Annotated in this window: 52 protein-coding genes (1 of these 52 cut by a window edge); 23 read left to right on the top strand and 29 right to left on the bottom strand. The window is 67.0% G+C overall.

From position 1 onward, the window contains the following. Window positions 1-23 precede the first annotated feature (23 nt). The 7 genes from AC06FA_RS11460 to AC06FA_RS11490 all read right to left on the bottom strand — a co-directional run bounded on the left by AC06FA_RS11460 (window position 24) and on the right by AC06FA_RS11490 (window position 4,623). Window positions 24-449, bottom strand: coding sequence for a hypothetical protein (locus AC06FA_RS11460; RefSeq protein ID WP_108750044.1), 426 nt, complete (start codon window positions 447-449; stop codon window positions 24-26). 98 nt (window positions 450-547) lie between these two features. Next, complete coding sequence (locus AC06FA_RS11465) at window positions 548-1,162, bottom strand: YggN family protein (RefSeq protein ID WP_108771896.1); 615 nt, start codon at window positions 1,160-1,162, stop codon at window positions 548-550. Window positions 1,163-1,192: 30 nt separating this feature from the next. After that, entirely contained in the window at window positions 1,193-2,077 is an 885-nt protein-coding gene (locus tag AC06FA_RS11470) for a GIN domain-containing protein (protein ID WP_478068407.1), read from the bottom strand. A gap of 32 nt (window positions 2,078-2,109) precedes the next feature. Further along, window positions 2,110-3,132 (bottom strand): hypothetical protein, encoded by a 1,023-nt coding sequence (locus AC06FA_RS11475; RefSeq protein ID WP_478068408.1) that lies wholly within the window; start codon window positions 3,130-3,132, stop codon window positions 2,110-2,112. Continuing rightward, entirely contained in the window at window positions 3,129-4,019 is an 891-nt protein-coding gene (locus AC06FA_RS11480; protein ID WP_478068409.1) for an ABC transporter ATP-binding protein, read from the bottom strand. The genes AC06FA_RS11475 and AC06FA_RS11480 overlap by 4 nt, the downstream gene beginning before the upstream one ends. Then, window positions 4,016-4,378: a GntR family transcriptional regulator gene (locus tag AC06FA_RS11485; protein ID WP_108756605.1), complete on the bottom strand. Its 363-nt coding sequence runs from the start codon at window positions 4,376-4,378 to the stop codon at window positions 4,016-4,018. Before AC06FA_RS11485 ends, AC06FA_RS11480 begins: the two co-directional genes overlap by 4 nt. 2 nt (window positions 4,379-4,380) lie before the next feature. Next, window positions 4,381-4,623 (bottom strand): hypothetical protein, encoded by a 243-nt coding sequence (locus AC06FA_RS11490; protein ID WP_478068410.1) that lies wholly within the window; start codon window positions 4,621-4,623, stop codon window positions 4,381-4,383. Between the two features lie 364 nt (window positions 4,624-4,987). Here AC06FA_RS11490 and AC06FA_RS11495 point away from each other — a divergent pair, with 364 nt between their 5' ends. From AC06FA_RS11495 to AC06FA_RS11515, 5 genes are all read left to right on the top strand, one after another. Continuing rightward, window positions 4,988-5,575: a glutathione peroxidase gene (locus AC06FA_RS11495; RefSeq protein WP_478068411.1), complete on the top strand. Its 588-nt coding sequence runs from the start codon at window positions 4,988-4,990 to the stop codon at window positions 5,573-5,575. 96 nt (window positions 5,576-5,671) lie between these two features. Then, window positions 5,672-6,649, top strand: a complete 978-nt coding sequence (locus AC06FA_RS11500; RefSeq protein ID WP_478068412.1) for an FKBP-type peptidyl-prolyl cis-trans isomerase N-terminal domain-containing protein — start codon at window positions 5,672-5,674, stop codon at window positions 6,647-6,649. Between the two features lie 23 nt (window positions 6,650-6,672). After that, window positions 6,673-8,022: a UDP-glucose dehydrogenase family protein gene (locus AC06FA_RS11505; protein WP_108753550.1), complete on the top strand. Its 1,350-nt coding sequence runs from the start codon at window positions 6,673-6,675 to the stop codon at window positions 8,020-8,022. Then, on the top strand, window positions 8,015-8,254 hold the full coding sequence (locus AC06FA_RS11510; RefSeq protein ID WP_053515402.1) for a SlyX family protein: 240 nt from the start codon (window positions 8,015-8,017) through the stop codon (window positions 8,252-8,254). Before AC06FA_RS11505 ends, AC06FA_RS11510 begins: the two co-directional genes overlap by 8 nt. A gap of 11 nt (window positions 8,255-8,265) precedes the next feature. Continuing rightward, complete coding sequence (locus tag AC06FA_RS11515) at window positions 8,266-8,949, top strand: DUF2058 domain-containing protein (RefSeq protein ID WP_478068413.1); 684 nt, start codon at window positions 8,266-8,268, stop codon at window positions 8,947-8,949. A gap of 61 nt (window positions 8,950-9,010) precedes the next feature. Here the strand turns inward: AC06FA_RS11515 and AC06FA_RS11520 are convergent, their stop codons facing one another. From AC06FA_RS11520 to AC06FA_RS11535, 4 genes are all read right to left on the bottom strand, one after another. Continuing rightward, complete coding sequence (locus tag AC06FA_RS11520) at window positions 9,011-10,336, bottom strand: amidohydrolase family protein (protein ID WP_478068414.1); 1,326 nt, start codon at window positions 10,334-10,336, stop codon at window positions 9,011-9,013. Window positions 10,337-10,403: 67 nt separating this feature from the next. Beyond that, on the bottom strand, window positions 10,404-13,088 hold the full coding sequence (gene metH / locus AC06FA_RS11525) for a methionine synthase (RefSeq protein ID WP_478068415.1): 2,685 nt from the start codon (window positions 13,086-13,088) through the stop codon (window positions 10,404-10,406). Next, window positions 13,085-14,185: a homocysteine S-methyltransferase family protein gene (locus AC06FA_RS11530; protein ID WP_478068416.1), complete on the bottom strand. Its 1,101-nt coding sequence runs from the start codon at window positions 14,183-14,185 to the stop codon at window positions 13,085-13,087. The genes metH and AC06FA_RS11530 overlap by 4 nt, the downstream gene beginning before the upstream one ends. 7 nt (window positions 14,186-14,192) lie before the next feature. Continuing rightward, entirely contained in the window at window positions 14,193-15,122 is a 930-nt protein-coding gene (locus tag AC06FA_RS11535) for an ArsR/SmtB family transcription factor (protein ID WP_108750029.1), read from the bottom strand. Window positions 15,123-15,286: 164 nt separating this feature from the next. On the opposite strand from AC06FA_RS11535, the gene AC06FA_RS11540 reads away from it, so the two are divergent. Then, a complete protein-coding gene (locus tag AC06FA_RS11540) occupies window positions 15,287-16,435 on the top strand; it encodes an acyl-CoA dehydrogenase family protein (protein ID WP_199932473.1) in 1,149 nt (382 codons plus the stop codon). Between the two features lie 193 nt (window positions 16,436-16,628). Further along, complete coding sequence (locus tag AC06FA_RS11545) at window positions 16,629-16,916, top strand: hypothetical protein (RefSeq protein ID WP_478068417.1); 288 nt, start codon at window positions 16,629-16,631, stop codon at window positions 16,914-16,916. 147 nt (window positions 16,917-17,063) lie between these two features. Here AC06FA_RS11545 and AC06FA_RS11550 read toward each other — a convergent pair whose 3' ends face one another. The 3 genes from AC06FA_RS11550 to AC06FA_RS11560 are packed head-to-tail and all read right to left on the bottom strand — an operon-like array spanning window position 17,064 to window position 22,150. After that, entirely contained in the window at window positions 17,064-20,234 is a 3,171-nt protein-coding gene (locus AC06FA_RS11550; protein ID WP_312709494.1) for a multidrug efflux RND transporter permease subunit, read from the bottom strand. A 15-nt stretch (window positions 20,235-20,249) separates the two neighbouring features. Next, window positions 20,250-21,494 (bottom strand): efflux RND transporter periplasmic adaptor subunit, encoded by a 1,245-nt coding sequence (locus tag AC06FA_RS11555; RefSeq protein ID WP_478068418.1) that lies wholly within the window; start codon window positions 21,492-21,494, stop codon window positions 20,250-20,252. Then, complete coding sequence (locus tag AC06FA_RS11560; protein ID WP_108750023.1) at window positions 21,494-22,150, bottom strand: TetR/AcrR family transcriptional regulator; 657 nt, start codon at window positions 22,148-22,150, stop codon at window positions 21,494-21,496. Before AC06FA_RS11560 ends, AC06FA_RS11555 begins: the two co-directional genes overlap by 1 nt. Before the next feature lie 262 nt (window positions 22,151-22,412). Between AC06FA_RS11560 and AC06FA_RS11565 the strand changes: the two genes are divergently transcribed. From AC06FA_RS11565 to AC06FA_RS11575, 3 genes are all read left to right on the top strand, one after another. Further along, the gene (locus AC06FA_RS11565) at window positions 22,413-27,389 is read left to right on the top strand and encodes an NAD-glutamate dehydrogenase (RefSeq protein ID WP_478068419.1); all 4,977 of its coding nucleotides are present in this window, start codon (window positions 22,413-22,415) and stop codon (window positions 27,387-27,389) included. A gap of 202 nt (window positions 27,390-27,591) precedes the next feature. Further along, a complete protein-coding gene (locus tag AC06FA_RS11570; protein ID WP_478068420.1) occupies window positions 27,592-28,365 on the top strand; it encodes an NAD kinase in 774 nt (257 codons plus the stop codon). 48 nt (window positions 28,366-28,413) lie between these two features. After that, window positions 28,414-29,361 (top strand): 5'-nucleotidase, encoded by a 948-nt coding sequence (locus AC06FA_RS11575; protein ID WP_108750020.1) that lies wholly within the window; start codon window positions 28,414-28,416, stop codon window positions 29,359-29,361. 155 nt (window positions 29,362-29,516) lie between these two features. Here AC06FA_RS11575 and AC06FA_RS11580 read toward each other — a convergent pair whose 3' ends face one another. From AC06FA_RS11580 to asnS, 12 genes are all read right to left on the bottom strand, one after another. Further along, the gene (locus tag AC06FA_RS11580) at window positions 29,517-30,068 is read right to left on the bottom strand and encodes a DUF2939 domain-containing protein (protein ID WP_478068421.1); all 552 of its coding nucleotides are present in this window, start codon (window positions 30,066-30,068) and stop codon (window positions 29,517-29,519) included. Window positions 30,069-30,110: 42 nt separating this feature from the next. After that, entirely contained in the window at window positions 30,111-31,103 is a 993-nt protein-coding gene (locus tag AC06FA_RS11585) for an aldo/keto reductase (protein WP_478068422.1), read from the bottom strand. Beyond that, window positions 31,103-31,789: a DUF2461 domain-containing protein gene (locus AC06FA_RS11590; protein ID WP_478068423.1), complete on the bottom strand. Its 687-nt coding sequence runs from the start codon at window positions 31,787-31,789 to the stop codon at window positions 31,103-31,105. The genes AC06FA_RS11585 and AC06FA_RS11590 overlap by 1 nt, the downstream gene beginning before the upstream one ends. Further along, on the bottom strand, window positions 31,786-33,225 hold the full coding sequence (gene sbcB / locus AC06FA_RS11595) for an exodeoxyribonuclease I (RefSeq protein ID WP_478068424.1): 1,440 nt from the start codon (window positions 33,223-33,225) through the stop codon (window positions 31,786-31,788). Before sbcB ends, AC06FA_RS11590 begins: the two co-directional genes overlap by 4 nt. After that, a complete protein-coding gene (locus tag AC06FA_RS11600; RefSeq protein ID WP_478068425.1) occupies window positions 33,225-34,592 on the bottom strand; it encodes an FAD-dependent oxidoreductase in 1,368 nt (455 codons plus the stop codon). Before AC06FA_RS11600 ends, sbcB begins: the two co-directional genes overlap by 1 nt. 31 nt (window positions 34,593-34,623) lie before the next feature. Then, window positions 34,624-35,898 carry a kynureninase gene (gene kynU, locus AC06FA_RS11605; protein WP_478068426.1) on the bottom strand — a complete coding sequence of 425 codons (1,275 nt, stop codon included), beginning with the start codon at window positions 35,896-35,898 and terminating at the stop codon, window positions 34,624-34,626. A gap of 189 nt (window positions 35,899-36,087) precedes the next feature. After that, window positions 36,088-36,609, bottom strand: a complete 522-nt coding sequence (locus AC06FA_RS11610) for a 3-hydroxyanthranilate 3,4-dioxygenase (protein ID WP_478068427.1) — start codon at window positions 36,607-36,609, stop codon at window positions 36,088-36,090. Window positions 36,610-36,625: 16 nt separating this feature from the next. After that, window positions 36,626-37,288, bottom strand: a complete 663-nt coding sequence (gene can / locus AC06FA_RS11615) for a carbonate dehydratase (protein WP_108750013.1) — start codon at window positions 37,286-37,288, stop codon at window positions 36,626-36,628. A 74-nt stretch (window positions 37,289-37,362) separates the two neighbouring features. Next, the gene (locus AC06FA_RS11620) at window positions 37,363-38,001 is read right to left on the bottom strand and encodes an FMN-binding negative transcriptional regulator (protein ID WP_478068428.1); all 639 of its coding nucleotides are present in this window, start codon (window positions 37,999-38,001) and stop codon (window positions 37,363-37,365) included. Window positions 38,002-38,011: 10 nt separating this feature from the next. Then, a complete protein-coding gene (locus AC06FA_RS11625) occupies window positions 38,012-38,323 on the bottom strand; it encodes a hypothetical protein (protein WP_478068429.1) in 312 nt (103 codons plus the stop codon). 7 nt (window positions 38,324-38,330) lie between these two features. After that, the gene (locus tag AC06FA_RS11630; protein WP_005410232.1) at window positions 38,331-38,630 is read right to left on the bottom strand and encodes a hypothetical protein; all 300 of its coding nucleotides are present in this window, start codon (window positions 38,628-38,630) and stop codon (window positions 38,331-38,333) included. A 30-nt stretch (window positions 38,631-38,660) separates the two neighbouring features. Then, complete coding sequence (gene asnS, locus AC06FA_RS11635; RefSeq protein ID WP_108750010.1) at window positions 38,661-40,055, bottom strand: asparagine--tRNA ligase; 1,395 nt, start codon at window positions 40,053-40,055, stop codon at window positions 38,661-38,663. 129 nt (window positions 40,056-40,184) lie between these two features. Here asnS and AC06FA_RS11640 point away from each other — a divergent pair, with 129 nt between their 5' ends. Continuing rightward, window positions 40,185-40,523 carry a HesB/IscA family protein gene (locus AC06FA_RS11640; protein ID WP_478068430.1) on the top strand — a complete coding sequence of 113 codons (339 nt, stop codon included), beginning with the start codon at window positions 40,185-40,187 and terminating at the stop codon, window positions 40,521-40,523. A gap of 36 nt (window positions 40,524-40,559) precedes the next feature. Here AC06FA_RS11640 and AC06FA_RS11645 read toward each other — a convergent pair whose 3' ends face one another. After that, the gene (locus tag AC06FA_RS11645) at window positions 40,560-40,793 is read right to left on the bottom strand and encodes a hypothetical protein (protein ID WP_478068431.1); all 234 of its coding nucleotides are present in this window, start codon (window positions 40,791-40,793) and stop codon (window positions 40,560-40,562) included. A 31-nt stretch (window positions 40,794-40,824) separates the two neighbouring features. On the opposite strand from AC06FA_RS11645, the gene AC06FA_RS11650 reads away from it, so the two are divergent. From AC06FA_RS11650 to zipA, 6 genes are all read left to right on the top strand, one after another. Next, window positions 40,825-41,367, top strand: coding sequence for a CbrC family protein (locus AC06FA_RS11650; protein WP_478068432.1), 543 nt, complete (start codon window positions 40,825-40,827; stop codon window positions 41,365-41,367). A 194-nt stretch (window positions 41,368-41,561) separates the two neighbouring features. Beyond that, a complete protein-coding gene (rpsF, locus tag AC06FA_RS11655) occupies window positions 41,562-41,999 on the top strand; it encodes a 30S ribosomal protein S6 (RefSeq protein ID WP_478068433.1) in 438 nt (145 codons plus the stop codon). A gap of 11 nt (window positions 42,000-42,010) precedes the next feature. Then, window positions 42,011-42,241 carry a 30S ribosomal protein S18 gene (gene rpsR / locus AC06FA_RS11660; RefSeq protein ID WP_002804494.1) on the top strand — a complete coding sequence of 77 codons (231 nt, stop codon included), beginning with the start codon at window positions 42,011-42,013 and terminating at the stop codon, window positions 42,239-42,241. A 104-nt stretch (window positions 42,242-42,345) separates the two neighbouring features. Further along, on the top strand, window positions 42,346-42,798 hold the full coding sequence (gene rplI, locus AC06FA_RS11665) for a 50S ribosomal protein L9 (RefSeq protein WP_312709520.1): 453 nt from the start codon (window positions 42,346-42,348) through the stop codon (window positions 42,796-42,798). A 225-nt stretch (window positions 42,799-43,023) separates the two neighbouring features. Beyond that, window positions 43,024-46,527, top strand: a complete 3,504-nt coding sequence (gene smc / locus AC06FA_RS11670) for a chromosome segregation protein SMC (protein WP_478068434.1) — start codon at window positions 43,024-43,026, stop codon at window positions 46,525-46,527. Window positions 46,528-46,573: 46 nt separating this feature from the next. Beyond that, complete coding sequence (gene zipA, locus AC06FA_RS11675) at window positions 46,574-47,311, top strand: cell division protein ZipA (protein WP_312709525.1); 738 nt, start codon at window positions 46,574-46,576, stop codon at window positions 47,309-47,311. 76 nt (window positions 47,312-47,387) lie between these two features. Here the strand turns inward: zipA and AC06FA_RS11680 are convergent, their stop codons facing one another. Together AC06FA_RS11680 and AC06FA_RS11685 are read right to left on the bottom strand one after the other, a co-directional pair. Further along, window positions 47,388-47,834, bottom strand: coding sequence for an REP-associated tyrosine transposase (locus tag AC06FA_RS11680; protein WP_478068435.1), 447 nt, complete (start codon window positions 47,832-47,834; stop codon window positions 47,388-47,390). Between the two features lie 111 nt (window positions 47,835-47,945). Beyond that, window positions 47,946-49,055: a pyridoxal phosphate-dependent aminotransferase gene (locus AC06FA_RS11685; protein WP_478068436.1), complete on the bottom strand. Its 1,110-nt coding sequence runs from the start codon at window positions 49,053-49,055 to the stop codon at window positions 47,946-47,948. 261 nt (window positions 49,056-49,316) lie between these two features. Between AC06FA_RS11685 and ligA the strand changes: the two genes are divergently transcribed. From ligA to gyrA, 6 genes are all read left to right on the top strand, one after another. Further along, window positions 49,317-51,788 (top strand): NAD-dependent DNA ligase LigA, encoded by a 2,472-nt coding sequence (gene ligA, locus AC06FA_RS11690; protein WP_478068527.1) that lies wholly within the window; start codon window positions 49,317-49,319, stop codon window positions 51,786-51,788. Between the two features lie 52 nt (window positions 51,789-51,840). Further along, a complete protein-coding gene (locus tag AC06FA_RS11695) occupies window positions 51,841-52,326 on the top strand; it encodes an N-acetyltransferase family protein (RefSeq protein ID WP_478068437.1) in 486 nt (161 codons plus the stop codon). Window positions 52,327-52,337: 11 nt separating this feature from the next. Next, entirely contained in the window at window positions 52,338-53,279 is a 942-nt protein-coding gene (gene epmA, locus AC06FA_RS11700; RefSeq protein ID WP_478068528.1) for an EF-P lysine aminoacylase EpmA, read from the top strand. Between the two features lie 198 nt (window positions 53,280-53,477). After that, window positions 53,478-54,164: a DUF3011 domain-containing protein gene (locus tag AC06FA_RS11705; protein ID WP_478068529.1), complete on the top strand. Its 687-nt coding sequence runs from the start codon at window positions 53,478-53,480 to the stop codon at window positions 54,162-54,164. Between the two features lie 46 nt (window positions 54,165-54,210). After that, window positions 54,211-55,275, top strand: a complete 1,065-nt coding sequence (mtnA, locus tag AC06FA_RS11710; protein WP_478068438.1) for an S-methyl-5-thioribose-1-phosphate isomerase — start codon at window positions 54,211-54,213, stop codon at window positions 55,273-55,275. 225 nt (window positions 55,276-55,500) lie between these two features. Next, window positions 55,501-56,716: the 5' portion of a DNA gyrase subunit A gene (gyrA, locus tag AC06FA_RS11715; RefSeq protein ID WP_478068439.1), read on the top strand. Its footprint extends 1,484 nt past the window's final position; the window shows 1,216 of its 2,700 coding nt (coding positions 1-1,216); the start codon lies at window positions 55,501-55,503; its stop codon lies beyond the right edge, outside the window.

Here is a 56,716-nt window from a genome sequence, read left to right on the forward strand (position 1 = left end):
GCCCTGGGGCGGCGTTTTTCGTTTCAGCGACGGTCGGCGACGATGTTGCCGAAGGTGTCGGTGTAATCCTTGAATTCGGGGATGGTCTGCACCAGGTCGGCGGGGATGACCTCCAGCCCTTCCGGCGGCTGGATCTTCACCGGCTGCATGTTGGGGTCGGCCGGGGCAGCCACCAGGGTGTTCTGGCGCAGCACCTGCAGCTTGCCGAACATGGTCTGCAGCATCTGCCGCTGGGTGTCGTCCAGCGGAATCTGGATCTCGTCCATCTTCATCGTGCCGTCGGCCAGGATGATGATGTTCGGCGCGGGCTGGCGGCGCACGGTCACCATGGTCTGGCTGACCGAAATCTTCGGCTTGCCGCGTTCGGCGCGGTGGTTGCGGTACTCCTGGTCGCAGCCGGCCAGGCCCAGGCAGAGCAGGGCGGTCAGCAGCAGAAACAGCTTCTTCATGGCGGTCGATCGGGGCAAACGGGGTGCCTAGTGTAATCCCGCCCGGCCGCGGCGGCCGGCAACGCGGGTGCGCGGCCGGCCGGGTGCGACGAAATGTCTCAGGGCGCGCGCACGACCACGTCGTCCTTGCCGCAGTCGTCCACGTCGCTCTGGTCCATGGTGGCGTAGGGCTGGAAGGCCGGCAGGTCGCGTGCCAGCGCCTGCTGGCTGGCCAGCATCGCCGGCAGGCGGTTGCACAGCTGCTTGGCCTGGGCTTCGATCTTGGCCGCCTCGTCGTTGATGCGCTTCTCGATGCCCTCGCTGTCACCGCTGAAGACGCCCTTCAGGGCTTCGCCGGCGGCATTGACGCCCAGCCGCGCACCGGCCATGCCGATGTCCATGCCATCGCTGGCGATGCCGGCGATGTGGCCGCGGTATTCCTGCAGCTGGCGACGCTGGGCCTCGTTGGTGGGCGATTCGGTGCCGCCGATCAGCAGGCGGCCGTCCGGGGTGATCTCGGCACGGGCCTGGCCCTTGCCGGAAATCTTGATGTTGCCCTGGGCGATCTCGCGGCGCGCCTTGTCGGTGGCGTCCTTGATCTCCTTGCCCACCGTGCTGCTGGCCTCGGCCACGGTCTTGCCGGCGCTGTCGGTGGTGGACGATGGGGACGTGCCACCGCAGGCCATCAGCGGCAGGCACAGCAGGGTAGCGGGCAGCAGGCGCAGCAGGTTCATGACAGTTCCCTTCCGTTGAATGAGGTGGAATTACTTGCCGCGCGGCAGGGTGACGCTGCCGCCGATATCGCGGTGGCGCACGTCGCCACTGCCGCTGTGCTGCACGGTCAGGCTGCCGCGGGCGCCGTTGACGGTGATGTCGCCCGAGCCGTGGCTGCGCACGCGGACATTGCCGCCCACCTCGCTGATCTCCACGTCGCCGGAGCCGACCACGCCCACCTCGACATCGCCCTTGACCCGCTGGAAATCGATATCGCCCGAGCCCACGGTTTCCAGACGCACGCTGCCGCCGATGTCGAACAGGTCCAGGTCACCCGAACCAACGGTGCCGGTGCGGGCGTCGCCGCGGATGTTGCGCGCCTTCACTTCGCCCGAACCGAGCGACAGCAGCTCCAGCGAGCCCGCGCCGTCGATGTCCAGGTCGCCCGAGCCCACCGCGGCATGCACGCTGCCACGGGTGCCACGGGCACGGCCATCGCCCGAACCCACGTCCATGCTCAGCGACTGCGCGTTTTCCACGCTGCCGTCACCCGAGCCGATCTTGAACTGCAGCGGCAGGTTGTCCGGCACGCTGCCGCCGATGTCCAGCCAGGCATAGCTGTTGCCCAGCGACAGCGCCGAGCGGCCGTCACGGCGCAGGCTGACCACCAGCTTGTCACCCACGCGCTGCTGGTCCAGCACCAGCTGGTCCAGCCATTCGGCATTGGACGCGCAGGCGCGCCCGTCCAGCTGGCCGCCGCCACGGCTGGCCACCACCTTCAGATCATGCTGGTTCACTTCGAACACCACCGCTTTCACCCCGGCGGTCTCCAGCTTCAGCGCACGCGGCGCCGAATGCTTGCAGTTCGGGGCATCGGCAGCCAGCGCCGACAACGGCAACAGCAACAACGCAGAGCAGGCAAGCAGGGTACGCATGAGGGTGCCTCCGGTAGTGGTAGAGGGGAACGTCAGATCTCGCCGGCGCGCTTGCGCAGGATGATCGCCAGCACGATGAAGACCACGCCGAAGACTGCACCGATCCACACGTCGGCCATGGCCAGGGTCTTCAGCTGCTGGGCCGGGCTGAGCAGGGCGGCGATCGAATCCAGATCGTTGGCGCCGCGCATGCCTTCGCGGTAGAGCAGATCCATGCCCGGCACGGTGCCCAGCAGCAGGCGGCCGACGATGTGCTGCCAGAACCAGCCGGTGGTCAGGTCGAACAGGTGCATCGCCTTGGTGGTGCTGACGATGATGCCGGCGAACAGCGGCAGCATGACCGCCCACAGGAACGGCTTGCTCTTGGCCCAGGCCGAGCACAGCAGCAGCCAGCCGGCGGTCGGCAGGGCCCACAGCGCGTACACGGGGATGGCGGCGAGCAGGCCGGCGGTGAGGGTGAGCGGGCTGGCCGGACCCCAGATCAGGCGCATGGCGTCGCCACCGTGGGTGGCAGCGACAATGCTGATGATGACCATGAAGCCGAACATGGTGACGATGGCGGCCAGCGTGGCCACCAGCGGGGCCACGATCAGCGCGCTGAGCACCTTGGACAGCACGGTCTGGGTGTCCGACAGCGGCAGCGACTTCCAGAACAGGATGCTGCGGTCGCGGCGGTCGTCGTAGAGGGCGCCCAGGCAGTAGAAGAACACCACGAAGGCCAGCACCACGAACGGCCAGGTCGAGCTGAGCATCAGGGTCAGGTCCAGCCCCTTGCCCAGGTCGGCCATGTCGTGGGCGCTGATGTCGCGGGTCAGCAGGCCCAGGTCCAGGCCGTTGATGTTCACGTCCTCGCCATCGATATGCAGGCCGCCATCGCGCGCGGCCCGGTGCAGGGCGAACAGGCCGAAGGCGATGCCAACACCGCTCATCAGCAGCGAGACGATGCCGGCGATGACCGGGGCATACAGGAAACCGCCGCGGTTTTCCCAGTATTCGCGCTTGAGCAGCCAGCGCAGCGTGCCTGCGGGGCTGACCGGATGATTGACGGCATTCATGCGTAGGTCCCCTTCATGACAGCGACGAACAGGTCGGCGAGGCCCGCATTGCGGATCTCGCCCAGAGTGGACAGCTGGCTGCGCGGCACGCCGTCGTACAGCAGCACGGTCTTGCCGAAGGCCTGGCTGCGTTCATCGATCGGCTTCAGCGCGCGGGCGGTTTCCAGCTGGTCGGTGCCGACCAGCAGTTCGGTGTAGCGCTCGCCCACTTCATCCATTTCCGCGCTGAGCACGATGCGGCCGTCACGGATGAACATCACGTCGCTGAGGATGTGTTCGATTTCTTCCACTTGGTGGGTGGTGACGATGATCGTCTTCTGCTCGTCGAAGTAGTCTTCCAGCAGGCGCTGGTAGAACTCCTTGCGGTACAGGATGTCCAGGCCCAGGGTCGGCTCGTCCAGCACCAGGATGCGGGCATCGATGGCCATCACCAGGGCCAGGTGCAGCTGCACGATCATGCCCTTGGACAGCTCGCGCACGCGCTGCTTGGGCTGCAGTTTGGTGTTGGCCAGGAAGCGTTCGCAGCGGGCGCGGTCGAAGCGCGGATGCACGCCGGCGACGAAATCGATGGCCTCGCGCACGCGCAGCCAGCGCGGTAGCACGGCAACGTCGGCGATGAAGCAGATTTCCTTCATCAGCTCGTCGCGGTGCAGGCGCGGGTCACGCCCCAGTACGCTCAGTTCGCCCTCCACCGAGGTCAGGCCGAGGATGGCCTTCAGCGCGGTGGTCTTGCCGGCACCGTTGGGGCCGATCAGGCCGACGATGCGCCCGGCCGGAATCGAGAACGAGGTGCTGTCGAGGGCGACGGTGTTCTTGTAGGCCTTGCGCAGGCCCTTGGCGGTAATGACCGCAGAGCTGGGTTCAACATTCACGACACTGGCATTCATGAGGATTTCCCCTGGGGCAGCAATTCGTTCAGGCTCAGGCCCAGGCGCTGGATGCGCTCCAGGACCGCCGGCCATTCTTCGTTGAGGAAGCGGTCGCGCTCGCTGCTGCGCAGCTGCGTGGCCGCCTGCTCGGTCATGAACATGCCCAGACCGCGGCGCTTTTCCACCAGGCCTTCATCGGCCAGTTCCTGATAAGCGCGCGAAACAGTGATGGGGTTCAGTTGATAGTCGGCCGCCACCTGGCGGACCGAGGGCAGGGCATCGCCCGGCTTCAGGATGCCGTCGAGCATCATGGCAATCACGCGCTCCTTCAGCTGGCGGTAGATGGGAGCGCCGTCGCTCCACTGGATGTCGCTCATGGTCAGCTCCGTGGGGTCAGCGGCTGTGCGAACGAGAAATACGGCATGGACAGGGAGCTGTGCAGCCGACGCGGGGGGGAGGGTTCGGCGGTCCCTGCCGGGGTGGAGATCGCGTCCTGCGTGATATCGGGGGAGGGGGAGGATTCGGCCGGCGGGGCCGGCAGCACCAGCCAGGCCAGCACGAACAGGGTAGAAACAGCGGTGACCGCGGGGGCGGTGTGGCTGCGACGCATCCGGATGTTCATGGTTCCCCCTGTCTCAGGTGACTGGTGTTGTATGCAACTATAACACCGGCACGCCTATGTGCAACCCCCGTCACGCCCCAACTGATGGCAGGGGCCCCCGCAGGAGCCGTTGGCACTGCCAAGTCATTGATTTCATTTGAATGCCATCTGCGCACCCCCTGCAGTACACGGGCCTGGCATTCATACATGTGTACAGCGTGTCCAGCAAGCGCGCCCAGGATCGGGTCCTCCGCCGTGCCGCCACGGCGGGCAAAGTGATGGCCCGGCGCCCGCGACAGTGCGCTGGCAGGCCGGTGCTATAGTTCGGCCGATCCCCGGTCTGCATGGGCCGGGCCCCTGTTGCAGCTACCGTGGAATGCCCCGCATGCCTGTGTTTCCCACCGCTCCGCGCCGCCTGCGCGGCCTGTCCCTGCTGGCCGTGCTGGCGCTTGGCCTGGCCGGTTCCGCCAGCGCCTTTGCGGCCGATCTGTTGGACGTGAACTACCGCCCGCTGGCCGGCAAGCAGCAGGTCAACCTGCTCAAGCGCTACCAGGGCCAGGTGCTGCTGGTGGTCAACACCGCCAGCAAGTGCGGCTATACCCCGCAGTACGAGGGGCTGGAAGCGCTGCAGAAGCAGTACGCCAGCCGCGGCTTTGCCGTGCTCGGCTTCCCGTCCAACGATTTCAAGGGGCAGGAGCCCGGCGATGAGAAGCAGATCCAGGACTTCTGCACGCTGACCTATGGGGTGAAGTTCCCGATGTTCGAGAAGGTGCATGTGGTGGGCGACCAGGCCACGCCGCTGTACCAGCGCTTGACCGCCGCCACCGGCGTAGCGCCGGGCTGGAACTTCCACAAGTACCTGGTCGGCCGCGATGGCAAGGTCATCGCCCAGTTCGCCAGCAAGGTCACGCCCGATGACCCGCAGCTGACGGCGGCCATCAGCAAGGCGCTGGCCGCGCCTGCACCGCGTTGATTGCCGGCACGCATGCCTCGACATCTCCGGCGTGCGTGCGACAATGGTTCTTTTCGCGCCGACGTCGGCGCCCAGACACTTCCAGGAATGCAGCGAATGAAGATGGGAATGCGCGGCGCCGCGGCGTCGGTTCTGATTCTGGCGATGGGCACCTCTGGTGTCGCCCTGTCGCAACAACCGGCCGCAGCGGCGGCCGCCAAGGAGACCGCAACCTTGAATTCCCCCAAGCAGAAGCTCGGCTACGCCATCGGTCTGGATGTGGCCAAGTCGTTCGCGCCGATCGCCGATGAAATCGACGTGGCCGCCCTGCGTACCGCCGTGGAGCGTTCGTTCGAAGGCCTGCAGCCGCAGATCACCCAGGACCAGGCCAAGGCCACCGATGCCGCCCTGCGCCAGGTGGTGATGGCCCGCAATGGCCAGCAGGTGCCGGGCATGGCGCCGGGCTCGCAGCCGGCCAAGGTCGACCGCGTGAAGGTCGCGCAGATGATCGGTTCCTACTCCATTGGCCCGTCGCTGGCGCAGCTGAAGGACGATCTGGATACCGCGTCTCTGTTTGACGCGATCAGCACCGGCCTGAGCAAGGGCCAGGCGAAGATGACCGAAGCCGAAGCCACCGCCACCATCCAGTCGTTCATGGGTGCCAAGCAGGCCGAGATGCAGGCCAAGGCCGCGCAGGCCGCGCAGACCAACCGCAGCGAAGGCAATGCCTTCCTGGCCAAGAACAAGACCCAGCCGGGCGTGGTGACCACCCCGTCGGGCCTGCAATACCAGGTGATCCGCCCGGGTAGCGGCGAGCGTCCGCTGCCGAGCAGCAAGGTGCGCGTGAACTACGAAGGCAAGCTGCTGGACGGCACCGTCTTCGACAGCTCCGCGGGCCGTGGCCCGGCCGAGTTCGGTCTGGACCAGGTCATCAAGGGCTGGACCGAAGGCGTGGCACTGATGCCGGTCGGTTCCAAGTACCGCTTCTGGATCCCGGGCGAACTGGCCTACGGTGAGAACGGTACGCCGGGCGGCCCGATCGGCCCGAACGCGACCCTGACCTTCGACGTCGAGCTGCTGGGCGTCCTGCCGTAAGCGACCACGGAGCCAGCACGGATATGCGCGTTGCGATTTTCGGTACCGGGTACGTCGGTCTGGTGACCGGCACCTGTCTGGCCGATGTAGGCCACCAGGTGGTCTGCGTCGATATCGACCAGGCCAAGGTGGATGGGCTCAACCAGGGCATCATCCCGATCTACGAACCCGGCCTTGAGCCGATGGTGAAGGCCAACCATGCCGCGCTGCGGCTGTCCTTCACCACCGATGGCGCCAGCGCCATCGGCCACGGCCAGGTGGTCTTCATCGCGGTGGGTACGCCCCCCGATGAAGACGGCAGCGCCGATCTGCAGTACGTGCTGGCCGTGGCCCGCACCATCGGCCGCCACATGGCAGTGCCGACGGTGGTGGTGAACAAGTCGACGGTGCCGGTGGGCACCGCCGACAAGGTGCGCGCGGCCATTGCCGAAGAGCTGGCCGCCCGTGGCGCCGACATCGCCTTCGATGTGGTGTCCAACCCCGAATTCCTGAAGGAAGGCGATGCGGTGGCCGACTGCATGCGCCCGGACCGCATCATCATCGGTGCCAGCAGCGCCGACTCGGTGGCGGTGATGCGCCGCCTGTACGCGCCGTTCAACCGCAACCACGATCGCGTGGTGGAAATGGACGTGCGTTCGGCCGAGCTGACCAAGTACGCGGCCAATGCCATGCTGGCCACCAAGATTTCGTTCATGAACGAAATCGCCAACATCGCCGAACGCGTGGGTGCCGACGTCGAGCAGGTCCGCCAGGGCATCGGCTCTGATCCGCGCATCGGCTGGCACTTCATCTACCCCGGTGCCGGCTACGGTGGTTCGTGCTTCCCCAAGGATGTGCAGGCGCTGGCGCGCACCGCCCAGCAGTACGGCCTGGAGCCGAAGCTGTTGAATGCGGTCGAAGCCGTGAACGATGCCCAGAAGGGCCATCTGTTCGCGCTCATCCAGCGCCATTACGACAAGGGCGAGGACGAGGGCGTGCGCGGCAAGACGTTTGCCGTGTGGGGCCTGGCCTTCAAGCCCAACACCGATGACATGCGCGAAGCCTCCAGCCGCCGCCTGCTGGCGCAGCTGTGGGAAGGCGGTGCCACGGTGCGTGCCTACGATCCGGAAGCGATGCACGAATCGCAGCGCATCTTCGGTGAGCGCGACGACCTGGTGTTCTGCGCCAATGCCAGCGAAGCGCTGGAAGGTGCCGATGCACTGGTGGTGGTGACCGAGTGGAAGCAGTTCCGCAGCCCCGATTTCCAGATGCTGCGCGAGCGGCTGAAGGATGCGGTGGTGTTTGACGGTCGCAACCTGTACGACCCGGCCGAGGTGGAAGCCGCCGGCGTGGCGTACTACGGCATTGGCCGGGGGCGTTCGCTGCATGTCTGAGCTGCCTACTGAACGCGAACAGGCGCTGGAAGCGCGCCTGGTCGAGCTGGAAATGCGCGTGTCCTTCCAGGAACACGCGCTGGCCGAACTGAGCGATGCATTGGCCGACGCCCGCATGCAGGGCACCCGCAACGCCGATGTGCTGCGCGTGCTGCTGGAAGACCTGGGCAAGGTCCGCAACGCACTGAATTCTTCTGATCCGGCGAGCGAACCGCCGCCGCCGCACTACTGATCTGCATTCCTATGAGCGATACCCTCCGCGACCAGCTGATGGGCCTGGGCTTCAAGCCGGCGCCCAAGCCCGAGCGCAAGAACGATGCCCCCCGCCGTGACGGCCGTCCGCAGGGCAAGGGTGGCCATGGCCAGCCCAAGCCGCAGGGTGCGGGCAGGGGTGAGAACACGCCCGGCGGCGAGCGCCGCGGCCACGGTCGCGGCGCTCCGGGCAAGCCCGGCCAGTCGCGTGGGCCGGGTCAGCAGGGCCCGCGCAAGCCGCGCTCCGCCGAAGAGATGGACCTGGCCAAGGCCTATGCCATCCGCGCGCAGAAAGAAAAGCAGGAGCGCATCGAAAGCGAGCGCCTGAAGCAGGAAGAAGCGCGCGTTCGCCGCGAGGCCAAGGCCAAGCTGGAAGAACTGCTGAAGGACAAGAGCCTGAATGCCGAGGCGGCCGAGATCGCGCGCCACTTCCCCTATGGCGGCAAGATCAAGCGCATCTACGTGACACCGGAACAGCTGACCGCGCTCAATGCCGGTGAACTGGGCGTGGTCCAGCTCAATGGTCGCTACCTGCTGGTGACGGCCGAGGTGCTGGCGCAGTCCGAGGCGGTGTTCGCCGCGTCGGTGGCGTTGAAGGTCGATCCGAATGCGCCGGCGGAGGAAGACCCCTACGCCGACCCGCAGTACCAGGTCCCCGACGACCTGGTCTGGTAATACCGCGGCACAGACGCAGGGAACGCCGGGCCAGTGCCCGGCGTTCGCGTTTGCGGCCGGATCAGCGCTCGATCGGCTGCCCGGCCTGCCACACCGCGTGGATGCGCTGGGTGTTGCCGATATCGGCCAGTGGATCGGCATCGAGCACCAGCAGGTCGGCGCGCTTGCCGGCGGCAATCCGTCCGCGGTCATCCAGGCCCAGCAGCGCGGCCGCTTCGGCGGTGGCCGTCTGCAGCGCCTGCGCCGGTGTGAATCCCGCGTCGGTCAGCAACTGCAGTTCGCGGTGCTCGGCAAAGCCGATCACCCGCTGCGGCATTGCGCCGGCATCGGTACCGAAGCCGAACTTCACCTTGGCCGCGCTCAAGCGGCGCAGGTTTTCCAGGTTCATCGCCACTGCCGCGCGCGCGCCGGGAATATTGCCGCCGCTCAGCTGTTCGCGCTGCCACTGCGGCTGCTGCCAGCGCTCGCGCACCGCGGCGGGCAGTGCATCGCGCAGGAACGGCTGCTGCAGCGCCTGCGGGTTTTCCGCATACCAGTAGTTGGCTTCGTCGATGTTCACCGTGGCGATGTACCAGGTGCCCTGGTCGTGCATCTTCCGCGCCAACATCGGGTCCACCGCGCGATCGCGGATGCCGTGGGCGATGATGTCCACGCGTGCATCGACCAGGTCGCGCGCCTGGTCCAGATCATGGATGTGCGCGGCGACCTTCAGGCCGCGCGCATGGGCTTCGGCAATGGCGGCACGGTAGATCTCCGGCGACATCATCGGGAACTTGCCGCCCAGTGAGTCCACCCAGAGCTTGATCACGTCCACGCCGTCCGCCTGCTGGGTCGCCACGGCGGCACGGGCTTCCTCGGCATTGCGCGGGCGCGCCACCGGGTCGTGGGCCAGGCCCATCGCGGCGGCCGGCGGCGCACCGGCAAACGCGCCGATGCCGGCGCCAGCACCGTACAGCTGCGCGCCCAGCGACGGCGAGGCGTTCACTTCCTTGCGGATATCGAAGAAGGCCGGGCCGTTCATGCCCAGCGCGGTGACGGTGGTGATGCCGTAGCGCTGGAACTGGCGCAGGTCGCGCACCACGTTGTCGCGGGTGTAATAGCGATCACCGTGCTGCAGTCCATCAGTGTTGCCCACATGGGCGTGGTTGCTGACCAGGCCGGGCAGCAGGGTCTTGCCCTGGTAGTCGATCCGCTTGGCGGCACGGGCCGCGGCCGGCAGCGGCGTCCCGACATGCACGATGCGCGTGCCGTCGATCAGCACCGGGGTGATGCCCAGGTCGCGGCGGCCGTCGAACACCCGGGCGTTTTCCAGCAGGATCGGCTCCGCGGCGGCAGGGAGGGCGGCAGTGGCGGCAAGCAGCAGCGCCCACAGGCGGGTCGGTCGCATCGGCAACTCCGTTCAGGGGGAAGCCCGAGCGTAACCGATGGGCCGCCCGCAGGCGTGTGGGCGGCGTCTATTCGGGGTCGTAGTCCAGGTTCGATGCCAACCAGCGCTCGGCCTGCGCGCGGTCCACGCCCTTGCGCCGCGCGTAGTCGCCCACCTGCTCGCGGCTGAGCCGACCGACCACGAAGTACTGGCTCTGCGGATGGCTGAAGTAATAGCCCGATACGGCAGCGGTGGGCAGCATCGCGAAGCTTTCGGTCAGTTCCATGCTGGCGTGGGTTTCGGCCTGCAGCAGGTCGAACAGGCGGCGCTTTTCACTGTGTTCGGGGCAGGCCGGGTAGCCGGGGGCAGGGCGGATGCCGCGGTACTGCTCGTCGATCAGCGCCTCGTTGTCCAGCGTCTCGGCACGGTCGTAGCCCCAGAATCCGGTGCGCACGCGCTGGTGCAGGCGTTCGGCCAGCGCTTCGGCGAAGCGGTCGGCGAGTGCCTTCAGCAGGATCGCGTTGTAGTCATCGTGGTCGGCCTCGAAGCGGGCCACGTGTGCGTCGATGCCGATGCCGGCGGTGACCGCGAATGCGCCGATCCAGTCCTGCCGGCCGCTGTCGGCCGGGGCGATGAAATCGGCCAGGCAGAAATCGGGGCGCTCGGCGGGCTTGTCCACCTGCTGGCGCAGGAAGTGCAGGGTGGTTTCGCCGTCGGGGTGCTGCACGCGGACATCGTCGCCCACGCTGTTGGCCGGCCACAGGCCGAACACAGCCTTGGCGGTCAGCCAGCGCTCGTCAACGATGCGCGCCAGCATGGCCCGCGCATCGCGGTAGAGGTCGCTGGCCTGCTCGCCGACGATCTCGTCGGTGAGGATGGCCGGGAACTTCCCGGCCAGTTCCCAGGCCTGGAAGAACGGTGTCCAGTCGATGTAGTCGACCAGTTCGGCCAGCGGGTAATCGTCGAACACATGCAGGCCGGGCTGTGCCGGCACCGGTGGCGTGTAGTTGGCCCAATCGCCCTGGAACTTCTGCCCGCGCGCGTGCTCCAGCGAGACCAGGCGCTTGGCATCGCCACGGTTGCGATGGCGGGCGCGGATCTCGGCGTAGTCGGCTTCGTTGGCGGCCACGAAGGCCTCGCGCAGCTCACGCGAGATCAGCGACTGCGCCACGCCCACCGCACGCGAGGCATCCTTCACCCACACGGTGGGGGCCTGGTAGTGCGGGTCAATCTTCAGTGCGGTATGCGCGCGCGAGGTGGTGGCGCCGCCGATCAGCAGCGGCAGGTCAAAGCCCTGGCGCTGCATTTCGCGGGCGACGTGGCTCATCTCCTCCAGCGAGGGGGTGATCAGCCCGGACAGGCCGACCAGATCGGCGTTGTGCTCGCGTGCGGCATCGAGGATCTTCTGCGCGGGCACCATCACGCCCAGGTCGATCACTTCGAAGTTGTTGCAGGCCAGGACCACGCCGACGATGTTCTTGCCGATGTCGTGCACATCGCCCTTCACCGTGGCCATGATGATGCGGCCGTTGCTCTTGGCGGTATCACCGCTGCGGGCTTTTTCGGCTTCGATGTACGGCAGCAGGTAGGCCACCGCTTTCTTCATCACGCGCGCGGACTTGACCACCTGCGGCAGGAACATCTTGCCGGCGCCGAACAGGTCGCCGACGATGTTCATGCCATCCATCAGTGGGCCTTCGATCACGTCCAGCGGGCGGCTGGAGGCCTGCCGGGCCAGTTCGGTGTCTCCTTCCACCCAGGCATCCAGGCCGTGCACCAGCGCATGGGCCAGACGTTGCGCCACCGGTTTCTCGCGCCAGGACAGGTCCTCGGTTTTCGCCGCACCCTTCTTGCCCTTGTAGCGCTCGGCGATCTCCAGCAGGCGCTCGGTGGCGTCGCTGCGGCGGTTCAGGACCACATCCTCCACGCGCTCGCGCAGGTCCGGTTCCAGCTCGTCGTAGATCGGCATGGCGCCGGCGTTGACGATGCCCATGTCCATGCCGGCGGCAATGGCGTGGTACAGGAACACCGAATGGATGGCCTGGCGTACCGTTTCGTTGCCGCGGAACGAGAACGACACGTTGGAGACGCCGCCGGAAACATGGCAGTACGGCAGGGTCTGCTTGATGATGCGGGTGGCTTCGATGAAATCCACCGCGTAGTTGTCGTGCTCTTCGATGCCGGTGGCCACGGCGAAGATGTTCGGGTCGAAGATGATGTCCTGCGGCGGGAAGCCGATCTCATCGACCAGGATGCGGTAGGCGCGGGTGCAGATTTCCACCTTGCGTGCGCAGGTGTCGGCCTGGCCGGTTTCGTCGAAGGCCATCACCACGGCGGCGGCGCCGTAGCGCAGCACCTTGCGCGCGTGCTCGCGGAACAGCGCCTCGCCTTCCTTCAGCGAGATCGAGTTGACCACGCTCTTGCCCTGCAGGCACTTCAGCCCGGCTTCGATCACGCTCCACTTCGACGAATCGACCATCACCGGAATGCGGGCGATGTCCGGCTCGGACATGATCAGGTTCAGGTAGCGGGTCATCGCCGCTTCCGAATCGATCAGGCCCTCGTCCATGTTTACATCGAGGATCTGCGCGCCGCTGGCCACCTGCTGCCGCGCCACGTCCACGGCCTCTTCGTAGCGGCCTTCCTTGATGAGCTTGCGGAACTGCGCGCTGCCGGTGACGTTGGTGCGCTCGCCTACATTGAGGAACAGCAGATCCGGGGTGATGACCAGCGGTTCCAGGCCGGACAGGCGGGTGTAAGGCGTGGTGCTCATGCGGCCTGCGGCTCCCGTGCGCCGGACACGGCGCGTGGCGCCAGCCCGGCCACGGCCTGGGCGATGGCGCGGATATGGTCCGGGGTGGAGCCGCAGCAGCCGCCCACCAGGTTCAGCAGCCCATCCTCGGCGAAGCTGCGCAGCGTGGCGGCCATTTCCTCCGGTGTTTCATCGTATTCGCCGAAGGCGTTGGGCAGGCCGGCGTTGGGGTGCGCGCTGACGTAACAACTGGCGACCTGGGCCAGGGTTTCCACGTGTGGGCGCATCGCGTCGGCGCCCAGCGCGCAGTTCAGGCCGATCGACAGCGGCCGCGCATGTGCCAGTGATGCATGGAAGGCTTCGGCGGTCTGACCGGACAGGGTGCGCCCGGAAGCATCGGTAATGGTGCCGGAGATCATGATGGGCAGCCGCGCACCGCGCGCATCGAAGGCCTCTTCGATGGCGTACAGGGCGGCCTTGGCGTTCAGCGTATCGAAGATGGTTTCGACCATCAGGGTGTCCGCGCCGCCATCGATCAGGCCATCAATGGCCTCGCGATAGGTATCGCGCAGGGCGTCGAAGCTGGTGTTGCGGAAGCCCGGATCATTCACGTCGGGGCTGATCGAGGCGGTGCGGCTGGTCGGGCCGAGCACGCCGATCACGAAGCGCGGCTTGTCCGGCGTGGTGGCCTGCACCGCGTCACAGCAGGCGCGCGCGACGGCGGCACCGGCCTTGTTCAGTTCGTACACCAGGTGTTCCAGGTGGTAGTCGGCCTGGCTGACCGAGGTGGCGTTGAACGTGTTGGTTTCCACCAGATCCGCGCCGGCCTGCAGGTAGGCGGTGTGGATGTCGGCGATGACCTGCGGCCGGGTCAGCAGCAGCAGATCGTTGTTGCCCTTCAGGTCATGGCCTTCGGGCGTGCCGTGGTCGCAGCCGGTGCCGTGGCTGTGGCTGTGGTCGTAGCCGCCGGCGAAGCGTTCGCCGCGGTAGTCCGCTTCCTGCAGGCTGTGGCGCTGGATCATCGTGCCCATCGCGCCGTCGATGATCAGGATGCGCGCGCGCAGGGCGTCGAGCAGGGCGTTGGCACGTTCGGGATGCAACCACGGCAGGCTGGACACGGCGACCTCAGGGCTTGTTGGCGATCAGCGAGATGACTTCAAAATGCGGCGGGCGCTTTTCGCGGGTCACGGTTTCCAGGCTCGATACCTGCAGGCCGGCCTTGTCCACGAACTTGCGCAGTTCCTTGTCGCTGAAACCCAGATTGACGTGGCCGTAGGCTTCCACCGCCGCCTTGTGTTCGTGGCGGGCCAGGCTGCACAGCAGCAGCCGACCGCCCGGGCGCAGCACGCGCGCCGCCTCGGTCACGGCCTGTGCGGGCTTGCTGGCATAGGTCAGCGCGTGCATCAGCACCACCAGGTCGAAGCTGCGGTCCTTGAAGGGCAGGGCGTGCATGTCGCCCTCGCGCACTTCCACGTTGGGCAGGCGGCGCAGGCGCTCGCTGGCCGCAGCCACCACGCGCGCGCTGGTGTCGATGCAGATGTAGCGCTTGGCGTGCGGGGCCACCAGTTCGGCCAGCACGCCATCGCCAGACGCAATGTCCAGCACGTCGCCGGTTTCCAGCAGCGGCAGCGCGGTGCGCGCCAGCGCTTCCCAGGTGCGGCCGGGGGAGTAGTGGCGCTCCATGTCACCGGCCACGCTGTCGGCCCAGTTCTGGTCGGCGGCGCGGTGGGCCAGCACCGCGGCCACGCGTTCGGCGTCCTGGCGCAGCAGCGGGTCATCGCTTCCATTGCTCAGGGCATGCCACAATGCGCGCTGCGCCGGGTCCAACTGGGCCTCGTCGAAGCGGTAATAGGCCGACACGCCCGAGCGGCGGTCGCGCACCAGGCCGGCTTCCTTCAGGCGTGCCAGATGGGTGGACACGCGCGGCTGGGCCAGCCGGGTAATGGCCGACAGCTCGGCCACGGTCAGCTCCTCCTGCTCCAGCAGCGCCAGCAGGCGCACGCGGGTGGCGTCGGCAAACACCTTCAGGCGGGTCGACCAGTCTTCCAGATCCATAAATATCTACCTATCGCGATATAGAGATATATTCGCCGACCGGTGCTGTCGTGGTCAAGCCGGCGCGCCGGGCGAGTCAGCCGCCGATGCCCGCCCGCAGTTACAATCGGGACATCCGGGGGCGCCTTTTACCGCCCCCGTCATCATGTACCTGGGAGGGTGTTGTGGATTTCAGCTTTACCGAAGAGCAGTTGATGCTGCAGGACGTGGCGCGGCGCATCGCGCAGGAAAAAATCGCCCCCAGCGCGGAGCACCATGACCGCACGGGCGAATTCCCCCTTGAGAACATCCGCCTGCTGGGCGAAAACGGCCTGATGGGCATCGAAGTGCCGACCGAGTACGGTGGCGCGGGCATGGACCCGATCGCCTACGTGCTGGCAATGGTGGAAGTGGCCGCCGGCGACGCTGCACATTCGACCATCATGTCGGTGAACAACTCGCTGTTCTGCAACGGCATCCTGACTCACGGCAGCGAGGCGCAGAAGCAGAAGTACGTTCGTGCCATCGCTGAAGGCGAGGCCATCGGTGCGTTCGCGCTGACCGAGCCGCAGTCCGGTTCCGATGCCACCGCCATGCGCTGCCGCGCAGTGAAGCAGGCCGACGGCACCTACGTGATCAACGGCAAGAAGAGCTGGATCACCTCCGGCCCGGTGGCCAAGTACATCGTGCTGTTCGCGATGAGCGAGCCGGACAAGGGCGCGCGTGGCATCACCGCGTTCCTGGTCGACACCGACAAGGCCGGCTTCGGCCGCGGCAAGACCGAGCCCAAGCTGGGCATCCGTGCGTCGGCCACCTGCGAGATCGAGTTCAACGATTACGTGGCGCAGCCGGAAGAAGTGCTGGGCCAGGAAGGCGAGGGCTTCAAGATCGCCATGGGCGTGCTCGACGCCGGCCGTATCGGCATTGCCTCGCAGGCCATCGGCATCGCCCGCGCTGCGTATGAAGCCACGATCGAATACGTAAAGGACCGCAAGGCCTTCGGCGCGGCCATCGGCACCTTCCAGATGACCCAGGCCAAGATTGCCGACATGAAGTGCAAGCTGGACGCGGCGCTGCTGCTGACCCTGCGTGCGGCATGGGTGAAGGGCGAGGGCAAGCGCTTCAGCAACGAAGCGGCCATCGCCAAGCTGACCGCGTCGGAAGCGGCGATGTGGATCACCCACCAGGCCGTGCAGATCCACGGCGGCATGGGCTATTCCAAGGAAATGCCGCTGGAGCGCTACTTCCGTGATGCCAAGATCACCGAGATCTACGAAGGCACCTCGGAAATCCAGCGCCTGGTGATCGCCCGCAACGAGACCGGGCTGCGCTGAGTCGCATTGGGGGGCCGCCCTGGTAGGTGCCCACCTTGGTGGGCACTGAATGGCGGCCTGGCAGGTGCCAACCTTGGTTGGCACGCCTCTACGAGCGCCAACCAAGGTTGGCGCCTACCGAAAGCCCCGACAGTGGCGACACCGCGCGCCGACATGGTCAAATGCGATCCGCATTTCGTTGTGGATACGTTGAATGATCTATCGCGGTTGGGGGTTGATGACCCTGGTGACGCCGATTGCAGCGATCCTGCTGCTGGCGTATTTCTTCCCGCACGACGGCCCGAAGGGCGACATTCCGCTGCAGCAGGTGCTGCTGGGCGCCGGCATCGGCGCTGCGCTGAACGTGCTGCTGGGCCTGTGGGTGAACCGCGCGCCGCGGCAGAAGGGTGAGGCCGCGCCGCATCATTTCTTCTTCGTGCCGATGCAGTGGGTGGCGCTGTTGATCGTGGTGGTGTGCGGCGCGATCGGGTTGCTGCGCTGAAGCGTGGCCCGTGCCAACCAAGGTTGGCACCTACCCGAACTGCCCGCACCCGGTAGGTGCCAACCGTGGTTGGCACGCATGCCGGTAGTCACCAACAAAAAGGCCCCGGATCGCTCCGGGGCCTTTTCATTTCACTCTACCGCCGGATCAACGATCCGGACGGTGTGCCGCTTCTGCGTCGCGCTGGCGTTCCATGAATTCCTTGGACGGTTCGTCCAGCTTGTCGCCCAGCATGCGGCGCACCACCACGAAGAACACCGGGATCATCAGCAGACCCAGGAGGGTGGCGAACAGCATGCCGCCGATCACGCCGGTACCGATGGCGTGGCGCGAGTTGGCGCCGGCACCGGTGGAGATGGCCATCGGGATCACGCCCATGATGAACGCGAACGAGGTCATCAGGATCGGGCGGAAACGCAGTCGGGCCGCTTCGATGGTGGCATCGCGCAGGGTCTTGCCTGCCGCACGCTGCTCCACCGCGAACTCCACGATCAGGATCGCGTTCTTCGCGGCCAGGCCGATCACGGTGATCATGCCGATCTTGAAGAAGATGTCGTTGGGCAGGCCACGCATCATCGACAGACCGATGGCACCCAGCACGCCCAGCGGCACCACCAGCAGCACCGCCACCGGAATCGACCAGCTTTCATACAGCGCGGCCAGGCAGAGGAACACCACCACCACCGACAGCACCAGCAGCAGCGTGGCCGCGTTGCCCGCCAGGATTTCCTGGTAGGACATGCCCGACCAGTCGTAACCGTAGCCGGCCGGCAGGTCGTTGTTGACGATGTCTTCCATCGCGGTCATCGCTTCACCCGAGCTCTTGCCCGGTGCCTGCGAACCGACGATGTTGATGGCCGAATAGCCGTTGTAGCGGCTCAGCGACGGCGGGGCCGACACCCACTCGGAACTGACCACCGTGCTCAGCGGGATCATCGCGCTGGTGCCATCGGCATTGGTGGTCAGGCTGGACGGGCTGTAGAAGCTCTTCAGCGATTCCTGGCCGGTGCGGTACGGCGCGTCGGCCTGCATGGTCACGCGCTTGATGCGGCCCTGGTAGAAGAAGTCGTTCACGTACACCGGGGCCAGCATCAGCTGCACCGTGCTGTACACGTCCGACACCGACATGCCCATCGACTGCGCCTGCACGCGGTCCACGTGCAGCTGCAGCTGCGGGGCGTTTTCCAGGCCGTTGGGGCGCACGCCGGCCAGCTTGTCGGTCTCCTGCGCGGCCTTGCCCAGCAGCATGTTGCGCGCCTGGGTCAGCTGTTCGTAGCCCTGGCCACCGCGGTCCTGCAGCCACATGTCGAAGCCGCCGAACTGGCCCAGACCCTGCACGGTGGGCAGGTTGACCACGAAGATCTGCGCTTCCTTGATGCCGTAGAACGCGCCGTTCATGTTCTGGATGAACTCCGGCACGGTGACCTTGCGCTCGTCCCACGGCTTGAGGCGGATGAAGCCCATGCCCACGTTTTCGCCGGAACCGACGAAGCTGAAGCCGGCGATCTGCATCAGGCCTTCGTAGCCTTCCTGCTTTTCCAGGATGCCGCGCATCTGGGCGAAGACTTCGTTGGTCTGGCTCTTCGGCGAGCCCGGCGGCAGCTGCACGATGGCCAGTGCGTAGCCCTGGTCTTCTTCGGGCAGGAAGCTGCCTGGCATGCGGGTGAACAGGAAGCCGCACAGCGCGGTCAGCACCACGGCCAGGATCATCCAGCGCGGCGCATGCTTCACCGCCGAGGTGATGTGGCCGACGTAGGTGTTGCTGATCTTGTCGTAGTACTTGTTGAAGGTGCGGTAGACGATGTTCGGGTGGTCGTTGTGGGTCGGCTTCAGGAAGGTGGCACACAGCGCCGGGGTGAAGCCCAGCGCCAGGAACGCCGAGAAGCCCATCGAGATGGCGATGGTCAGTGCGAACTGCTTGTAGATCTCACCGGCCGCGCCGCCCTGCAGCGCCGAGGGGATGAACACCGCCGCCAGCACCACGGTGATGGCAACCACCGCGCCGGTGATCTGGGTCATCGCCTTCTGCGTGGCCGGCTTGGGCGCCAGGCCCTCCTCGGTCATGATGCGTTCGACGTTCTCGATCACCACGATCGCGTCATCGACCACGATGCCGATGGCCAGCACCATCGCGAACAGGGTCAGCTGGTTGATCGTGAAGCCGATCATCCACATGCCCAGGAACGTACCCAGCAGGGCCACCGGAATGACCAGGGTGGGGATGATGGTGGCGCGGAAGTTCTGCAGGAAGATCAGCATCACCAGGAACACCAGCAACACCGCTTCAAACAGCGTCTTGACCACTTCCTCGATGGAGATCTTGACGAAGGTGGTGCTGTCGTACGGCGAGAACCAGCTGACGCCGGCCGGGAAGCTGGGCTGCAGTTCGTCCATCTTCGCGCGCACCGCATCGGCCACGTTCAGGGCGTTGGCGCCCGGCAGCAGCTGGATGGCGAAGGCACCGGTGGGTGCACCGTTGTACTGGGTATCGAAGCCGTAGTTGTTGGCACCGAAGCCGATGCGGGCGATGTCCTTCAGCAGCACGCGCGAGCCGTCGGCGTTGGCGCGCAGGATGATGTTCTCGAACTCTTCGGGCGAGCTGAAGCGGCCTTCGGCCGAGACGGTGGCGGTGAAGTGGCCATCGGGCGAGGGGTCAGAACCCAGCGAACCGGCGGCGAACTGCACGTTCTGGGCGCGCACCGCCGCCAGCACCTGGCTGGCCGACAGGCCGTAGCCCTGCATCTTTTCCGGGTTCAGCCAGATGTTCATGGCGTACTCGGAACCGAACTGCTGGGTGCTGCCGACGCCGGGGATACGCGAGACCTGGTCGAGCACGCGCGAACCGACGATGTCGTTCAGCGCATCACGGGTGATCGACGGGGTTTCCGAACGCAGGCCCACCACCATCAGGAAGCCGGCGTTGGCCTTGGCCACCACCACGCCCTGCTGGGTCACTTCGGTGGGCAGGCGCGGCGTGGCCAGCGAGACCTTGTTCTGCACCTGCACCTGGGCGATGTCCGGGTCGGTACCGGTTTCAAAGGTCAGGGTGATCTGCGCACGGCCGTTGGACGAGGACGACGAACTGAAATACAGCAGGTGATCGATACCGGTCAGCTGCTGCTCGATCACCTGGGTGACCGATTTTTCGGTGGTGTCCGCGCTGGCGCCCGGGTAGGTGGCCGAGACGGTCACCTGCGGTGGGGCGATGTTGGGGTAGGACTCCACGCCAAGGTTGAGGATCGCGATCACGCCGCTGAGCGAGATCAGGATCGCCACCACCCAGGCGAAGACCGGATGTTCGATGAAAAATTTAGGCATGACGGAAGGGTCCCGTTACTGCTTGTTCGATTCGGTGGCAGCCGGTTCGGCCTTGTCGGCCGCCTCGGCCGGGGCCTTGTCGGCGGCCGGTGCGGCACCGGCGGCGGCCGGCTTGGCGCTGGCATTGGCGTCCTGGCCCGGGGTCCAGGGCTTGGCCGTGGCCGGTGCCCCTTCCTTGACCTTCTGCACGCCGGCCACGATCACCTTGTCACCGGCGGCCAGACCGTCGCTGACCAGCCAGTTGCCGCCCTGGGCACCGTCGGTCTTGACGTTCTTGCGCACCACCTTGCCGTCGGCGCCGACCACCATCACGAAGCCGCCCATGGTGTCGCGCTGCAGCGCCTGCTGCGGCACCAGGAAGGCGTTGTTGCGGTCACCCAGGTTGGCCTGGAAGCTGACGAAGGCGCCCGGCAGCAGGATCTGCTGCGGGTTTGGCAGCACCGCACGCAGGGACACCGCACCGGTGGTCGGGTCGACCGTGGTGGACGAGAAGTCCAGCGTGCCCTGTTCGCCATAGGTGGTGCCGTCGGACAGCTTCACTGCCACGGTGGCCTTGCCATCGCCGGACAGCGCCAGCGCGCCCTTGGCCTGCTGCGCGCGCAGCAGGCTCAGCTCGTCCACGCTCAGCGAGAAGTTCACGTACAGCGGGTCCAGCTGGTCCACGGTGGTCAGCAGGGTCACGTCGCCCTGGCCGACCAGCGCGCCTTCGGTCACCTGCTGCTTGTTGGCCACGCCGCTGATCGGTGCGGTCACTTCGGCATAGCCCAGGCTGATGCGCGAGGACGACACGGCCGCTTCGGCCTGCTTCACCGCGGCCAGCGCGGTGCGCTCGGTGGCCTGCGCGGCATCCAGGTCGGACTTGGACACGTACTGCTGCGGGGCCAGCGAACGGGCGCGGTCGGCGGCGACCTTGGCGTTGGCGTAGGTGGCGCGGGCCGAGGCCAGCTGGGCTTCGGATGCATTCAGTTCGGCGCGCAGCGGGGCCGGATCGATCAGGAACAGGGTCTGGCCCTGCTTGACCTGGCTGCCTTCCTGGTAGACGCGCTTGAGCAGCACGCCCGGCACGCGCGCGCGCACGTCGGCACTGCGGTAGGGCGACAGGCGGCCGACCAGCTCACGCTGCAGCGGCAGGGTCTGCGGCTTGGCATCGATCACGCCCACTTCCGGCGGCGGGGGCGTCTGCTGTTCCGGCTTCTTGCAGGCCGCCAGGGCGACGGCGACGGCGCACGTCAAGGCAAGGGTGCGGAGTGGGGCGGTCATCAGGAGAAACTCCGGTGTTGGTTTGTAGACGGGACCGCTGCCGGTTCCGGCGCGAACGCGCGCAGGAAACCGTCAACGGAGAACTCGGCCCAGCGCCTGCGCGCACGCGCGTCATCGCGATGGGGGGTATGGAAGCGTTGTTTGTCGAAATCCTGACCGGCGATCATGCTCAGCAGCAGTTCGGCCATGTAGTGCGGGTCGTCATGCCGGAGCAGGCCACGCCTGCAAACGGTTTCAATCCATTCAGCAAGATGAAGTGTCAGCGCCCCGGCGCCTTCCCGGTACAGCGTACGCGCCTCTTCGGGGAACTGGGATGCATCGGCAGCAATCAGTCGGCAGGCCTGGCCCACGTGGGGCTGGTTGAAGTGCTCCAGGAAGTCGGTGGCGAACTGCAACAGGCTGGCACGCAGGTCGTCACTGCGGAGTGCACGCAGCAGGATGCCGCTGGCATCGCCCACGTGCCGCTGCACGACCCGGCGCAGCAGGTCCTGCTTGTTGCCGTAGCGCGAATAGAGCGTCTGCTTCGAGCACCCGGCCTGCTGGGCCACCGCGTCCATGCTCATCTGCATGCCCTGGCGGCCCAGCAGTTCGCGCACGGCATCGAACACGCGCTCATCGCGCGCGTCCACGGCAACGGGGAGGGTAGTGGGGTTCACGCGGTGGACTATACCGTCCAGTTCAGGATTGTGGAATCGTGCCGATAGTCCTGCTTGTCACCTGCTGTGTGGTTTTCCGTAACACGCTTTGCCGATCCTGTCGGCAGCGCCGGAATCGTCGTGCGCGCCATACCGGTGCGAACTGAATAGGCGTCTAAACCGCAGCAAACCCGAATCTGGTTATTCCGTCCTGCAGCAAGGCCTTTACGCGGGATAGGTCTACAATTTCATTTTCCCAACTGAGCAAGCGCATCGCTCTGCCATGAAACCGCAAAAAACCGCAGCCAAGACCGTGAAAAACAAGACCAAGCCAGCTGAGTCGGAGGTCGCAGTGACCGCTGGTTTCTCCCTGGAGCCGGTGTACACGGCCTTGCGCAAGCGTTACCCGTCGGCCGCGCAGGCCGAGGCAGTGGCCTTCGCCGCGGATTTCTACAAGCGCATGGAGTCGGACGAGTTCCCGCACCACAGCGCCGACGAGTGGGCCGCGCTGGCCGCCGACACCCTGGAATTCGCCCGCGCCCGCAAGGCCGGCAAGGCCAACGTCCGCGTGTTCAACCCGACCACCAAGGCCAATGGCTGGGAATCGCCGCACACGGTGCTGCAGATCGTCAATGACGACATGCCGTTCCTTGTCGATACCGTCACCATGACCCTGGCCGAACAGGGCGTGGGCGTGCACGTGCTGGGCCACCCGGTGCTGCGCTTCACCCGCGACAAGGCCGGCAAGCTGGCCAAGGTGGGCGAGGGCGAAGCCGAATCGGTGATGCTGCTGGAGATCGACCGCCAGCCGGCCGATGCCATGGCCGCCATCGAGCAGGCCATCAACAAGGCGCTGGACGAAGTGCGCGCCATCGTGCGCGACTGGCAGCCGATGAAGGACAAGGCGCTGGCCCTGGCCGACGACCTGGGCAGCCGCACCCTGCCGGTGGACGACACCTCGCGTGCCGAAGCACAGGAATTCCTGCGCTGGGCCGCCGACAACCACTTCACCTTCTTCGGCTACCGCGAGTACCGCGTTGAGAAGCAGGGCAAGGAAGAAGTGCTGGCGCCGCTGAACGACACCGGCCTGGGCCTGATGCGCGGCAAGGACAAATCCGCTGCGCGCCCGGTCAAGACGCTGGCCGCGCAGGGCCTGAACACCACGTCCGGGCTGAAGGACGCGCTGATCCTGACCAAGACCAATGCCCGTTCGCGCGTGCACCGCGCCGGCTACATGGACTACATCGGCGTGCTGGCATTCGACGCCAAGGGCAAGATCATCGGCGAACAGCGATTCCTGGGCCTGTTCACCTCCAGCGCCTACAACCGTCGCCCGTGGGAAATCCCGCTGGTGCGCCAGCGCCACGAACACGTGATGAAGCAGTCCGGCCTGGCCCCGGCCAGCCACAGCGGCAAGGCCCTGCGCCACATCCTGGAAACCCTGCCGCGCGAAGAGCTGTTCCAGTCCAGCGAGGACGAACTGCTGCGCACCGCCATGGGCGTGCTGGGCCTGCAGGAGCGCGTGCGCAGCCGCCTGTTCCTGCGCCGCGACAAGTACAGCCGTTTCATTTCCGCGCTGGTCTACCTGCCGCGCGAACGCTTCAACACCGACGTGCGCCTGCGCATCGAAGCCATGCTGAAGGAAGCGCTGCACGGCGAGTACGTGGACAGCTCGGTGGTGCTGGGCGAATCGCCGCTGGCCCAGGTGCACCTGATCGTGCGCCCGAAGCCGGGCGAAATGCTGGACGTCGATACCGCCGAACTGGAGCAGAAGCTGGCCCAGGTGCTGCGCAACTGGCAGGACGACCTGCGTGAAGCGCTGGTGTCGCGCCACGGCGAAACCGAAGGCCTGCGCATTGCCGCACGCATCGGCAAGGCGCTGCCGGCCGGCTACATCGAAGACAACAGCACCGCTGTTGCCGCCAACGATGTCAGCCAGCTGGACGCGCTGACCGGCCCGGACGACCTGCGCCTGAGCCTGCAGGCCGTGCCGCGCGAAAGCGGCGATGGCCTGCGCCTGAAGCTGTACCGCCAGCTGGACGACATTCCGCTGTCGGACGCGCTGCCGATGATGGAAAACATGGGCCTGCGCGTGATCGCCGAGCGTCCGTACCGCCTGTCGGTCGACAACGCGCCGGTGTACGTGCAGGACTTCGAAGTCGAATCGACCGCCGGCGCCATCGATGCCGCGCGCGTGGACGAAGCCTTCGGTGAGACCTTCGCCCGCGTCTGGCACGGTGATGCCGAGAACGACGGCTTCAACCGCCTGGTGCTGGCCGCCGGCCTGCACTGGCGCCAGGTCGCCATGCTGCGCGGCTACTGCAAGTACCTGCTGCAGACCGGCGTGCCGTTCTCGCAGGCGTACGTGGAAGGCACCTTCGCCCGGTACCCGCTGCTGGCGCGCCTGCTGGTGGAACTGTTCGAAGCCCGCTTTGATCCGGCCACCGGCCACGAGAGCAAGGAGGACATCGCCGCGGGCCAGGCCCAGCTGAAGGCGCATCTTGATGTGCTGGCCGCCGGCGACGAGGCCACCCTGAAGGTGCTCAAGACCGTGGTCGACGCCCGCAAGGGTGACCGCGATGCACAGATGCAGGCCGCGCGCGATGCGCTGCTGAAGCTGATGGACCGCGTGTCCAGCCTGGACGAGGACCGCATCCTGCGTTCGTTCATGGGCGTGATCGACGCGACCCTGCGTACCAGCTACTACCAGACCGATGCCAATGGCCAGCACGGCCACGTGATCAGCTTCAAGTTTGATTCGGCGCTGGTGCCGGACCTGCCCAAGCCGCGCCCGTACCGCGAAATCTTCGTGTACGGCCCGCGCGTGGAAGGTACCCACCTGCGCTTCGGTGCCGTGGCCCGTGGCGGCCTGCGCTGGTCGGACCGCCGCGAAGACTTCCGTACCGAAGTGCTGGGCCTGGTGAAGGCACAGATGGTGAAGAACACCGTGATCGTGCCGGTCGGCGCCAAGGGTGGCTTCTTCGCCAAGATGCCGCCGGTCAATGGCGATCGCGATGCGATCTTCGCCAACGGGGTGGCCTGCTACAAGCTGTTCATCCAGGGCCTGCTGGACATCACCGACAACATCGTCAACAACAAGATCGTGCCGCCGGTGGATGTCGTGCGCCACGACATGGACGATCCGTACCTGGTGGTGGCGGCCGACAAGGGCACCGCGACCTTCAGTGACATCGCCAACGGCCTGGCCATCGCCCACGGCTTCTGGATGGGCGATGCGTTCGCCTCCGGCGGTTCGGTCGGTTACGACCACAAGGGCATGGGCATTACCGCGCGCGGTGCGTGGGAATCGGTCAAGCGCCACTTCCGTGCGCTGGGCCGTGACAGCCAGACCCAGGACTTCACCACCGTCGGCGTGGGCGACATGTCCGGCGACGTGTTCGGCAACGGCATGCTGCTGTCGCGCCACATCCGCCTGCTGGCCGCGTTCGACCACCGCCACATCTTCCTGGACCCGAACCCGGATGCGGCCACCTCGTTCGTCGAGCGTGAGCGCATGTTCACCGTGCCGCGTTCGAGCTGGGCCGACTACGATGCCAAGCTGATCAGCAAGGGCGGCGGCATCTATCCGCGCAGCCTGAAGTCGATCGAGATCACCCCGCAGGTGCGTGAAGCGCTGGGCCTGGACGAGAACGTCAAGGCGCTGTCGCCGAACGATCTGATGAGCGCGATCCTGAAGGCACCGGTGGACCTGCTGTGGAACGGCGGTATCGGTACCTACGTGAAGGCTGCCAGCGAACAGCACAGCGATGTCGGCGACCGCGCCAACAACGCGCTGCGCGTGAACGGTGGCGAGCTGCGCTGCAAGGTGGTGGGCGAGGGTGGCAACCTGGGCATGACCCAGCTGGGCCGCATCGAAGCCGCCCAGGCCGGCGTGCTGCTCAACACCGACTTCATCGACAACTCGGCCGGTGTGGATACCTCCGACCACGAAGTCAACATCAAGATCCTGCTCAATGATGTGGTGCGGGCCAAGAAGCTGACCGTTGAACAGCGCAACAAGCTGCTGGCGTCGATGACCGACGAAGTGGCCGACCTGGTGCTGAACGACAACTACCGCCAGAACCAGGCGCTGAGCCTGATGGAGCGGATGGCCGTCAAGCGCCTGGGTTCCAAGCAGCACTTCATCCGCACGCTGGAACAGCAGGGCCTGCTGGATCGCCAGATCGAGTTCCTGCCGTCCGATGCCGAGCTGTCCCAGCGCAAGGCGCGCGGCCAGGGCCTGACCCGTCCGGAACTGTCGGTGCTGCTGTCCTATTCCAAGCTGGTGGCGTTCGCCCAGCTGCTGGATTCGGACATCCCCGAAGACCCGTACCTGTCCAAGGAACTGCAGCGCTACTTCCCGACCCCGCTGCAGAAGAAGTATGCCGACGCGATGGAGCGTCACCGCCTGAAGCGCGAAATCATCGCCACGGCCGTGACCAACCAGACCATCAACCGCATGGGCGCCACCTTCCTGATGCGCATGCAGGAAGACACCGGCCGTTCCATTGCCGAGGTCGCCAAGGCCTACACCATCAGCCGCGAAACGCTGGATGCACGCGCGCTGTGGGCGCAGATCGACGCACTGGACGGCAAGCTGCCCGAATCGGTGCAGATCGATGCACTGGAAGTGATCTGGAAGCTGCAGCGTTCGTTCGTGCGCTGGCTGCTGTCGCGCCCGGGCCCGATGCCGGGCATCACCGAGGCAGTGAACCGCTACCAGGGTCCGTTCAACGACATCCGCGTCGCTTCGGGCGTGCTGCCCGATTCGCAGCGTCCGACCTACGAAGCCCTGGTGGCCGAGTGGAAGGAGAAGGGCCTGCCGTCGGCACTGGCACAGCAGCTGGCGGAACTGCACTTCCTGGAGCCGGCGTTCGACATCATCGAACTGGCCCGTACCCGCAAGCTGAAGCCGGTGGACGTGTCCAAAATCCACTTCCGCCTGGGCGATGCCCTGCAGCTGCCGTGGCTGTTCGAGCAGATCGACGCGCTGGAGGTCAACGGCCGTTGGCACGCGGTGGCCCGTGGCGTGCTGCGCGACGAGCTGGCCCACCACCACCGCAACTTGGCCGGCCAAGTGCTGGCGACCAAGGGCGGCAGTGCCGAAGCCAAGGTGTCGGCGTGGATCGGCCGCGACGACAACAGCCTGCGCTTCACGTTGTCGATGCTGGCTGAGCTGGCCGAGCAGAAGACCCTGGACTACCCGACCGTTTCGGTCGCGGTGCAGCGCTTGGGCCAGCTCGCTGCCCACGGTGCGTAAGTGATGTAGTGCCGGGCCACGCCCGGCGAGCATGAAACAGAACGGCCCCGCGAGAGCGGGGCCGTTCTGCGTTGCGGGCCGCCGTTCGCCGGGCATGGCCCGGCGCTACCAACGTGCGGGATTGCAGGTAGCGCCGGGCCATGCCCGGCGGGCGCCGCGGCGCTCGGTTATGCTCTTCAACAGCCTTCCCCCGGATCCACCGATGAGCGACATCCCCCGCATCGCTTTCCTGGCCAGTACCACCGAGCCGGCGCAGATGGCCCGCGCGGCCATGGTGTCGCGCTATGGCGACCACGCGCCCGACCAGGCCGATGTGCTGTGCCCGCTGGGCGGCGACGGTTTCATGCTGCAGACCCTGCACCGCCATGGCCACCTGGGCAAACCGGTGTTCGGCATGAAGCTGGGCACGGTCGGTTTCCTGATGAACCAGTACCGCGGCGACGATGACGTGCAGGCCCGCATTGCGCGTGCCGAGCCGGCCAACCTGCGCCCGCTGGAAATGATCGCGCTGACCGAGTCGGGCACCAGTACCGGCTCGTTGGCCTACAACGATGTGTCCCTGCTGCGGCAGACCCGCCAGGCCGCGCACATCGGCATCGATCTGAACGGCCAGGAACGCGTGGCCGAGCTGATCGGTGACGGCGTGCTGGTGGCGACGCCCGCCGGCAGCACCGCCTACAACTATTCCGCGCATGGGCCGGTGCTGCCCTTGGGCTCGCACACCATCGCACTGACGCCGTTGGCCCCGTACCGCCCGCGCCGCTGGCGTGGCGCGATCCTCAAGGCCGACACCGAGGTGCGCTTCCGCGTGCTGGACCCGTACAAGCGCCCGGTGAGCGTCACCGCCGATTCGCACGAGACGCGCGACGTGGTGGAAGTGACCATCCGCGAATCGAAGGACCGCCGGGTGACCCTGCTGTTCGACCCGGAACACAACCTGGAAGACCGCATCCTGAGCGAACAGTTCGTTTTTTGAGGACAATACGCCGCCGGCCCCCGCCGTCCGCTGCAAGGAACCCCCGCCATGGGCGACAACACCCCCCGTTTGCTGACCGTCGCGGTAACCTCGCGCGCGCTGTTCGACCTGGAGGAGAGCCACGCGCTGTTCGAGAGCGACGGCGTGGCCGCCTATGCCGAGTACCAGCGGCAGCATGAGGACGACATCCTGGGGCCTGGCGTGGCCTTCCCGGTGGTGCGCAAGCTGCTGGCGCTGAATCAGGGCGCCAGCCCGGAAAACCCGCGGGTGGAGGTGATCCTGCTGTCGCGCAACTCAGCCGACACTGGCCTGCGCATCTTCAATTCCATCCAGCACTACGGGCTGGGCATCATCCGCGCGACTTTCACCGCCGGCGAACCGACCTGGCCCTACGTGAAGCCGTTCGGCACCGATCTGTTCCTGTCGGCCAACCCCGAATCGGTGCGCAGTGCGCTGCGCCATGGCATTGCCGCGGCCACCATCCTGCCCAAGCCGCCGGGTGAAACCGCCGCAGCCGCCGAGGACCAGGTGGTGCACAGCGAACGCAATGCCGGCCAGCTGCGCATCGCCTTCGATGGCGACGCGGTGATCTTCGGCGACGAGAGCGAGCGTATTTCGCGCGAGCAGGGCGTGGAAGCGTTCGGTCGCCACGAGCGCGAGCGGGCCCGCGAGCCCCTCAGCGGCGGCCCGTTCCGTGGCTTCCTGTCGGCTCTGCACACGCTGCAGGAAGTGTTCCCGGCCGGCGAGAGTGCGCCGATCCGCACCGCGCTGGTCACCGCGCGATCGGCGCCGGCGCACGAGCGCGTGATCCGCACCCTGCGCGAATGGGGCGTGCGCCTGGATGAAGCCCTGTTCCTGGGCGGGCGGCACAAAGGCCCGTTCCTGCAGGCCTTCGGCGCAGACATCTTCTTCGACGATTCCCAGCACAACATCGACAGCGCCCGCGAACACGTGGCCGCCGGTCACGTGCCGCACGGCGTCGCCAACGAGGGGTGACGCCATGATGGGTGGGTGCCAACCGTTGGTTGGCACGTCATCGCCCCGGTAGGTGCCAACCTTGGTTGGCACGTCATCGCTCCGGTAGGTGCCAACCTTGGTTGGCACGGTTGTGCGTCAATGCCCACCAAGGTGGGCATCTACCAAAGTGGGGTTTACGGGCTGCCCGACATCCCCAACTGCAGGTCCACCACCTTCCAGCGCAGGCCCTGCGGTTCCAGCACCACCTTCAACGGCGGTTGGCCAGGCCCGCGGTCCACGTCCACCACGAACCGGTCCAGTGCCTCGAAATGGTGTTCGGCGTGCTTCAGGGGTTGCGCCGGTTCGGTCGGCCCGAACGCATCACCGCCCTGCAGTTCGTTGCGGCCACGCTTCCACAGCACGTGGCCCTGCAGCAGGGCGCCGATGCCGGTGGGGGTCACCATCGTGTCCACTGCCGCCCCGCCCAGCTGGTCGCCCAAGCCATACAACAGCGCGCCGAAGGGGCTGCTGGCCAGCTCGGGCCCGGCCTGCCGCACCAGATAGTCGTTCAACTGCGCGCGCAGGCTGCTGCGTACGCGAGGGAAATCCACGTAACGCTCCAGCCGCGCGGTGTCGCGCTGCTCGATGGCCTTGGACAGACCATGCACGGTCAGGTAGGGGCCGCCAAACCACCACGCGCAGACGGCCGCAACTGCCAGGATCAGGACGCCGATGAGCTTCTTCATGCTGCCCAGACTGCCGCAAACGCCGGCCGCGCGGGTGAAGACTCAGTGACTGGGCGACCCGCTGCCATCGCCAAAGGCCGTCACCAACCGCTGCCGCTCGGCCACGCTTAGCGCGTCCACGCGCGTGGCCAGCACCTCGTCCAGGCCGCCCGGGCGCGTGGTGCCCAGAATGCCGCTGGCCACGCCCGGGTGCTGCAGCACATAGGCGAAGGCGGTCTGCGCCGGGCGCTGGCTGTCGATGCTGGCCACTGCACGGCGCATCGCACCGGCACTGCGCATCAACTGGCGACTGCTCGGCTTCAGCCACGCGCGGGCGAGGTACCAGCCGTCGGCCAGGCGCGGCAGGCGCGGGCGGGCCGGTAGCAGGTGCCCCTGCGCCAGCACGGTGCCGGCCAGCACGCCGATGCCGGCCGCGTGCAGCCGATCGATCAGCGGTGCGCGGTCCTGCTGCAGCGCGTTGAAATCCAGCAGCACCACGTCGAAGGCCTGGGGGTGGGCGATCATCCATTCCAGGGTGACTGCCGAGTGGGTGTTGATGCCGGTGTGCCGGATCAGCCCGCGTTCGCGCAGGCGTTGCAGCGCTGCCAGCAGATCGTCATTGATGTCGTGCTCGCTGGCGCCGTGCAGCTGGTACAGATCCAGGTAGTCCAGGCCGAGGTTGCGCAGCGAGGCTTCGCAGCTGGCGGTGATCGCGGCGGGCGAGAAATCCCGCTGTTCGGCGCCGCTGATGCCGGCCTGCCCGGTCAGGGTGCCGCCCTTGCTGGAAATGACCAGCGATTCACGCGGGAACCGCGCCAGCAACGGGCGCAGGATGCGGCCCAGGCGCGGTTCGGCATGGAAGCCGGAATAGTTGTGGCCGGTATCGAGCAGGTTCACGCCCTGCGCCAGGGCGCGTTCCACCACGGCCGCTGCAGCATCCTCGGCGAAACGGGGGTGCCCCCAGAAACCGGAGCAGCCCAGCCCGACCGGCGAAACCGCCAGGCCGGTACGCCCCAGGGGGCGCCGTTGCTGGGCCAGAGGCAGTGCGTGGCTCATCAGAACTCCAGGTCCAGGGCCGCGCACAGGTAGTCCACGAACGGTGCCAGGGTGGCCAGGTCCTTGCCGAGCGTGGACAGCAGGCGCGGGCCGGTCATGGTGTCATCGTCCAGCGAGCGCCACATGACCCAGTTGCGGTGCTTCAGGTCATCGATGAATTCGAAGTCGGCCGGGAAGCCGCGCGGCGGGCGCACCAGCTTCTCGCTTTCTTCGAAGTCGAAGCGCTTGCGCAGGGGTGCGGCATGCGCGGCCGCCTTCCAGCTGCCCGGGTTGTCCAGGATGAAGTGGCGCACGCGGCGCTGGGTTTCCGGTTCCGGGTGCCACAGGCCAGCGCCGACGAAGCTCTCGCCTGGCTGCAGGTGGATGTAGAACGATGGGGCGGCCACTTCGCGGCGGCGTTCGTGGAACAGGCGCGCACCCTGCCAGGTCTTGTAGGGCGACTTGTCGTTGGAAAAGCGCGCATCACGATGGATGCGGAACAACGAACCACCCACCCCCCGGGTGTCGGCGCGGAAGTGTTCGCTGACCTCGCCCAGTGCCGGCTGCAGGTCGCCCAACAGGCGCAGGAACGGCTGCCGCACGTGGTCCTCGTACTGCTGGCGATGGTCGTTGAACCAGGCCTTTTCGTTATGCCGCGCCAGGCTGCGCAGGAACTTGAAACTGGCGTCGGAAAAATACGTGCTCACAGGTGCTCCTGCAGGTGGTGGCCCCAGTCGCGCAGCGACTGCAGCAGCTCGCCACGGCGCGCGTCATCGGGCGCTTCGGCAGCCAGCGCGTCGATCTGCTGCTGGTACTGGGGCAGGTTCAGTTCGCCCAGGCCCTGTTCGCCCAGCAGACGCTGGCGCCGGTAGTCGTGCCAGCGTTCCAGCTCGGCTGGCGACAGGGTCTGCGGGTGGTTGCGGGCGCGGTAACGGAACAGCAGCTCCGGCAGCCGCGGGTCGCGGAAGCGCTCTTCCAGCGCGGCCAGCTGCGGCGGCGGCGTGGTCCGCGCCAGGGCCAGCAGGGGTTTGTCGCCGGCGCCGAGGAAGCCGTCGTACAACGAGGCATCCACATCGGTCAGCATCGGTGGGCGTGGCTGGTTGAACACCTGGCGGGCCTTCTCGGCCAGTTGCGGTGCTACCTCGCGCAGGCGCGCGGCTTTGGCCTCGATGGCGGCCACGTCCAGCCCCAGCCGTGCATGGTCATCGGCACGCAGGTGGTTCCAGGCCACCAGCGCCGGCACCTTGTTCAGATGCACTTCCTTCAGCGGCACGCGGGCCACGCCCTCGGGCAGTTCGCTGGCGCGCAGGTACAGGCGCTGGGCGATCACCTCGGCGGGCAGGGCCAGCAGATCGTCGATCTCGCCGTCCAGGTCGAACACGATGGCGCGGTTGCCGATGGTGGGGTGCATGGCCAGCGGTAGTACCGGCGCCGCACACAGGCGGCTGGCCGGGTAGCGCATGGAAATGTGCAGCACCGGCTGCATGGTGCCCACGTCCAGCAGGCTGCCCACGAAGCGCTTGTCGCGCAGCTTCAGGGCGTAGTCCCACAGGCGCGGCTGCGACTGTTTGAACAGGCGGGCCATGCCCAGCGTGGCGCGCACATCGGAAAGTGCTTCATGCGCATCGCCTTCGCGCACGCCATTGGCCTCGGCCAGGTGTTCCAGCTTGAACGAGGTGGCGCCGTCCTCGCGCTGCGGCCACTGGATGCCATCGGGGCGCAACGCGCGCATCAGGCGCAGCATGTCCAGCAGGTCCCAACGCGAATTGCCGTTGCGCCATTCGCGCTCGTAGGGATCGTGGAAATTGCGGAACAGCCCGTAGCGGATGAATTCGTCGTCGAAGCGCAGGGTGTTGTAGCCCAGCGCACAGGTGCCGGGCCGTGACATCTGTTCGTTGATGCGGTCGAACGCTTCGGCCTCGCTCACGCCCTCGGCCATGGCCTGCTGCGGGGTAATGCCGGTGACCAGGGTGGCCATGGGCGAAGGCAGCAGGTCATCGGCGGGGCGCACGAAGAAGCTGACCGGCGTGTCGATCACGTTCAGATCGGCATCGGTGCGCATGGCCGCGAACTGCGCGATGCGGGTGCGGCGGGGGTCCTGGCCGAAGGTTTCCAGGTCGTAGAACAGGAAGCTGTCAGCCATCAGTGCGCGCCCTCCAGCACCGGCAGCTGCGCGTGGATCTGCGCTTCCAGTGCGGCCCAGTCGATGTTGTCCAGCGTGGTGTGGCCGGCAGTGGCCGCCACCAGCATGTCGCGCTGCAGGTCGGTGCGGCGCAGCGCCTCGGCGTACGGCGTGTGCAGGAAGGTGACCATGGTGTAGTGCGGCACGAAGCGGGTCGGCCAGCGCCGTTGCAGTTCCTGTTCCAGCTCGCGCTGCAGCAGGAAGGCCGGGTCGGCCACGCGGTCGCGCATTTCCAGGTAGTTTTCCAGCGCCATCTGCTGGATGGCCTGTGCGTTGGGCTTGCGCTCGGCCTCGAACGCCGCGAAGGCGCCCTGCAGGTCGTCGGCCTCCATCAGGTGCCGGGCCAGTGCCACGCAGTCCTCGAACGCGCAGTTCATGCCCTGGCCGTGGAAGGGCACCATCGCGTGCGCGGCATCGCCGATCAGCACCGCGCGGCCATCCTGGTGCCAGCGCTCCAGGGTCAGCGTGCCCAGCAGGCCCGGCGGATGCTGTTCCCAGTCGGCGCGCAGGTCCGGGATCAGCGGCAGCGCGTCGGCGAATTCGGCCGCAAACAGCGCCTCGGCCTGCGCGCCGGTGTTGACGGTGGCGAAGCTGGGGCTGCCCTGGTTGGGCAGGAACAGGGTGACGGTGAAGGTGCCTTCGTGATTGGGCAGGGCGATGCACATGTAATGGCCGCGCGGCCAGATGTGCAGTGCATTGCGCTCGATGCGGAAGCTGCCATCGGCGGCCGGCGGGATTTCCAGTTCCTTGTAGGAATGGTCGAGGAAGGCGATGTCCTCGCCCAGCGGCGCGCGCCGGTTCATTGCCGCACGCAGCGCCGAGCCGGCACCGTCGGCACCGATCAGGCTGTCGAAGTGGATGTCGTGCGGGCTGTCGTCGCGGTCATCGATGAAGCGCGCGTAGCCGGCGTCGAAATCCACGGTGTGCAGGCGGCGGTGGAAATGCACGGTGGCGCCGGCCGCTTCGGCCAGCTGAAGCAGCGTGGTATTGAGTTCGCTGCGATGGATCGACCAGATCACCTCGCTGTCGTCGCGGCCGTAACGCTGCAACTGCGGCTCGCCTTCGCGCGGGTGGATCATGCGCCCGCGCATCATCACCGCGCGGGCCATCACTTCGTCTTCCACGCCGGCCTGGCGCAGCGCGTTGCGGCCGCGCTCGGCCAGGGCCAGGTTGATCGAACGGCCGCTTTCATAATCGGCCACGCGCGGGTCGCCGCGGCGCTCGTACAGGGTGATGCGCCAGCCCTGCCGCGAAAGCAGGATGGCCAGCAGGGAACCGGCCAGGCCGGCGCCGATGATGCTCAGGGAGCGGGAGGCGTGTGCGATCAACGAACTGTCCAGCAGGAGGGGAGGGCGCGGCTTACAGGCCGGCCCAGGCTTCCACTTCCTCGACGAAATGGTGCACGTCCAGGTAGCGGTTGTAGAGCGGGGTGGGCGAGATGCGGATGACGTCCGGTTCGCGCCAGTCACCCAGCACGCCGATGCCGCGCAGGTACTCGAACAGGGCGCGGCCGCGTTCGCGGCCGCCGATCACCCGCAGCGACAGCTGGCAGCCGCGGCGTTCCGGTTCGGACGGGGTCACCACCTCCAGCACCTGCGGCAGGCGCGCGCGCACCAGCGCATCGAGCAGGCCGGTCAGCGCCAGCGACTTGCTGCGCAGCGCGTCCATGCCGGCACGCTCGAACAGGTCCAGCGAGGCGCGCAGCGGTGCCAGGCCCAGGATCGGCGGATTGCTCAACTGCCAGCCTTCGGCGCCCACCGCCGGGGTGAACTGCGGGGACATCTGGAAGCGGGTGGCTTCTTCATGGCCCCACCAACCGGCGAAGCGCGGCAGGGTGGTGTCGCGATGGTGGCGCTCGTGCACGAACGCACCGGCCACGGCACCCGGGCCGCTGTTGAGGTATTTGTAGTGGCACCACACGGCGAAATCCGGCGCCACATCGTGCAGGTGCAGCGGCACATTGCCCACCGAATGGGCCAGGTCGAAGCCGATGCGTGCGCCCTGCAGGCGCGCGGCGCGGGTGATCGCGTCCAGGTCGAACACCTGGCCGCTGCGGTACTGCACGCCGGGCCACAGCACCAGCGCCAGGCGCGGGCCCTGTTCGGCGATCGCGCGTTCGATGGCGGCCATCGAAATCGTGCCGTTCGGTTCATCCGGCTGCACTTCCACCAGACTGTCGGCCGGGTCGAAGCCGTGGAAACGGATCTGCGCTTCCACCGCGTGGCGGTCGGTCGGGAACGCGCCGGCTTCCATCAGGATGACCGGGCGCTGCGCGGTGGGCCGGTAGAAGCTGACCATCATCAGGTGCAGGTTCACGCTCAGCGTGTTCATTGCCACCACTTCGCTGGGCAGGGCGCCGACCACGCGGGCCAGCTGCGCGCTGACCAGGCGGTGGTAGGACAGCCACTGGGTGGGGCCGGTGAAGTGGCCTTCCACCGCCAGTTCGCCCCACTGTTTCATCACTTCCTGCACCGCCGCCTGCGCGCCGCGCGGTTGCAGGCCCAGCGAGTTGCCGACGAAATAGGTCTGCTCGCCGCCGCCATGGCGCGGAATCAGGAATTCGTTGCGCAGCGGGCGCAGCGGATCGGCGGCGTCCAGGGCGATGGCGTGGGTGCGGCTGAGCAGATCGGACATGGGCGGGCAACAGGCTGCAACGGGATTGCCAGTGTAGCGCCTGGCGCCTGCGTGATGCCGCGCGGTGCGCTCGCCGGGCATGGCCCGGCGCTACCCGGAGTTCACGCGTCCCGGTAGCGCCGGGCCATGCCCGGCGAACGCGTGATGAATCGCGATGGACGGTAGCGCCGGGTCGTTCCCGGCGAAGCCTCAGCCTGCCGCGGGCGCCGGCAACGGGTCCACGTGCCCGCATTCACTGCACGTGCGCAGTTCCAGGCTGGCCTGGTAGCGCGCGAACACCTTGGGTAGATCGGTCTCGATGTTCTGCAGCGTGAAGTACTCTTCGTACAGCTTGTGGTTGCACTGCTCGCAATGCCAGATCACGCCATCGCGCTCGTGCGGCAGGCGCTTGCGCTCCACCACCAGGCCGACGCCGCCGGGCGGGCGCCGCGGCGAATGCGGCACCTTGCCCGGCAGCAGGAAGATCTCGCCGGCGCGGATCGGGATATCGCGCACGGCGCCGTCTTCCTGCACCTTCAGCACCATCTCGCCTTCCAGCTGGTAGAACCACTCCGGGCCTTCGTCGTAGTGGTAGTCGGTGCGCGAGTTTGGGCCGCCGACCACCATGACGATGAAGTCGCCGTTCTCGATCATCTTGTTGCCCACCGGCGGCTTCAGCAGATGCCGGTGTTCTTCGATCCAGGCCAGCAGGTTGATCGGCGAGGCGAGCATGGCAGTCTCCGGGCGGTCAGTCGCGCTTGCCGTGGCGGGGCACGAAGGCCAGGGCTTTTTCGTAAGCCGGCTTCAGCTCGTCCTGGGCGCCAACGTCGATGCCCATCTCGCTTACCCGGCCGTCCTTCAGGCTGTACACCCAGCCGTGCACCATCAGCTTCTGGCCGCGGGCCCAGGCGTCTTCCACGATGGTGGAGCGGCACAGGTTGGCGACCTGTTCGATCACGTTCAGTTCGCACAGGCGCGCGTGCTTTAGCTCGTCATCGTCGATCGCATCGAGGATGGCCGCGTGCTTCTGCGCCACATCGCCCACGTGGCGCAGCCAGTTGTCGGCCAGGCCCACGCGGGTGTTGTGCAGGCAGGCATGCACGCCGCCGCAGCCGTAATGGCCCACGATCAGGATGTGCTTCACCTTCAGCTGGTCCACCGCGTACTGCACCACGCTCAGGCAGTTCAGGTCGCTGTGGGCCACCACGTTGGCCACGTTGCGGTGCACGAACACCTCGCCCGGGGCCATGCCGATGATCTGGTTGGCCGGCACGCGCGAATCGGAGCAGCCGATCCACAGGTATTCCGGATGCTGCTGCTTGGCCAGCTGGTGGAAGAACTCAGGGTCTTCCTTCTCGATGCGGTCGGCCCATTCGCGGTTGTTCTGCAGCAGCTTGTGGATGTCTTTCATGTGCGTGTGTCCCTGACGTCAGGTGGGCGCACGAGGCGGCCCTGCCGGCCGCGTCGTGGTGGGGAAGCGTGCGCTCAGCCGCCGGCGGCGGCCTCGTCGCGGTGCCAGCGCATCCACTGCGCCAGCTCGGTGGATGCGGGGGTATGCAGGTCATCCAGCGCGGCGATCACTGCCTGCTGGTTGGCTTCGGGATGGTTCTGGCTCAACTTCAGCTTCAGCTGCACCTGTTCGACCTGGAAACGGAAGCCGACGATGGCGCGCAGTTCCGGGCCGTGTTCGGGGCGGTCGGCCTCGAACTGCCACGACTTCCCGACGCTGGCTTCAAAACGGTCACTGATGGCACCGACCAGATCGGCCAGCGCGGCCGGATCATAGAACCGCTGCAGCTGCCCGCGCAGTTCGGCGGCGGCGTAGTTCCAGGTGGGAACGCGCGCGGCGGGTTCCTTGTCGGGGTACCAGCTGGCCGACACATACCCGTGCGGGCCATCGACCAGCACCTTGGCCGGGCCGTCGCGGCGCGACTGCGGATTGGCCCGGGCCCAGTGCCCGCGCAGCTGGATCTGCGCGCCCTGGCGCTGGTACAGCACCGGCACGCGGGTCAGTTCCGGCAGGCCGTCGTCACCGGTGGTCAACACCGTGACAAACGCATCGCGCGCCAGCAGGCGGTCCAGCCAGCGCAGGTCGGTCTCGGCGAAGGCGCGCGGGGTGAACATCGGCCTGGGCTCAGGCGCGCCCGCCCAGCGTCTGCACCATGCGGCCGCGCAGGCCTTCATCGCTGCCGGCCTGCGGCGGTTGCACTTCATGCAGGCTGAAGCCGCGCACCAGCGCGTCTTCTTCGTCCAGACCGTCGTACTCGACGAATTCGGCATCGAACAGCTGCGAACGGGCAGTATCTTCGCTGTCGTAGCTGAGCGTGTTGCCGTCGCTGTCGAGCACTTCGGCGGTGCCGGCCGGACGCACGCGCAGGCGGGCCCAGATCAGGGTGTTGCCGAGGCTGGCCAGCCACCAGCTGTCTCGTACGGTGTCATCGTTCATGTGTGTGTTACCAGAGCGAGGCCAGCCAGAGCAGGGCAGCCATGCCCAGTCCGGCCAGCAGGGTCAGCAGCGAAACCCAGGCCGGCGTCGCCAGCCCGGACAGCGAACGGTCCGGTTGCTGGCGATAGTCGCGGCGCAGCAGCCAGGCCAGGGCATCGGGCTTGAGGAAGGCGCCACTGCCAAAGCGCGCGGCGAGCGCCGGGTGGCGATCGCGCACATGCACCAGGGTCAGCGGCCAGAAGATCACGAAGGCACTGAACCCGGCCACTGCTACGCCAACGAAACAAAGGGCGAAGAACAGGGTCATGGGGGCAGTACCTCCGTGCTCGTATGGGGCTTAGAAGTCCGCGCTGCCCGGGGCGCGCGGGTACGGAATGGCATCGCGGATGTTGGACAGGCCGCAGACGTAGACCACCAGGCGCTCAAAGCCCAGGCCGAAGCCGGCGTGCGGCACCGAGCCGTAGCGGCGGAAATCGCGGTACCAGCTGTAATGCTCGCGATCCAGGCCGAACTGCGCCATGCGTGCATCCAGCACATCCAGGCGCTCTTCGCGCTGGCTGCCGCCGATGATCTCGCCGATGCCCGGGGCCAACACGTCCATCGCGGCGACGGTCTTGCCGTCGTCGTTCAGGCGCATGTAGAAGGCCTTGATGTGCTCGGGGTAGTTGGTCACCACCACCGGGCGGCCGACGTGTTCTTCGGTCAGCCAGCGCTCGTGCTCGGTCTGCAGGTCCAGGCCCCATTCGACCGGGAAGTCGAACTTCTTGCCGGACTTCTGCAGCAGGCTGACCGCATCGGTGTAGTCGATGCGCTCGAACGGCGCATTGATGAAGTCTTCCAGCTTGGTGATCGCGTTCTTGTCCACGCGCTCGGCGATGAAGGCCAGGTCGTCGCCACGCTCGTTCAGCACGGCACGGAACAGGTACTTCAGGAACTCTTCGGCCAGACGCGCGTCTTCGGCCAGGTCGGCGAAGGCGATTTCCGGCTCGATCATCCAGAACTCCGCCAGATGGCGGGTGGTATGGCTGTTTTCAGCGCGGAAGGTCGGGCCGAAGGTGTACACCTTGCTCAGCGCCAGGCAGTAGGCCTCGACGTTCAGCTGGCCGGACACGGTCAGGAAGGTTTCCTTGCCGAAGAAGTCGCGGCTGAAGTCGATCGCGCCCTTCTCGTCGCGCGGCAGGTTCACCATGTCCAGGGTGGACACGCGGAACATCTGGCCGGCGCCTTCGGCGTCGGAGGTGGTGATGATCGGGGTGCTGATCCAGTTGAAGCCGTTCTCGTGGAAGAAACGGTGCACGGCCTGGGCCAGGCAGTTGCGGATGCGGGTGACCGCGCCGAACAGGTTGGTGCGCGGGCGCAGGTGCGCCACTTCGCGCAGGAACTCTGGCGACATCGGCTTGGGCTGGATCGGGTAGGTCAGCGGGTCTTCCACCCAGCCGACCACTTCCAGCGCACTGGCCTGGATCTCGAACGACTGGCCCTTGCCCTGCGACTTCACCAGGGTGCCGGTGGCGATGACCGAGCAGCCGCTGGTCAGGCGCTTGATCTCGTCGAAGTTGCCCAAGGTGTCGTTGGCCACGACCTGGATCGGGGCGAAGCAGGAGCCGTCGCTCACATTCACGAAGGCCAGATTCGCTGAACCGCGCACCGTGCGCACCCATCCGCGTACCGTGACTTCGCCGCCTTCCGGGATCTTCCCGGCAAGCGCATGTTCAACGCTGACCACCGTCATGACTTGAATCCTCTGCTGATCGACTCGATCTGTGAACACGGGAGTTTACCGGTTGCAGCGTTCTGCTTGCGAGGCATTTTTCGTGGCAACGGCTCCTTATAATGTCCCCGTACCCCTGGAGTGAGCCTCATGGCCGTCAGCCTGACCCCCATCGCCTTCGAGCGCGTGCAGCGCTTTGTAGCCCAGACCCCCGGCGCCCTGGGCCTGCGCTTCGGCGTGACCAAGACCGGCTGCTCCGGCTGGGGCCATGTGACCGACCTGGCCCGGGACGAGCGCGAGGGCGACACCGTGTTCGACCAGGACGGGGTGAAGATCTTCGTGGACGCCAAGAGCCTGGCCCTGGTGGACGGCACCGTGATCGACTTCGGCAAGCACGGCTTGAGCGAGACGTTCACGTTCAGCAACCCGAACGCCACCGCCGAGTGCGGGTGCGGTGAAAGCTTTACCACCGACGCCGACAAGGCCTGACGCACGTTTGTGGCATCCGCCGGGCATGGCCCGGCGCTACCGCCGCTCGCGCCAGGCGCTCCACCCCAGCAGCGCTGTTCCCAGCATCGCGCTTGCCGCGGCCCAGTGGCCCGGCAGGCCGGCGGGCTCGCGCAGCAGATGCATCAGCAGCCCAGCGAGCAGGCTCAGATAGCCCGCAATGGCAGCTGCGCCGAGCGGGGCATTGCCCACCCGGATCAGGTGCCCATCGTCGCGGTTGATCCATCGCCGGAGGCGGCCGAAGCGGTTCATGGGCGGAATGTAGCGCAGAAAGGACCCACGGATGGAACGCCCGGTTTTCACCTACCACCCCAACGCCTACGCGACCGCCTTCGAAACGGTCGATGGGGTCTGTGACGGCTGCGGCCAGTCGCGCACGCTGCGCTACCGCGGGCCGTTCTACACCGCCCGGAAGCCCGATTACCTGTGCCCGTGGTGCATTGCCGATGGCAGTGCGTCGGCGCGCTTCGATGGCGAATTCACCGGCTGGACCGACATTGAAGGGGTGTCGCCGGACCCGGCCGCCCCCCCGCCGAGCATCCCCCGTGAGATGCTGCTGGAGATCTGCGAGCGCACCCCGGGCTACCCGTCCTGGCAGCAGTCGGTCTGGCTCAGTCATTGTGAACGGCCCTGCGCGTTCCTCGGATTCGCCGGCGGCGAGGATCTGTTGCCGATCCTGGACCAGGTCCGGCCGGACGTGGCGGCGGTCAACCCGCGCGACGCCGACGGGGTGCTGGAAGGCCTGACCCGTGATGGCGAGATGGTCGGTTGCCTGTTCCAGTGCCTGCAGTGCGGCCAGCACCGCCTTCACGTCGATCTGGGCTGACACCGTCACCGTTCAGGCTTGGTAGGTGCCGACCTTGGTCGGCACGACGGCAGGGCAGGCCGGGTTGCCCGCCACCCCCATCTGCGCCATAATGCGCGGCTTCCTGCCCTCCGGGCGGGAACCCTTGCCCCACCGCGGTATCCACGGCGGGGGGCTGTCCGGCCGCAAGGCCACATCCGAAAGGTAGAAAAAACATGAGTCGTCATTACGAAATCGTGTTCATGGTCCACCCGGACCAGAGCGAGCAGGTCCCGGCCATGATCGAGCGCTACAAGTCGCTGGTCGAGAACGGCAACGGCACCATCCACCGTCTGGAAGACTGGGGCCGCCGCCAGCTGGCGTACCCGATCCAGAACCTGGTGAAGGCGCACTACGTGCTGCTGAACATCCAAGCCGACCAGGCCGTGCTGAACGAGCTGACCGAAAGCTTCCGCTTCAACGACGCCGTGCTGCGCAACCTGGTCATCAAGCGTGACGAGGCTGACACCGAGCAGTCGCTGATCATGAAGAGCAAGGACGAGAAGGGTGACAAGCCGGAGCGCGGTGAGCGCCGTCGTCGTGACGACGAAGAAGGCGAGTCCACCACCACCGCTGACAACGAAGCCGGCGACGACGCCGCTTCCGCCGCCTAAGGAGCCTTCCCATGTCCAAGTTCTTCCGTCGCCGCAAGTTCTGCAAGTTCACGGCTGAAGGTGTGAAGGAGATCGACTACAAGGATCTCAACACCCTGCGCCAGTACCTGACCGAGAACGGCAAGATCGTGCCGAGCCGCGTCACCGGTACCAAGTCGAAGTACCAGCGTCAGCTGGCGACCGCCGTCAAGCGCGCTCGCTTCCTGGCCCTGATCCCGTACACCGACAACCACGACGTCTGATGCCCGGCGGGGCGGCCCCGTGCCGCCCCGCTGTGCCAGCTATTCGGACAGCCACAGTTGCGGGGCAGCGCCTCGCTAACGAATAACTTATCTGGAGCACTACCATGCAGCTGATCCTCCTGCAGAAGGTCACCAACCTCGGCAACCTGGGTGACCTGGTCACCGTCAAGCCGGGCTACGGCCGTAACTTCCTCGTGCCGCAGGGCAAGGCCGTGCCGGCCACCGAGAGCAACAAGGCCGAGTTCGAAGCCAAGCGCGCCGAATACGAAGCCAAGGCACAGGCCATCCACGCCGACGCTGAAGGCCGCAAGGCCAAGCTGGAAGGCGCGAGCGTGACCATCGCCGCCAACGCTTCGACCGAAGGCAAGCTGTACGGCTCGGTCGGCGCCCGCGAAATCGCCGATGCCTTCACCGCTGCCGGCCTGGAGCTGAGCAAGAGCGAAGTCATCCTGGGCGAAGGCGCCTTCCGCAACATCGGTGAGTACGACGTCCTGGTGCACCTGCACGCCGACGTGGAAACCACCGTCAAGGTTGTGGTCGAAGCCGAAAAGGCCTGATTCCGGGCCGAAAGGCCAGGTATCACCGCAGAACGGGCGCCCGCAGGGGTGCCCGTTTTGTTTTGCGCGGTCGCCGCCCGCCCTGCGATGTTCCACGCCGATTCGTAGAACACGGCCACATCGGTATACTCAGGGCGTCACGCCCATGTCATTGTCATCGATCCCAGCAGGATCAATGACTTGCAGGGCAAGCAGGCCGCCAGACGGCCCCAGCCCGGAACCCCTATGCGTCTTTCCACGATCAAGCTGTCCGGCTTCAAGTCGTTCGTCGATCCGACCACCCTGCACCTGCCGACCAACATGACCGGCGTGGTGGGCCCCAATGGTTGCGGCAAGTCGAACATCATCGACGCCGTACGCTGGGTCATGGGTGAGAGTTCGGCCAGCCGTCTGCGCGGCGACTCGCTGACCGACGTGATCTTCTCCGGTTCCAATGCGCGCAAGCCGGTTTCGCAGGCCACCGTCGAGCTGATCTTCGACAACTCCGACCATACGATTTCCGGCGAGTACGCCTCGTTCAACGAAATCTCGGTCAAGCGCACGGTCAGCCGCGATGGCAGCAGCAACTATTACCTGAACGGCACCAAGTGCCGGCGCCGCGATATCACCGATCTGTTCCTGGGCACCGGCCTGGGCCCGCGCAGCTACTCGATCATCGAGCAGGGCATGATCAGCCAGATCATCGAGGCGCGCCCGGAAGACCTGCGCGTTTACCTGGAAGAGGCCGCCGGCATTTCCAAGTACAAGGAACGCCGCAAGGAAACCGAAACCCGTATCCGCCACACCCGCGAGAACCTGGACCGGCTGGGCGACCTGCGCGATGAGATCGGCAAGCAGCTGGAACACCTGAAGCGCCAGGCCAAGCAGGCCGAGCAGTACCAGGCGCTGCAGGAAGAGCGCCGGATGAAGGACGGGCAGTGGAAGGCGCTGGAATTCCGCGGCCTGGATGGTCGTCTTTCCAAGCTGCGCGAGGGACTTCTGCAGGAAGAGACGCGCCTGCAGCAGCTGATTGCCGAGCAGCGTGAAGCCGAAGCCCATATCGAAACCTCGCGCGTGCGCCGCGAAGAGGCCGCCGACGCCCTGAATACCGCGCAGGCGGCGGTGTACCAGGTCGGCAGCACGCTGGCCCGGGTGGAACAGCAGATCCAGCACCAGCGCGAACTGTCGCAGCGCCTGCACAAGGCGCGTGACGAAACCCAGCAGGCGCTGGCCGAGCTGGGCCAGCACATCAGCGGCGACGAGGCGCGCCTGGGCGTACTGCGCGCGGCCGTCGAAGACGCGACGCCGCAGCTGGAAGCGCTGCAGGAGGAGAACGAGATCAAGCAGGAAAGCCTGCGCGAGGCGGAGGACCGCCTGGCCAGCTGGCAGCAGCGCTGGGAACACCACACCTCGCAGAGTTCGGAAGCCTCGCGCGCCGGCGATGTCGAGCGCACCCGCGTGGACTACCTGGACAAGCAGATCGTGGACGCCGATCGCCGCCGCGAGGCGCTGGCGGCCGAGCGCGCCGGTCTGGATGTCGAGGCGCTGGAGGAGGCGTTCGAGCAGCTGCATCTGCAGCACGACACGCAGAAGACCGCGCTGGACGAGCTGACCGAAGACGTCGAGCACCGCAAGGACGGCGTGGCCGCCGTGCAGGAGCAGCAGCGCGCGGGCCAGAACGAACTGGCCGAGTTGCGCAAACAGGCCAACGGCCTGCGCGGACGCCTGGCCTCGCTGGAAACCCTGCAGCAGGCCGCACTGGGCCAGGAGCAGGGCGCTGCAGTGGCCTGGTTGCAGTCGCACGGCCTGGATTCGGCGGCGCGTGTGGGCGAACGGCTGGACGTCGATGCCGGCTGGGAGAATGCCGTTGAGCGTGCGCTGGGCGAACTGATCGAAGGCGTGCTGGTCGACGATCCGGCCCGCCTGGTCGACGCGCTCGGCGCGCTGGGCGAGGGCCGCATCGCGCTGGTGTCCAGCGATGACGCCGCACTGGATGTAGCGCCGACCTCGTTGGCCGCGCGCGTGCGTGGCCCGGCGGCAATCCGTCGCCTGCTGGCGCACCTGCATGGTGCCCGCGATCTGGCCGAGGCGAAGACGCTGCAGGCCGGACTGCCTGAAGGCGATTCTGTCATCACCCAGGACGGCGAGCGCCTGGGCCAAGGCTGGCTGCGCGTGTCGCGCTCCGGCGCCGCGCAACAGGGCGCCTTGCTGCGCGAACGTGAAATCAACGAGCTGCGCGAACAGATCGAGCAGCTGCAGGACCGCGAAGCGGAACTGGAAGAACGGCTGGCCGGCCTGCGCGAGCAGTTGCTGGCGGCCGAACAGCAGCGCGAGGATGCGCAGCGCACCTTGTATCAGGCGCATCGCGCGGTGTCCGAACTGGCCGGCCAGTTGCAGGGCCAGCAGGGCAAGGTCGAGGCCGCACGCACCCGCATCGATCGCATCGAAGGCGAGCTCAAGCAGCTGGCGGAGACGCTGGACGCCAACCAGGAACAGGCGCGTGAAGCCCGTTCGCGGCTGGAGAACGCGGTCAGCAGCATGGGCGACCTGGAATCGACCCGGCAGGGCCTGGAAGGCGAGCGCCGCCAGCTGACCGAAGCGCGCGACCTGGCCCGCGATGCGGCACGCGCGGTGCGCGAGCGCTCGCATGCGCTGGCGCTGACCCTGGAATCGCAGCGCGCGCAGCTGGCGTCGCTGGGGCAGGCGCTGGAGCGCATGAGCACCCAGCGTGGCCAGCTGGATTCGCGGCTGGGCGAACTGCATTCGCAGCTGGATGACGGCGATTCACCGGTGGAATCGCTGCAGGCCGAGCATCAGAGCGCGCTGGAAGAGCGCGTGCGCGCCGATCGTGTGCTGACCGAAGCGCGCACCCTGCTGGACGGCATCGATGCCGACCTGCGCACCTATGAACAGACCCGCCACCAGCGCGACGAGCAGGCATTGGCGCAGCGCGAGCGCATTTCCCAGCGCCGGCTGGACCAGCAGGCGCTGGTGCTGAGCGCCGAAACCCTGCAGGCCGCCGTGGAAAAGGCCGGCTTCGTGATGGCCGAGGTGCTGGAGGCGCTGCCTGACGATGCACGGTTGGGCGAGTGGGAACAGGCCGTGCACCAGATCGATGCGCGCATGCGCCGGCTGGAGCCGGTGAACCTGGCCGCCATCCATGAGTACGGCGAAGCGTCGCAGCGGTCGGATTATCTGGATGCGCAGCACACCGACCTGACCACCGCGCTGGAAACCCTGGAAGACGCGATCCGCAAGATCGACCGCGAAACGCGCGGGCGCTTCAAGGACACCTTCGACCGGGTCAACGCCGGCGTGCAGGCGCTGTATCCGCGCCTGTTCGGCGGCGGCCATGCCTATCTGGAACTGACCGGCGAAGACCTGCTCGACACCGGCGTGACCATCATGGCGCGCCCGCCGGGCAAGCGCGTGTCCAGCATTTCGCTGCTGTCCGGTGGCGAGAAGGCGATGACCGCGGTGGCGCTGGTGTTTGCCATCTTCCAGCTCAACCCCGCGCCGTTCTGTCTGCTGGACGAAGTGGACGCACCGCTGGACGAGGCCAACGTCGGTCGCCTGGCCAACATGGTCAAGGAAATGAGCGAGAAGGTGCAGTTCCTGTTCGTCAGCCATAACAAGGCGACGATGGAAGCGGCGCACCAGCTTTCCGGCGTGACCATGCGCGAGCCGGGCGTCAGCCGCCTGGTCAGCGTGGACCTGGAAGAAGCCGCGCGATTGGCGGGCGCGGCCTGACGTGCCATTCTAGTTACCTGAATGAACTAGCCGGAGAACCCATCGAATGTCCGACACGGCACTGTTGCGCATCGGCATCCTGGCCGCCGGCCTGCTGCTGGTGGTTGCGATCTTCCTGTTTGGCCGCCCCAAGAAGAAGCCGCAGGGCCGCCGCGTGGACGGTCCTGAGCCGGCCGCAGGCGAACGTCGCGAACCGGTATTGGGCGAAGACGGCGTACCGCTGGCCGACACCCGCAGCGAACCCGGCCTGGGCGAAGAGGGCCAGCAGGCCGAACTGGGCCTGGCCGATGCAGACGGCGCGGCCAACGACCTTGGCAAGCGCGCCACCCAGGATTTCGACAAGATCGTTTCGCTGTTCGTGGCCGCCCGCGCGGGCGAACAGCTGCGTGGCGAAGACATCGTGGTGGCGGCGGAAAAGACCGGCCTGGTGTTCGGCCACATGAACGTGTTCCACCGGCTGGTGGAAGGCCACCCCGAGCGCGGCCCGATCTTCTCCATGGCCAGCATCATGAAGCCGGGCAGCTTCGACATGGCCAACATCCGCGCCATGGAAACCCCGGCCATCGCCTTCTTCCTGACCCTGCCGGCGCCGCTGACCGCGCTCGATGCCTGGGAAAAGATGCTGCCCACCGTGCAGCGCATGGCCGAACTGCTGGACGGCGTGGTGCTGGATGACAGCCGCAATGCCCTCGGCCGCCAGCGCATCGCCCATATCCGTGACGAACTGCGCGCTTACGACCGGCAGCACCAGGCCCCGCCGCTGACCAAGACCCCGCGCTGGTAAACGCGCCAGTCGAGCATGGCTCGACTCTACATGTCGGCGCCCGTCTGTAGAGTTGAGCCATGCTCGACTCAAATTCTTACGGCGCCCGATCAAACCACCTGCACCACGCAAACGGATGATCGCCAAGCTGTGCTGCGAGGCCCGCGCGTACGGGATTGGCGGCGATGTACAGCGCCTGGCTCTTCAAGGATTCGTCACACCGTACTGCGTGGTCATAGTAGCCACGCTGCCAGAGCGGGCCGTCGGTCCCAGCCAGACGGCTGCAGCGCGACTTCATCATCTGCACCGACGCAGCCAGGGTTCCTGAGCGCAGTTGCATCAACCAGTGCACGTGGTCAGGCATGACCGCCCAGGCAAGATTGAGGCATCGGCCCTCCCGCTGGATCCATTGCAGGCCGGCAACAATGATGGCGGCGCGGTCGGGGTCATCAAAGTGCCGGCGGCGCAGATGGGTGACCGTCGTGATCGCATAGACATTCCGCACGTGCGACCAACGGCCTTTCAGGAGGAGTGGACTGGGCATGCCTCAGCATTGGCTGGGCTAGGCGGCTTGGGTATCGCTTGAATGCGGGCGGATATGTAGGAAAGGCCCCAGTCGAGCATGGCTCGACTCTACAGATGGGTGTGCTCTGCGTTACGCCGGTACGCCGGCCACCTTCGCAAATGCGCGGCGGAATGCCGCCATCTCCGCGTCGGTGCCCACGGTGACCCGCACGCGCTGCGGCCAGATCGGCCAGCTGCGGCCGATCACCACGCCGTTGTCCGCCATGGCCTTGGCAAAGGCGCTGCCGTCACGCTGCACATCCACCACGAAGCAGTTCGCTTCCGACGGCACGCAACTGAAACCGCGCTTGCCCAGCCAGGCGATGGTGGCCTGGCGTACCTGCGCGTTCTGCAGGCGCCGCTGCGGCACCAGTTGCGCGTCGCCCAGGCTGGCCAGTGCGGCGGCCAGGGCGGGCACGGGCAAGGGGTTCTCGCCCAGGCGGGCCAGTTCGCGCAGGCGCTCGGGATGGGCGGCGGCCACGCCCAGGCGCAGGCCGGCCATGCCATACAGCTTGGAAAAGGTACGCAGCACGATCAGGTCATCGCGCTGGGTGACCTGGCCAATCAGGCTGGGCTGGTCGCTGTACTGCAGGTAGGCCTCGTCCACCAGCACGCGGGTGCCTGCCGGCTTGTTGGCCAGCAGCCATGCCAGTTCGGCCGGCGGGCTGATCGATCCGGTCGGGTTGTTCGGGTTGCAGACGTAGATCAGGCCGGTGGGTCGATCATGGGCCGCTGCCACCATCGCCCGTAGATCGTGCGCACCGTCCTCGCGCAGCGGCACCTGGGCGACATGCGCGCCGCGCGCAGCGGCCAGGTCACCCAGCGCCTCGAAGGTGGGATCGGCCACGACCAGGGCCGACTGCGGGCCGGTCCACAGCGTGGCAGCGCGGTTCAGGGGTTCGCTGGAGCCCGGGTAGAGACGCACATGGTCGGCCGGGACGGCGTTCTGGGTGGCGAAGAGATCGCGCACCTGTCCGGCCAGGGCGAACTGATAGCGGCCACAGCCGGCGATGCTGTCGCGTGCGGCCTGTTGGGCGACGGGCGCGGGTCCGTAGGGGCATTCGTTGAAGTTGAGCAGGACCGGGCCGGTGCGGGTGGGCGCCGGTTGCGCTGCAGCAGGGCCGGGCAGGCCCGTGCTGGCAACGGCCAGGCCGGCACCGGCCAGTTGCAGGAAATGGCGGCGCGAAGTGGGCAGGGTCACAGGCAGGCTTCCGAGGGGCGTCTGCCGCACGCTAGCGCTGGTGGGGGCCAGGCGGCAAGCGGCTGGCATGTAGAGTCGAGCCATGCTCGACTGCTGTTGCCGGGCCAGTCGAGCATGGCTCGACTCTACAAGGGCGGCAGTCGAGCATGGCTCGACTCTACAAGGGCGGCAGTCGAGCATGGCTCGACTCTACAAAAAGCGGGGGATACGGGGCGTTGCGGTCCGGCGCGGTAGAATTCCCGGCCATCCCAGAACCACCGGATTCCGATGAGCCCCAGCCCCGCCGAACGCGCCGAGGACCTCCGCCGGCAGATCGCCCAGGCCAACCGTGCCTATCACGAGCTGGATGCGCCGGAAATTCCCGATGCCGACTACGATCGCCTGGTGCGCGCGCTGGAAGCGCTGGAGCGCGAGCATCCTGAGCTGACGCGCGCTGACAGCCCGACCCAGCAGGTGGGCGCGCGCCCGTCCGGCCGCTTCGCCGAAGTCGCCCATGCGGTACCGATGCTGTCGCTGTCCAATGCGTTCAGCGATGAGGAAGTGGCGGATTTCGTCCGCCGTATCGACGAGCGCCTGCGCCGCGGCGCGCTGCGCTTTTCCGCCGAACCGAAGATGGACGGCCTGGCGATCAGCCTGCGCTATGAAGACGGCCAGTTCGTACTGGGCGCGACCCGTGGCGATGGCAGCACCGGCGAGGACGTGACCGCCAACCTGCGGCAGATTGCCGATATTCCCAAGCGCCTGCAGGGCAGCGGCTGGCCCGATGTGCTGGAAGTGCGCGGCGAGGTCTACATGGCCCGCGCCGATTTCGAGGCCTACAACGAACGCGCGCGCCTGCACGGCGGCAAGGTGCTGGCCAACCCGCGCAACGCCGCGGCCGGTTCGCTGCGCCAGCTCGATGCGAAGATCAGTGCGCAGCGGCGGCTCAGCTTCTTCGCCTACGGTACCGGCGAAGTGCAGGGCGGTGAGCTGCCCGACACCCACTCGGGCACGCTGGTACAGCTGGGCGGCTGGGGCTTCCCGGTCAGCGAGCTGTGCCAGGTGGTGGAGGGCACCGACGGGCTGCTGGGCTACTACCGCATGATCGGCGGCCGCCGTGACGGCCTGCCGTTCGATATCGATGGCGTGGTCTACAAGCTGGACGACCGTGCCGGCCAGCAGACGATGGGGTTTGTTTCGCGTGCACCGCGCTGGGCCATCGCACACAAGTTCCCGGCGCAGGAACAGAGCACCACGGTGGAGGCGATCGAGATCCAGATCGGCCGCACCGGTGCGGCCACGCCGGTCGCGCGCCTGGCACCGGTAGCGGTGGCCGGGGTGATCGTGTCCAACGCCACCCTGCACAACGCCGATCAGATCGCACGGCTGGACGTGCGCGTGGGCGACAGCGTGATCGTGCGCCGTGCGGGCGATGTCATTCCCGAAGTGGTCAGCGTGATCCTGGACCGTCGCCCGCAGGGCACCGCGCCCTGGCAGATGCCGACCCAGTGCCCGGTGTGCGGTGCCGAGATCGTGCGCGAAGAAGGTGCGGCGGCATGGCGCTGTTCCGGCGAACTGTCCTGCCCGGCGCAGCGCAAGGAAGCCATCGCGCACTTCGCATCGCGCCGCGCCATGGATATCGACGGTCTGGGCGACAAGTACATCGAGACGCTGGTGGATGCCGGCATCGTGAAAAGCGTGGCCGACCTGTACCGCCTGAGCCGCGATACGCTGCTGCACCTGAAGCTGGTGCTCGACGCCGAAGATCCCTCGGCGCTGGCCGCGTCGCTGAAACTGCATCTGCCCGCCGAGGGCAGTGGCGCGGTGCTCACGGCAGTGTTGAAGCTGGACGGGGCCGATCAGGGCTGGCGTGCGCAGGCGCTGGTACAGCCGGCCAGCTTCGAGTGGAACACGAAGAAGATCGCCACCAAGTGGGCCGACAACCTGATCGCGGCCATCGATGCCAGCCGTGATGCGACGCTGGAACGGCTGCTGTTCGCGCTGGGCATCGAGCACGTGGGTGAAAGCACAGCCAAGGCGCTGGCGCAGTGGTTTGGCGATCTGGAGCTGATCCGCCACCTGCCGTGGCCGCTGTTCAAGCGCGTGCCGGACATCGGCGGCGAGGTTGCGCGTTCGCTGGGGCATTTCTTCGAGCAGCCGGGCAACCAGCAGGCCATCGACGATCTGCTGCAGGTGGGGCAGGTGCGTATTGCCGACGCCCATCCGCCCAGCGCCAAGCTGCGCGAAGGGCTGGACCTGGCCCAGCTGCTGGTGGAAGCCGAGATTCCCGGCATCACCCGCCTGCGTGCGGAAAAACTGGTGGCCGCGCTGCCGTCGGCACAGGCGGTGCTGGACGCCGAGCACGGCCAGTTCGTCAACGCCGGCCTGCCCGATGACACCGCCCGCGGGCTGGCGCAGTGGCTGGACAGCGACGGCCATGGCGCAATGCTGCTGGCCGCCGAGCGCGCCATGCAGCACATCCTGGCGCACGCACCGGCGCTGGCCGAGGTGGTGGCCGGGCCGCTGGATGGGCAGACCGTGGTGCTGACCGGCACCCTGGCCCAGCTCACCCGCGATGTCGCCAAGGAACGCCTGGAGGCGCTGGGTGCCAAGGTGTCCGGCAGCGTGTCGAAGAAGACCAGCTTCCTGGTGGCAGGCACCGAAGCCGGTTCCAAGCTGGACAAGGCGCAGTCGCTGGGCGTGCCGGTGTGGGACGAAGAGCGGCTGCTGGCCTATCTGGCCGAACACGAGTGATGAACCCGCCGGGCGCCGCGCGCGCCCGGCCTGATGCAAGAGAGGACTACCGATGCAGATCGCCCCGCTGGACTTCCGCCTGGCCACCCGTGCCGATGAAGAGGCACTGATTGCCTTGATGCGCGACTTCTACGCCGAAGACAAGATCGAATTCGATGATGCCCGCGTTCGCCGCGGGGTCGATGCGCTGCTGGCCGACCCGCGCAATGGCGAGGTGCTGCTGTGGCTGGACGAGGCCGGCGAGGTGGTCGGCCACGCGGTGCTGGCGATGGGCTTCAGCCTGGAACAGGGCGGCCATTTCATGCTGCTGGACGAGCTCTACCTGAGCCACCGCGCGCGCGGTCGCGGCCGCGGCAAGCAGGCGCTGGCCATCTGTGAACAGCGTGCACGCGGGCGCGGCGTCACCCGCCTGCGGCTGGAAGTCAATCACCACAACGAACTGGCGCGTCGCCTGTACCTGGCCAGCGGTTACATCGATGACACCCGCAGCCTGCTGACCCTGCCGCTGGACCACCCGCGCGCCGAGGGCATCCTGTGAACCCGCAGCTGATGCGCGCGTTGCAGCAGCGTGCGGCGTTGAATGCGCTGGTGCGTCGCTTCTTTGCCGAACGCGATGTGCTGGAAGTGGAAACGCCGATCCTGTCGGTGGCGGGCAACACCGAGCCCAACATCGACAGTTTCCATACCGATTTCAGCGGCCATGTCGATGCCGGTGGCCGCCGCCGCTGGCTGCGCACCTCGCCCGAATATCCGCTCAAGCGTCTGCTGGCCGCTGGCGTGGGCGACTGTTATGAGCTGGGCCGGGTGTTCCGCAATGGCGAAGCCGGCGGCCGCCATAACCCGGAATTCACCATGCTGGAATGGTATCGGGTGGGCTGGGACCATCACCGCTTGATGCATGAAACCGCCGAACTGGTGCGCCAGGCGCTGGCGATGGTCGGTCGCAGCGCGTCCCTGCATGTGCTCAGCTATCGCGAGCTGTTCCAGCAGCATGCCGGCGTGGATCCCTTCGATGCCGACGAGGCCGGGCTGCGCGCGGCGCTGGGCGACGTGCACATCGATCCGGTTGGGCTGACCCGCGACGACTGGCTGGACCTGCTGATGACCCACCGCATCCAGCCGCACTTCGATGACGCGGTGATGACGGTGGTGCATGACTGGCCCGCCAGCCAGGCCGCGCTGGCCCGTGTCCGCGGCGGCATGCCGCCGCTGGCCGAACGCTTCGAGCTGTACCTGGGTACGGTGGAGCTGGCCAACGGCTACCACGAACTGAACGATGCCGATGAGCAGCGCGCGCGCTTCAACAGCGATCTGCAGCGCCGCCACGCGCGTGGGCAGGTACAGCCAGCGTTGGATGAAGCGCTGCTGCAGGCACTGCCGGGCCTGCCCGACTGCGCGGGCGTGGCGGTGGGCATGGACCGTCTGCTGATGGCGATGAACGGCACGCCGCGCATCGCCGATGTGCTGGCGTTCGACTTCGCCCATGCGTGAGGGCGAGGTGCGTGGGGCCTTCGCGCCGCCGCTGCAAGGCCTGAACGGAACGCGCACATTCCGCGCTTGATTCAGCAATGGCGATGATGCTCTTATCACGCCTGATGCCAGACACTGGCAGCGTGGTTATCGACTCGGTTGGGGAAGGCTTTGGTCAAGTGGTTGGCGGTCGTGGCGGCACCGGTGTACTCCATGGCGATGTGGGGCGCGGTCATGCCGTTGCCGGCGTCGGCGCAGACCGGCTATGACGGCCAGGTCATCACCTGTGAGTCGCGCGACATGGGCTGGGTGCACTGCGATCTGGATGTCAGCAATGGCGTTGACCTGGTGCGGCAGTTGTCCAGCAACAGCTGCATCCGCGGCAGCGAATGGGGCACCGACCGCAGTGGCGTGTGGGTGACCCTGGGCTGCCGGGCCGAGTTCCGCGCACGTCCGGGTGCCGATGCCGCTGCCAGCACGGCCGTCAGCGATGGCGGCAAGCGCCTGGTGCGCCGCGTGGTGCGCTGCGAATCCAGCGGTCGGCCGCAGAGCTGTCCGGTGCGGCTGGATGGGGCGCCGGTGCGGCTGCTGCGCCAGTTGTCCGTGTTGCCGTGCCGCGAAGGGCAGGGCTGGGGCTACAAGCGCAACGAGATCTGGACCAGCCGCGGTTGCCAGGGTGACTTCGAGGTGGCAGATGAACAGGGTCGCTTCGTCGACATGCCGCGGCGGCTGACCTGCGAATCCAAATCCAAGCGGCGGCGCTTCTGCGGGGCCAGCATCAGTGCCGGCGCGGTGGTCTCGCGGCAGATTTCCGGTACCGCCTGCGTGGAAGGGCAGACCTGGGGCTGGAACCGCAACGGGGTCTGGGTGGATGGCGGCTGCCGCGCCGAATTCTCGGTGAATTGACCGCCCGGCAGGGCCACGGGGCAGGGGCTGGCCCTACAATGGGCGCATGAACACTGCCCCCGATATCGACTACGCCCGCTACGACCATATCCGCCCGATCCTGTGGACCGGTGACGCGCTGCAGCTGCTGGACCAGCGCAAGCTGCCGTTCGTGGTGGAACATGTTGCCTGCCATGACAGCGACGAGGTCGCCGCTGCCATCCATGCCCTGACCGTGCGCGGCGCGCCGGCCATCGGTATCGCCGCCGCCTGGGGCGTGGTGCTGGCCGCGCGCGCGGTGCAGGCCGCTGACGGTGCACACGCCCTGCAGCAGCTGGAACCGGCGCTGCAGCGCCTGAACGCCTCGCGCCCGACCGCGGTGAACCTGGCCTGGGCGTTGGCCCGCATGCGCCGCGCGCTGGCCGCTGCCGGCGCCGACTGGAAAGCGGTGCTGGAAGCCGAAGCGCAGGCCATTGCCGAAGAAGACCTGGCCGCCAACCGCCACATGGGCGCGCTGGGCGCCGGCCTGATCGAAGCCGGCAGCGGCGTGCTGACCCACTGCAACACCGGCTCGCTGGCCACCGCCGGCTTCGGCACCGCGCTGGGCGTGATCCGTGCCGGCATGGCCCAGGACCGCATCGCCCGCGTGTTTGCTGGCGAAACCCGGCCGTGGCTGCAGGGCGCGCGCCTGACCGTGTGGGAACTGCAGCAGGACGGCATCGATGCCACCCTGATCGCCGATTCGGCGGCCTCGCACCTGATGAAGACCGGTGCGGTGCAGTGGGTGATCGTGGGCGCCGACCGCATCTGCGCCAATGGCGATACCGCCAACAAGATCGGCACCTACCAGCTGGCCATTGCCGCCCGCCACCACGGGGTGAAGTTCATGGTGGTGGCACCCTCGTCCACGGTGGACATGGATACCGTGGACGGCAGCCAGATCGAGATCGAGCAGCGCGACCCGGGCGAGCTGTACGGCGTGGGCGGCACCCGCACCGTGGCCGAGGGCATTGCCGCCTGGAACCCGGTATTCGACGTGACCCCGGGCGAGCTGATCGACGCCATCGTGACCGAGCGCGGGGTGATCCTGAACCCGACCGTGGAGAACATGCGGGCCGCCGTCGGCGGTTGACGGTCACGCGGGGTCAGAGCCCTTTCCCGCGGAAAGGGATCTGACCCCGGCCCCGGTCGTGCCGGCTACCCCCTAAGTTCCTGATTTGTGCCGGTAAAACCCCCGTAAACACGGGCGGAAAACGGCCCGTTGTGGTAGTATCGGCAGGTTGAATCGAGGTTCCGGCACGACCCCTCCCGCAGTGGGCTGCGCCGGACTGGACCGCTACCAGACAACGGAACCCGAATGGCAGAAACCGCCAAGGAAATCATCCAGGTCAACCTGGAAGACGAGATGCGCAAGAGCTACCTCGATTACGCCATGAGCGTGATCGTGGGGCGTGCGCTGCCCGATGCGCGCGATGGCCTCAAGCCCGTGCATCGCCGTGTGCTGTTCGCGATGAACGAACTGAACGCGCACAGCAACAAGCCTTACTTCAAGTCGGCGCGTATCGTCGGTGACGTGATCGGTAAGTACCACCCGCACGGCGATCAGTCGGTCTACGACACGCTGGTGCGCCTGGCACAGCCGTTCTCGCTGCGCTACATGCTGGTCGATGGCCAGGGTAACTTCGGTTCGATCGACGGCGACTCCGCCGCGGCGATGCGTTACACCGAAGCCCGCATGTCCCGCCTCGCCCACGAGCTGATGGCGGACATCGACAAGGAAACCGTCGATTTCCAGCCCAACTACGACGAAAAGGAACTGGAACCGACGGTCATGCCGACCCGGTTCCCGAACCTGCTGGTCAACGGTTCGGCCGGTATCGCGGTGGGCATGGCCACCAACATCCCGCCGCACAACCTGAGCGAATCGATCAATGCCTGCATCGCGCTGATCGACAACCCGGAAATCGATGTCGACGGCCTGATGGAGTACATCCCGGGCCCGGATTTCCCGACCGCTGGCATCATCAACGGCACCGCCGGCATCGTCGCCGGCTACCGCACTGGCCGTGGCCGCGTGCGCATCCGTGCCAAGGCCGATATCGAAGTGGCCGACAACGGCCGCGAATCGATCATCGTCACTGAAATTCCTTACCAGGTGAACAAGGCGCGTCTGATCGAAAAGATCGCCGAGCTGGTCAAGGAAAAGAAGATCGAAGGCATCAGCGAGCTGCGCGATGAGTCCGACAAGGACGGCATGCGCATCTACATCGAGATCAAGCGCGGTGAATCTGCCGAGGTTGTGCTGAACAACCTGTACCAGCAGACGCAGATGGAATCGGTGTTCGGCATCAACATGGTGGCGCTGGTCGATGGCCGCCCGCAGTTGATGAACCTCAAGCAGATGCTGGAGGCCTTCGTCCGCCACCGTCGCGAAGTGGTCACCCGCCGCACCGTGTTCGAGCTGCGCAAGGCGCGCGCCCGTGCCCACGTGCTGGAAGGCCTGACCGTGGCGCTGGCCAACATCGACGAGATGATCGAACTGATCAAGACCTCGCCGAACCCCAACGAAGCGC

It is taken from the genome of Stenotrophomonas sp. Steno-C17, assembly GCF_056393165.1.

What these genes read in the sequence shown, in the direction of transcription:
- AC06FA_RS11460 (WP_108750044.1), bottom strand. Translation starts at nt 449, where the DNA reads ATGAAGAAGCTGTTTCTGCTGCTGACCGCCCTGCTCTGCCTGGGCCTG.
- AC06FA_RS11465 (WP_108771896.1), bottom strand. Translation starts at nt 1,162, where the DNA reads ATGAACCTGCTGCGCCTGCTGCCCGCTACCCTGCTGTGCCTGCCGCTG.
- AC06FA_RS11470 (WP_478068407.1), bottom strand. Translation starts at nt 2,077, where the DNA reads ATGCGTACCCTGCTTGCCTGCTCTGCGTTGTTGCTGTTGCCGTTGTCG.
- AC06FA_RS11475 (WP_478068408.1), bottom strand. Translation starts at nt 3,132, where the DNA reads ATGAATGCCGTCAATCATCCGGTCAGCCCCGCAGGCACGCTGCGCTGG.
- AC06FA_RS11480 (WP_478068409.1), bottom strand. Translation starts at nt 4,019, where the DNA reads ATGAATGCCAGTGTCGTGAATGTTGAACCCAGCTCTGCGGTCATTACC.
- AC06FA_RS11485 (WP_108756605.1), bottom strand. Translation starts at nt 4,378, where the DNA reads ATGAGCGACATCCAGTGGAGCGACGGCGCTCCCATCTACCGCCAGCTG.
- AC06FA_RS11490 (WP_478068410.1), bottom strand. Translation starts at nt 4,623, where the DNA reads ATGAACATCCGGATGCGTCGCAGCCACACCGCCCCCGCGGTCACCGCT.
- AC06FA_RS11495 (WP_478068411.1), top strand. Translation starts at nt 4,988, where the DNA reads ATGCCTGTGTTTCCCACCGCTCCGCGCCGCCTGCGCGGCCTGTCCCTG.
- AC06FA_RS11500 (WP_478068412.1), top strand. Translation starts at nt 5,672, where the DNA reads ATGAAGATGGGAATGCGCGGCGCCGCGGCGTCGGTTCTGATTCTGGCG.
- AC06FA_RS11505 (WP_108753550.1), top strand. Translation starts at nt 6,673, where the DNA reads ATGCGCGTTGCGATTTTCGGTACCGGGTACGTCGGTCTGGTGACCGGC.
- AC06FA_RS11510 (WP_053515402.1), top strand. Translation starts at nt 8,015, where the DNA reads ATGTCTGAGCTGCCTACTGAACGCGAACAGGCGCTGGAAGCGCGCCTG.
- AC06FA_RS11515 (WP_478068413.1), top strand. Translation starts at nt 8,266, where the DNA reads ATGAGCGATACCCTCCGCGACCAGCTGATGGGCCTGGGCTTCAAGCCG.
- AC06FA_RS11520 (WP_478068414.1), bottom strand. Translation starts at nt 10,336, where the DNA reads ATGCGACCGACCCGCCTGTGGGCGCTGCTGCTTGCCGCCACTGCCGCC.
- metH (WP_478068415.1), bottom strand. Translation starts at nt 13,088, where the DNA reads ATGAGCACCACGCCTTACACCCGCCTGTCCGGCCTGGAACCGCTGGTC.
- AC06FA_RS11535 (WP_108750029.1), bottom strand. Translation starts at nt 15,122, where the DNA reads ATGGATCTGGAAGACTGGTCGACCCGCCTGAAGGTGTTTGCCGACGCC.
- AC06FA_RS11545 (WP_478068417.1), top strand. Translation starts at nt 16,629, where the DNA reads ATGATCTATCGCGGTTGGGGGTTGATGACCCTGGTGACGCCGATTGCA.
- AC06FA_RS11550 (WP_312709494.1), bottom strand. Translation starts at nt 20,234, where the DNA reads ATGCCTAAATTTTTCATCGAACATCCGGTCTTCGCCTGGGTGGTGGCG.
- AC06FA_RS11555 (WP_478068418.1), bottom strand. Translation starts at nt 21,494, where the DNA reads ATGACCGCCCCACTCCGCACCCTTGCCTTGACGTGCGCCGTCGCCGTC.
- AC06FA_RS11565 (WP_478068419.1), top strand. Translation starts at nt 22,413, where the DNA reads ATGAAACCGCAAAAAACCGCAGCCAAGACCGTGAAAAACAAGACCAAG.
- AC06FA_RS11570 (WP_478068420.1), top strand. Translation starts at nt 27,592, where the DNA reads ATGAGCGACATCCCCCGCATCGCTTTCCTGGCCAGTACCACCGAGCCG.
- AC06FA_RS11575 (WP_108750020.1), top strand. Translation starts at nt 28,414, where the DNA reads ATGGGCGACAACACCCCCCGTTTGCTGACCGTCGCGGTAACCTCGCGC.
- AC06FA_RS11580 (WP_478068421.1), bottom strand. Translation starts at nt 30,068, where the DNA reads ATGAAGAAGCTCATCGGCGTCCTGATCCTGGCAGTTGCGGCCGTCTGC.
- AC06FA_RS11585 (WP_478068422.1), bottom strand. Translation starts at nt 31,103, where the DNA reads ATGAGCCACGCACTGCCTCTGGCCCAGCAACGGCGCCCCCTGGGGCGT.
- sbcB (WP_478068424.1), bottom strand. Translation starts at nt 33,225, where the DNA reads ATGGCTGACAGCTTCCTGTTCTACGACCTGGAAACCTTCGGCCAGGAC.
- kynU (WP_478068426.1), bottom strand. Translation starts at nt 35,898, where the DNA reads ATGTCCGATCTGCTCAGCCGCACCCACGCCATCGCCCTGGACGCCGCC.
- AC06FA_RS11610 (WP_478068427.1), bottom strand. Translation starts at nt 36,609, where the DNA reads ATGCTCGCCTCGCCGATCAACCTGCTGGCCTGGATCGAAGAACACCGG.
- can (WP_108750013.1), bottom strand. Translation starts at nt 37,288, where the DNA reads ATGAAAGACATCCACAAGCTGCTGCAGAACAACCGCGAATGGGCCGAC.
- AC06FA_RS11620 (WP_478068428.1), bottom strand. Translation starts at nt 38,001, where the DNA reads ATGTTCACCCCGCGCGCCTTCGCCGAGACCGACCTGCGCTGGCTGGAC.
- AC06FA_RS11625 (WP_478068429.1), bottom strand. Translation starts at nt 38,323, where the DNA reads ATGAACGATGACACCGTACGAGACAGCTGGTGGCTGGCCAGCCTCGGC.
- AC06FA_RS11630 (WP_005410232.1), bottom strand. Translation starts at nt 38,630, where the DNA reads ATGACCCTGTTCTTCGCCCTTTGTTTCGTTGGCGTAGCAGTGGCCGGG.
- asnS (WP_108750010.1), bottom strand. Translation starts at nt 40,055, where the DNA reads ATGACGGTGGTCAGCGTTGAACATGCGCTTGCCGGGAAGATCCCGGAA.
- AC06FA_RS11640 (WP_478068430.1), top strand. Translation starts at nt 40,185, where the DNA reads ATGGCCGTCAGCCTGACCCCCATCGCCTTCGAGCGCGTGCAGCGCTTT.
- AC06FA_RS11645 (WP_478068431.1), bottom strand. Translation starts at nt 40,793, where the DNA reads ATGAACCGCTTCGGCCGCCTCCGGCGATGGATCAACCGCGACGATGGG.
- AC06FA_RS11650 (WP_478068432.1), top strand. Translation starts at nt 40,825, where the DNA reads ATGGAACGCCCGGTTTTCACCTACCACCCCAACGCCTACGCGACCGCC.
- rpsF (WP_478068433.1), top strand. Translation starts at nt 41,562, where the DNA reads ATGAGTCGTCATTACGAAATCGTGTTCATGGTCCACCCGGACCAGAGC.
- rpsR (WP_002804494.1), top strand. Translation starts at nt 42,011, where the DNA reads ATGTCCAAGTTCTTCCGTCGCCGCAAGTTCTGCAAGTTCACGGCTGAA.
- rplI (WP_312709520.1), top strand. Translation starts at nt 42,346, where the DNA reads ATGCAGCTGATCCTCCTGCAGAAGGTCACCAACCTCGGCAACCTGGGT.
- smc (WP_478068434.1), top strand. Translation starts at nt 43,024, where the DNA reads ATGCGTCTTTCCACGATCAAGCTGTCCGGCTTCAAGTCGTTCGTCGAT.
- zipA (WP_312709525.1), top strand. Translation starts at nt 46,574, where the DNA reads ATGTCCGACACGGCACTGTTGCGCATCGGCATCCTGGCCGCCGGCCTG.
- AC06FA_RS11680 (WP_478068435.1), bottom strand. Translation starts at nt 47,834, where the DNA reads ATGCCCAGTCCACTCCTCCTGAAAGGCCGTTGGTCGCACGTGCGGAAT.
- AC06FA_RS11695 (WP_478068437.1), top strand. Translation starts at nt 51,841, where the DNA reads ATGCAGATCGCCCCGCTGGACTTCCGCCTGGCCACCCGTGCCGATGAA.
- epmA (WP_478068528.1), top strand. Translation starts at nt 52,338, where the DNA reads ATGCGCGCGTTGCAGCAGCGTGCGGCGTTGAATGCGCTGGTGCGTCGC.
- AC06FA_RS11705 (WP_478068529.1), top strand. Translation starts at nt 53,478, where the DNA reads ATGTGGGGCGCGGTCATGCCGTTGCCGGCGTCGGCGCAGACCGGCTAT.
- mtnA (WP_478068438.1), top strand. Translation starts at nt 54,211, where the DNA reads ATGAACACTGCCCCCGATATCGACTACGCCCGCTACGACCATATCCGC.